Below are 57,671 nucleotides of genomic sequence, written 5' to 3' on the forward strand. Positions count from 1 at the left end.
TCAAGGACCAGCGGGTGCTACCGGTGCCACTGGACCTCAAGGTATTCAAGGTAACACGGGTGCTACTGGTGCAACAGGACCTCAACGCGGTCAACGTAAAACGGGTGCTACAGGTGCAACTGGACCTCAGGGTGCTCAAGGTACAACGGGTGCTACTGGTATAGGAGTTACCGGACCTACTGGGCCTTCTGGCGGGCCTCCTGGACCTACTGGACCTCAGGGACCTCAAGGTAATACAGGTGCTACCGGACCTCAAGGTATTCAAGGGCCGGCGGGTGCTACTGGTGCCACTGGACCTCAAGGCGTTCAAGGACCGGCGGGTGCTACTGGTGCCACTGGACCTCAAGGCGTTCAAGGTAACACAGGCGCTACTGGTGCTACTGGACCTCAAGGTGCTCAAGGACCGGCGGGCGCTACCGGCGCTACTGGACCTCAAGGTGTTCAAGGGCCAACGGGCGCTACTGGTATAGGAGTTACCGGACCTACTGGGCCTACTGGACCTAGCTTCCCTATAGCAACAATTGTTGTAACAAACAACATTCAACAAACAGTACTACAATTTAATAACTTTATCTTCAGTACTGCAATTAACGTAAATAATATTATCTTTAATGGCACAGACACAGTTACAGTTATCAACGGTGGTATTTATGTAATTAGCGTATCCATCTCTACAACTGCACCAGGATGTGCGCCACTCGGAGTAGGAATTTCAATAAATGGAGCAGTCGCAACTGACAACTTCTCTTCAAATTTAATAGGCGACTCACTTTCATTTACTACAATCGAAACATTAGCTGCAGGAGCAAACATTTCTGTCCAATCTACTCTTAACGAGATTACGATCCCTGCAACAGGAAACACTAACATTCGTCTAACTGTATTTAGAATCGCTTAAATTTCACTATTTATTGTTTATAGCAAATAAAAAAAGAGCGAGAAATTTCGCTCTTTTTTGTTATGTACAATAATTCATTACTATTCTAATTCAATTGAAACATTTTTTTGTGGTACAAATGTAGAAATTGCATGTTTATAAATAAGCTGTTGCTTACCTTCTGTTTCCAGTAGGACTGTAAAATTATCAAATCCTTTAATTAATCCACGAAGCTGGAAACCATTTAATAAGTACAGCGTAACAAACGTATTCTCTTTACGGAGTTGATTTAAAAACTGATCTTGAATATTGATTGATTGCTTCATGTCGAATCCTCCTCTTTTTCTCTACTTACTATTATTCGACTTTAGTTGTAGCTTTCCTTCTATGTATCGTAAAATTTCTGACGTTTTTTCACCGTCTGTAACATCAAACCATGTGACATCCATCTTATTACGGAACCACGTTAATTGACGTTTTGCATAACGACGTGAATTCGTCTTTAATTGTGATACCGCTTCTTCTAAAGAGACACGATCCTCAAAATAATCATATATCTCTTTATACCCAATCGCTTGAATAGATTGACAATCTCGTACCCCTCGATTATACAACCCTTCTACTTCTTCTAATAAACCTTGGTCCATCATTATATCAACTCGTAAGTTAATGCGATCGTATAGCATTTCACGATCCATTGTCAAGCCAATTAAGGAAACATCGTATAATAACTCGTTTTCTTGTTTTTCAAGTTGATCACTCATTTTTTCACCCGTCGTGTGGAAAATTTCTAACGCCCTAATGACACGGCGTACATTATTTGCATGAATACGCTCAGCGCTTTCTGGGTCTACTTCCTGTAATTTCTTATGTACATATTCCACACCACGTTCTAATGCTAACTTTTCCATTTGTTCTCGGTATATAGCATCACCAGCATCATCCGTAAACTGATAATCGAATAAAACAGATTGTATATACAGACCAGTTCCACCAACGATAATCGGCAATTTACCACGCTCTGTAATCTCGCGAATATGCTTACGAACACGTTCTTGAAATTCGGCAACCGAAAATGATTCTTCCGGATTTTTTATATCAACCATATAATGTGGAATTCCGTCCATCTCTTCTTTCGTCACCTTTGCGGTTCCAATATCCATCGTACGATAAATCTGCATGGAATCTCCACTTATAATTTCACCATTTAACGCTTTGGCAAGATCAATACTTAACTTCGTCTTCCCAACAGCAGTTGGTCCAATGATGACAGCAACTTTTTCACGTTGCACTTCTCCCATATCATTCAACTCTCTTTATGTAATGTACTCCATCTATTGATTATATCCAATCTTACCAATTTTAACGGCATGATTGCAAGTTCTTTCATTACGGTACATGAAATTATAAATAAAAAAGAACATAGTTTGTCCAATTCCGCATATACATGATTAAAAATACCTTCGAGAGGATGAGTTAACTATGAAACAATCCACTATCAATTTTTCATCTTTGACAAAAGACCTCATTTTAGCTACTGCTACAAAAGAACACAATTGTTCACAAGAAGAATTATACTTCGCCTTAAATTGTTTACTACGTTCTTTTCATTCTGCTCTCCAAGAAACAACATTACATCTAGAAAATAAAGATACAGAGTATATACAAAACCAATTTTGCAGCGCATATAAAATTATTACAGGTAAAACTATTTATCCTTTTCAATAATCCATAAAAGGCGATTGCTTACATACTTTCAAGCAACCGCCTTTTATATTAATACATATATACTACTCTATAACTTTCACTTTTACAGATTTGCGCCCCCAGCTATTCGCACTACCATCTGAGCCAACTAAAACATCAATACGATTTCCTTTAATCGCACCACCAGTATCTCCAGCAATCGCTTCTCCATATCCTTCTACCCATACTTTTGATCCAAGTGGAATTACTTTAGGATCAACAGCAATTACTTTCATATTTGGATTCGCTGTTAAGTCATGCCCCATTGCAGTTAATACACGACCACCATACGAACCATTCTCACTCGGATCTGCTGTATATGCTGTCGCTTCTACCGTTATTTCACGTCCACTAGTCGGTGCACTTGTTTCATTAGATTTCGCAACTTGTTTCGTAGTTGACTGCTGTTTTGCCACAGGTTTACTTGATTCTACATTCTTAACAGATTCTTTACTCTTAACTACTTTATTACTTTTAACCGGCGTATTTACTCTTTCCGGCGCTTCTTCTTTCGTTGCAACTTCTTTCTTTTCAATCACTGGTGCCGTTCCTGTTAAAAATGGCACATGAACATATCCTGTTTTTCCATTATAGTCAAATTGCAACCATTCATTTTGAACTTGATTTGTCGTTTCAATTACATCATTTTTATTCAGTTTTCCAAGAATTTCTGAGTCAGTATTCGCTCCAGCGCGAACATTTAACACACCCGCCGTTACATAATATGTACTTTTTGTAAATTCAGCACTTACAAACGCTTCTTGACCATTTAATTTAATTTTTGTCCATCCGTTTTCTGTATTTACAACATCTAATTTATTTCCACTTAACATTTTACCTACAAGCTTAGACTCTACAGTTGGGTTTTCTCTAACATTTAATACGTCTGTTGTTACAATCGTTTCCGCTTTCGCAGAACCTGCAAAAATCCCAAGACCAAAAACTGCCGCCGTTGCTATACCTAATAATTTTTTCATGAATAGCCTCCATTTGCTTTGTTTTCGTATTTTTATTATAGCAACGGATTTTTAAGATTTTTAGAAAACACACAATTACAAACCATTCGTAATATACGATTAATGAGCTGTAACATAAATTTCCATATTAATGAATTACATTTCCAATAGAATTCCCAATAGTTTTCATATATTTTCCACATACAAGCACCAGAATTTTTTTCCAGAAAAAATTACAGTATTACTTTTTTGTTACAAAAAAATCATATTTCATTACATCTTTTACCAAAATTCATCATTCTCCAATTATCAACCTCCTTTTTTGTAATAAAAAGGAGCAGCTAATAAAAGCTACTCCCTTTACACGTATTATTTAACTTTCTTTTTCCAAATTCCCATCATAAGAGCAGAAACAACTGCCCCTATCAATATCGAGAAAATATATAACACTGGTTTATTTACTAAAGCGATAACAAACAATCCACCATGCGGTGCTGGTAATGTAATTTGGAATAACATTGATAATGCACCTGCAATACTTGAACCGACAACACAACTGACAATTACCCGAACCGGATCTGCTGCTGCAAATGGAATCGCGCCTTCTGTAATAAACGATGCCCCCATAATATAATTTGTTAAACCAGACTTACGTTCCGCTTCTGTAAACTTCGATTTAAAGAAGGTAGTTGCTAACGCAATTGCAAGCGGTGGCACCATACCACCAGCCATAACCGCTGAATGCACCCCAAAGTTCTTCGCTTCTATCGCAGCAATACCAAACGTAAATGCTGCTTTATTAATTGGACCACCCATATCAATTGCCATCATCGCACCTAAAATAAGACCTAGTAATATAGCATTTGTACCGTTCAAACCATTTAACCATCCTGTTAACATTTCATTCAATGCTACTACAGGCGGAATTACTACTTTTTGCATAACAACTCCTGTAATCAATAATCCAAAGACTGGATATAACAAAACAGGCTTAATGCCTTCTAACTGTACTGGTAACCCTGAAAATAATTTTTTCAATCCTAAAACAACATATCCGGCTAAGAAACCAGCAATTAATCCACCTAAAAATCCAGCATTCGCATGTGCCGCTAAAAATCCTCCGACAACACCAGGCATAAAACCAGGACGATCAGCAATAGAACTCGCAATAAATCCAGCTAAAATTGGTACGAGGAATAAAAACGCCCCTGTTCCCCCTCCTCCAATAGACATGAACAATTCAGCTAAAGGACCTTCTGCTTTTATACCACCAAACGAAAACGCTAGCGCAATTAAAATCCCGCCACCAACAACGAATGGAAGCATATTACTTACGCCGTTCATTAAATGCTTATAAATTCCTAATCCATTTTCTTTCTCCGTATTTTCTGCCTTTCCATCCTCTTTTACACCTTTAAAGATTGGTGCATCCTGTTTTACAGCACGATTAAGAAGCGTCTCCGTTTTTCTAATCCCATCAGCGACTGGCACTTGAATAACATGTTTCCCAGCAAAACGGTTCATTTCTACTTGTTTATCTGCCGCAACAATTATAGCCGTTGCGCGTTCAATATCCTCTTTCGTTAAACCGTTTTTTATACCTGTTGATCCGTTCGTTTCAACTTTAATTGCAATTCCTAGCTCTGCTGCTTTTGCTTTCAAGCTATCCGCGGCCATATATGTGTGAGCGATTCCAGTCGGGCAAGCCGTAACCGCTAATACGTACGGTTCATTCCCTTCTGGTTTTGCAACTTCAACCCCTTCTTCTTCTTTTTCATTTTCTTTTTCATCAAATAAACGAAGAAGTTCTTCTTCATCCTTTGCTTCTAACAATTGCTTACGAAACCCTTCATCCATTAATAGTGTAGATAGGCGTGATAACGTTTCTAAATGCGTATTATTCGCTCCTTCACTCGCAGCAATCATAAAGAATAAATGCGCAGGTTGTCCGTCAAGCGATTCGTAGTTGATACCGCTTACACTTCTACCAAAACAAATCGCTGGTTGCTTAACAGCTTTTGTTTTCGCATGAGGTATAGCAATCCCTTCACCAATGCCGGTTGTACTTTGTGACTCCCGCTTTAAAATAGCTTCTTTAAATTCAGCTTTGCTATTTAAACGATTTGCCCCGTTTAATTTCTCAACTAACTCATCTATGACAGCTTCTTTATTTGAAGCTGTCAAATTCATAATAACTGTATCCCTTTTTAAGAGTTCTGTAATTTTCATATGTTGCTTCCCCCTATCGCTTAGTTACAATTACTTGCGACAATAATTCTTCTACTTTTTCCTTTTCACATAAATCGGCTGAAAATGCTGTTGCACTCCCTGTTGCAACGCCATATTGAAATGCCTTTTCAATATCTTTTGTCTGTTCATATCTTCCTACAAATCCCGCAACGAGAGAATCTCCAGCCCCAACCGAATTAATTACAACACCTTTTGGAATAGTTGCTTCATATATACCTTCTGCCGTAAATAATAAAGCCCCATCTCCGGCCATTGATACGATAACATACTCTACACCTTGTTCAACTAATTTTCTTCCATATGGTAAAACATCTTCTACTGTGGAAATCTCTACTCCGAATAACTCACCAAGTTCATGATGATTAGGCTTTATTAAAAATGGTTTATTTTTAACTACATGCTGCAAGGCACTTCCGCTCGCATCTACTACTACACGAATACCTTTTTCAGCTCCGAACGCTGCGATTGATTCATAAAAAGTAGTTGGAATAGACGCTGGTACACTTCCAGCTAGTACAACACAATCTCCCTTTTGCATACTTTCAATTTGTTTCATTAATTGTTCAAATTGTTCCTTAGTCACACTAGGTCCTTGCCCATTTAATTCTGTTTCTTTTTTCCCTTTTATTTTCACATTAATTCGAGTATCTTCATTTACTTGGATAAAGTTTGTTATTACACCTTCCGTCTGTAATACATCTTTAATAAATCGACCGGTAAATCCACCAGTAAATCCTAGCGCTACATTTTCAACACCTAAACGATGAAGAACACGAGAAACATTAATCCCTTTCCCTCCAGGAAACTTCATATCTTTTTCTGCTCGATTTACTGCGCCTAACTCTAAGGAATTAACTTGTACTATATAATCAATAGATGGGTTTAAAGTTACTGTATAGATCATTGTTTATCAGCCTCAATTACATTGGTTTGTCTTTTATATTTTTCTAAATCAATTTCTAAATGGTTTGTAATAATATTCGCCTCTTCAACGTTGGCAATTTTCGCAAACGCAACTTCCGAAAACTTACTTTCATCAATTAAGAAATATCCTTCATTTGCTAATGTTAATGCCATTTGCTTTAAAAGTGCCTCTTCTGGATCTGGTGTTGTAAAACCAAGCTGTTCATGTACACCATTCGCTCCTAAAAAACATTTATCAAAACGATACTTCTGCATACTTTCCTGCGCCATTGCACCGATTAAAGCTTTCGTCCTACTCTTCATCATTCCGCCTAGTAAATAAGCACGAATATTATTTTCAACTAAAGCTTCGATATGCATAAGTCCATTCGTAACGACAGTAACATCCTTATTTATTAAAAATGGAATCATTTCAAATGTTGTACTTCCTGCATCTAAATAAATGCAATCACCTTGTTCCACAACGCTAGCCGCATACTTCGCAATTTGTTGTTTTATTTGAATGTTTTTGGATGATTTTTCAACCATCGTCGGCTCCTGTCCTTTTCCTGTTAAAACAGCCGCACCACCGTGAACTCTTTTTAATAACCGTTGTTTTTCCAATTGCGCTAAATCACGACGAATTGTTGATTCAGAGCTCGCTGTTCTTTCCACTAATTGCTGTAATTTAACAACCTTCTGCTCTTTTACAAGTTGCAATATCATTTGATGACGTTCAGGAGTTAGCATTTCATTCACCTCTTCTTTGATTACAGTATAATGAAAAAGATCACAAAAATCAACCATAAACATTCATAAATAATCAAAAACAGTCATAAACAGTTATAAACAACAAAAAAGAAACCCATTGGATTGTTATATCAAATGGGTTCCTGTACTCGCTTCACTTATAAGGAAGCTTTATATATGCTTAAAACATCGTCTTTATTTAATTTTTTAAAGTTACCAAATTCGCCATAAGCCATCGCTTTATCCGCCATTACATCAATTTCATTTTCTCCAATAGCATAATCAGATAACGTTACTGGTGCCTCAATTGAAGTCCAAAATTGACGTAACGCCTCAATTCCTTCTAACGCAATTTCTCGATCAGTCTTTCCATCTGTTTCTACATCGAATACACGAATAGCGAATTGTTTAAAACGACTTACATTTTCATCTACAACATGCTTCATCCAGTTCGGGAATAAAATCGCAAGGCCACCTCCGTGTGGTATATCATGAACCGCTGAAACCGCGTGCTCAATATTGTGTGTTGCCCAGTCTCCTTTTACTCCCATCGCTAAAATACCGTTTAGCGCCATAGTACCGCAGTATAAAATAGTTTCTCTATGCTCATAACTTTCTAAATCACTTAAAAGCTTAGGGGCGGTTTCAATTACTGTTTTTAAAACAGACTCACAATAACGATCTTGTAATTCTGTATTTGTTCCATGATGGAAATATTGTTCTAATACGTGTGACATAATATCTACCATACCGTAAATTGTTTGATCCCTCGGTACAGACGCAGTATGAGCTGGATCTAAAATTGAAAACTGAGGGAAGGTAACTGGGCTACCCCAGCCATATTTTTCATTCGTTTCCCAGTTTGTAATGACAGAACCAGCATTCATTTCAGATCCTGTTGCCGCAAGAGTAAGCACAGTACCAAATGGTAATGCCTCACTGGCAAATGTTTTTTTCGTTACAATATCCCACACATCTCCATCGTACTTACTACCAGCTGCAATTGCCTTCGTACAGTCGATTACACTACCTCCACCAACTGCTAAAATAAATTCAACACCATTATCTTTACAAATTTGAATCCCTTTCTTTACAGTTGATACACGTGGATTCGGTTCAACACCTGTCAATTCAAATACTTCTGCATTTATTTCCTTTAAAATAGAAATTACATTATCATAAATACCGTTTCTTTTAATGCTGCCTCCCCCGTATACGAGAAGAACTTTTTTACCAAACTGTGGAATTTCAGTTTTTAACTGTTCTAATTGACCTTTACCAAAAATAAGTTTCGTTGGATTACGAAATACAAAATTTTGCATATCCCTTTACCATCCCTTCTATATGAAAAGCAACTATACTTTTGTATAACATATTTTTTTCATTTCACAAAAATATTTGCCTAACAAAAAAAATCCCAGCCTACAGGCTGAGATTTTTATTGATAATAAGGTGAGATCATTAAATAAACAATAACACCAGATAAACTTACATATAACCAAATCGGCATCGTCCAACGTACAATTTTACGATGACGTGTTAATTGATTTGTAAAACCAAATACAAGTGCAAACAATGCAAGTGGTACGATAATTGCTGCCAGGATAATATGTGTAATTAAAATGATGAAATACACATATTTAATGAATCCTTCGCCACCAAAATGTGTTGCTGGCGCCAAGTAATGATACGATAAATAAGAAACACAAAATAGCAACGTCGTTGTAAATGCTGCTAGGATGAAGCCACGATGCATTTTCACATTCTTTTTAATAATAGAGAATAACGCTGCTAATAAAAATACGAACGTAAAGCTATTAAAAATTGCGTTTAACATTGGTAAAATCGTTACATCAAAATGTACTTCTCCTTCATAACCAACAGGTCCAAAGAACAAAAATAAAATAATCGCATTTACAATTACAGAAAGCGTTATCACAATAGGAGCATAGCTTTTCTGATTTGTTGATTGATCCACCAAAATGGTCACTCCCTCTTCCTTCAAATATGTATACGTAACCTCACTATTTTAACATACTATTCACAGTGTAAATGTGACAATAGTTTGACACAGCAAGATAAGAAAAAGAAAAATCCTTCTTAATAAAACTTCTTAAGAAGGATTTTATCGCTTTATTATTCAAATAGCAATGCGATTAGTTTTTGTTAAAAAATGTATCGCTATATGCTTGAAAAATTTCAGACACTTGATATCCCATTAAAGAAATTGCTGTTAATGAAAAGAAACCAATCATAAGAAATCGAAACCACATATAAATCTCCTCCTTGTATTTAGCTAAAAACATTCGCTATATTACAAGTTGAGTGGCACTCTTCATCGTCACTTTCCTTTTTCTTTACAATTGCTGTAATAAATCGAATCATAAAGAAAACTACAAAAGGAAATTGTTCGTAATTTACCTTGGCATAGTTTAGCAACGGCTCGCGCTGCATATCGAACGGGGATGAGAAGGAATAGAACATACCTTGCTCTTCCATATATACAATTACAATTTTCATACAAAATACGATTCCTAGAAACGAAACAATATCTTGCCATTCTGTCGTATATAGCAGGTTATACAGCTCTAATACGTACTCTTCCATCGTCATCCCCCCTTCCTTTTTTATCATTTTGCTCGCCTTCGTATAAAAAGTCAAGAAAAAAGTTTATATTCACTATGACAATAGTAATTACTCATTTTTATGATTATATATGATTCTTTTATAGCAATGATTGGGTGTAACTCTCTTCGAAAACAAGAAATTAGAATCGAACCGATTCCTCATTCTTACTTGTAGTATTCGATACTGTACTATTTTTATTTCTATTAAAAATAAAATAAGAAAGTATTATAAGAACAGTAACAAGCATCGTCAAAAGTGCTTGTGAACGTAAAGATTCAATTGCAAGCATCGCAACTAAAACAGCTATAATAGCGGCAATTGTAACATACGTTACATACGGGAAAAACCACATTTTCACTTTCAAATTTTGTTGTTCTACTTTCCCCATTTTTTTACGGATCTTTAAATGTGAAACAGCTATAACGAGATAAACGAGTAACGCAATTCCGCCAGATGCATTGACTAAAAATAAAAAGACTTTATCTGGAGATATGTAACTAAAAACAACTCCAATATAAGCGAAGAACGTTCCGAATAAAACGGCCCGAACTGGAACACCACTACTATTCAATTTCAAAAATGCCTTTGGAGCATCTCCTCTTTCTGCCATTGAAAAAAGCATTCTTGAGTTCGTATATAAACCAGAATTTAAACAAGAAAGTACAGCTGTTAAAACGATAAAATTCATAATTTGTGCTGCCGCTGGTATCCCTATATGTTCCAGTACCGCTACAAACGGACTTTTTAGTATGTTCGCTGAATTCCATGGAAGAAGTGTAACAACTACAGCAATCGATCCAATGAAAAATACGAGAATACGCCAAATTACACTATTTGTTGCTGTTTTTACTGCTTTTACAGGTTCAGCAGACTCTCCAGCAGCTACTGCAACAATCTCAGATCCCATAAATGAAAATATAACGACAGTAATTCCAAGTAGCACCGAACTTATACCGTTTGGCATAAATCCTCCTTGTCCTACTAAATTCGAAGTGCCAGGTGCTTCCGTTCCTGGTACAAATCCTAAAATAACAGCTAATCCAAGACAAAGGAACAAAACGATACTTATTACTTTAATAAAAGAAAACCAATATTCAAACTCTCCAAATGATTTCACCGAAAAAACATTCGTCAATGTTAATAAAATCGTTAATATTAGGCTTAATAACCAAAGTGGGATTTCTGGAATCCAGTATTGAATAATACCAGCACCTGCTGTGGCTTCTATTGCAATAACAATTACCCAGAAAAACCAATATAGCCACCCAATTGTATAACCGGCCCATGGACCAATTGCTTCTCTTGCATATGTTGCAAATGACCCACTTGTCGGGTTAATAGCTGCCATTTCCCCAAGCATTCTCATAACGAAAATAACAAGAAGTCCTGCTAATGCATATGAAACGATAGAACCTGGTCCGGCTGAATGTACAACCGCCCCACTTCCAACAAACAAACCAGCTCCTATTACGCCACCAATTGAAATCATTGTAATATGGCGTATTTTGAGGTCTTTCTTAAGATTTTTTTCCAACTCTTGTACATCCCCTTCCAAACGTAATTTTGAAATTTTCCCCACATTAACGGGCAGTAAGACCCCCACCTCAAAATTCAGGGGAAGTCAAGAAGTTAGGTGGGAATCTACTGCCCGTAAAAGCCCGATTGGTGAGGGCTGATAATCAGCGGGGGATGAACACCCCCACTGATTAAAGTTTCACTTTATGTAAGAGTATTATGCGAAAAACCTTGTCCTATACTTTAAAATATATCAAAATATTCTGAATTTAACAATTGTAATGCAAACTCCTACAAAAATTATTACATTTGGTTTACTAATTTTCCATATACAATTGTTGAGAAAATTATAGTCACCTTACAAAAGAATGAATTTTCAGATATTATTAAATAAACAAGATTATACATCTAGACAACTTTTTGTATAGGAGTGTTGATATGTTAAACAAGTTCAAATTCATTTGTTGTACGTTAGTCATTTTTTTACTGCTACCACTAGCCCCCTTTCAAGCACAAGCAGCAAACAATTTAGGATCAAAACTACTCGTTGGATACTGGCATAACTTTAATAACGGTACTGGCATTATTAAATTAAGAGACGTTTCACCAAAATGGGATGTAATCAATGTATCTTTCGGGGAAACTGGTGGTGATCGTTCTACTGTTGAATTTTCTCCTGTGTATGGTACAGATGTAGAATTCAAATCAGATATTTCTTATTTAAAAAGTAAAGGAAAGAAAGTAGTTCTTTCAATAGGTGGACAGAACGGGGTCGTTTTACTTCCTGACAATGCTGCTAAGCAACGTTTCATTAATTCCATACAATCTCTAATCGATAAATACGGTTTTGATGGAATAGATATTGACCTTGAATCAGGTATTTACTTAAACGGAAATGACACTAATTTCAAAAACCCAACTACTCCTCAAATCGTAAATCTTATTTCGGCTATTCGAACAATCTCAGATCATTATGGTCCCGACTTTCTATTAAGTATGGCTCCTGAAACAGCTTATGTTCAAGGAGGTTATAGCGCATACGGAAGCATCTGGGGGGCATATTTACCGATTATTTACGGAGTGAAAGACAAACTGACATACATTCACGTTCAACACTACAACGCTGGCAGCGGGGTTGGAATGGACGGTAATAACTACAATCAAGGTACTGCAGACTACGAGGTCGCTATGGCAGATATGCTCTTACATGGTTTTCCTGTAGGTGGTAATGCAAATAACATGTTCCCAGCTCTTCGTTCGGATCAAGTAATGATTGGACTTCCTGCAGCACCAGCGGCCGCTCCAAGTGGTGGGTATATTTCTCCAACTGAAATGAAAAAAGCTTTAGATTATATCATTAAAGGCATTCCTTTCGGCGGAAAGTATAAACTTTCAAATGCGAGTGGCTATCCTGCATTCCGCGGTCTAATGTCTTGGTCTATTAATTGGGATGCAAAAAATAACTTTGAATTCTCTAGTAGCTATAGAACATATTTCGATGCTATTCCCTTGCAAAAATAATAAAAAACAACAATAGGTTTTATATGACCTATTGTTGTTTTTTTTTACCACCAATTAACATCGCTCGTTCATCAAAAACAAATTGAGAATGATGATGTGGAATTGAATACATTAGTTACTATTTTGCTTCAATACAAATATTGAAAGTTCAGGTACACTACAAAATCTAACAGGCATTCGGGTTGTCCCAATCCCTCGATTTACATATAAATATAATGGCTTGTTCTTCCCTTCTAATTCATACATACCTTCAACATGACTCTCAGCTAGTTTTGTCGTAATTAACGGACCTATAAAAGGAATTTGAACTTGTCCTCCGTGGCTATGTCCTGACAGTTGCAAATCAACCGGGTAACGAGTTACTTTATCTACAACATCCGGCTCATGTACTAATAGCATATTGAAATCTTCTTGTCTTACATGTTTTAAAGTCGAATCTATTTGTGGCTTCCCTAATAAAAAATCATCTAAACCTGATATTGTAATATACTTGCCGTTTTCCGCTTTAATTTTCTGCACTTCATTTACTAACACAGTGAAACCAGCTTCCTCCATATATTTTTTATAAAATAAACTACCTCCCCCGCCTCTATCATGATTCCCAAACACTGCATATTTCCCTAAGGGCGCATGTATTTGCTGTAATATGCCTTTTGCTTCTTCTTTTTCGGCTTGATACGATCCAAATTTATCTATTAAATCCCCTGTAAAAACTACCACATCCGGACGTAACGCATTCATCTTCTCCACCAAATTTTCTAGTTGTTTCAGTGTGAATTCTGGTCCTAAATGTACATCTGAGAACTGCAATATTTTTTTATTATGAAACTCTTTAGGAATTGTAGAAACTTCTATTTCATTCCACGTAACTGTTACTAGTTTTCGTTCTATTTCTGTCGCATAGAAATACAAACTTATAGAAATCATTACTACACTTACAAAACTGATTATAGATACCTTGACGATTGATTTTTTTTGTTCTTCTTTTACGTGATACGTATTCATGTTCTCACCTCTAGAAGTACTTTAAAGCCTTATTGTTACATGAATGTGACAACACGAACAATGTTAGTTATATTCAATTCCAGCCCTGCTCACTTTGACAAATTTATACAGAAGTCATAACATATTTTTTATAATACATAGATTCTTAAAAATGCTCCATTTATTCTTTTATCATTTTATTAAGGAGAGATTATTCATGTCTGTATTTACACCAGAAGAAATTACGGAACTTGCTGCTAATTCCGGAAGAAAAAAAGCTCATTTATCATTACTCCCTATGCTAATTCTCGGTTTTTTTGGCGGTGCTTTCATAGCATTAGGGTATTTACTCGATATTCATGTTATTGGAACAATGCCAAAGGCTTGGGGATCATTTACTAGTTTTCTAGGCGCTGCTGTATTCCCTATCGGTCTTATTCTCGTTATTCTTGCAGGCGGTGAACTAGTAACTGGTAACATGATGACAGTTTCCATGGCCTGGCTTCAAAAGAAAATTACTTTATTTTATTTCATACGAAATTTAATTATTGTTACATTGAGCAACTTCATAGGTGCTGTATTCGTTGCTTATTTTTTCGGTCATATCGTCGGATTAACAGAGGGCGCTTTTTTAGCGAAAACAGTTTCTGTTGCGCAAGCTAAACTACAAGATACACCACTACAAGCTTTCATTTCTGCAATCGGATGTAATTGGCTCGTTTGTTTAGCTGTTTGGCTCAGTATGGGAAGTAAAGAATTTATCGGAAAGATTATCGGTATCTGGTTCCCAGTTATGACTTTTGTTGCAATTGGATTTCAACACGTTGTAGCCAATATGTTTGTCATCCCAGCTGCAATTTTTGCCGGTCATTTAACTTGGTTTGAATATTTTCCAAACTTCATTTTTGTTTTCTTCGGAAACTTAGTAGGAGGTATGTTATTTGTAGCGTTACCTTATTTCATATCTTATAATAAGAAACTACCTTCTACTAAAGAACAAACGGAATTAAAGAAAAAATCTGTATCCGCTTAAATTAAACGACTATACAGCAATCCTGAAAAATATTACAAATTCCATTTTTTTTATGAATATATGTGCGTACACTTGTTCTCGAATGTTTTATACGTTATAATAACAACTTAAATAGCATTATTTACATATGAGGTGAAAAACATGAACAAAACAGAATTAATCAAAAACGTAGCACAAAATGCTGAGATTTCTCAAAAAGAAGCTACTGTAGTTGTACAAACTGTAGTAGAATCAATTACTAACACTTTAGCTGCTGGTGAAAAAGTACAACTTATCGGATTCGGTACATTCGAGGTTCGCGAAAGAGCTGCTCGTACAGGCCGTAACCCACAAACTGGTGAAGAAATGCAAATCGCAGCTTCTAAAGTACCTGCTTTCAAAGCTGGTAAAGAACTAAAAGAAGCTGTAAAATAATTGAAAAATAGCCTTCTCGTTTACGAGAGGGCTATTTTTTTCATTACATAATTAATAAAAATCTGACCATTATGCTCTTTCTTTTGTTCCTTTATGCAAATAAAGCCTTTACTTTCAAAGAAAGGTTTTGCTGTAATACTTGCTTCTGTATAAATTCCCCTATGCCCCAAGTTCACTGCTTCTTGTTCTAACTTTTGTAGTATGTATGAAGCTATCCTTTTCCCTTGATAATCTTTATGTGTAAATAAACGATTTACGTAATGATCCTCATTATAATCCCCAAATCCGACTATCATACCGTTATAATCCGCTACATAACTAATATTTTTTTCTAAAGACTTTAACCAGCTTTCCCTATCTAGTTGATCTGGTGCCCATGCCTGTAGCTGTAACACGTTATAATCTTTTGCATTAATTGTATGAACTGTTTCATAGAACAACTGTAATACTTGTTCTAAATCCTCTTTATGGAATATTCTAATGATCGTATCTTTTAACATATATATGAACCTCCTTACTACACTATCATTTAACTTTTCTACCATCTAGTATTCAATATTTCTGCTTTATTATTTCTTTGTTCTTTCTATATAAACAAAAAACAATACTTATTTCAAAGTATTGTTTTTTGTTTAAAAGCATATGCAATTACTCTATAGATTTAAAGTTTTATTATTTTAACTTCACTCTTTGCAATCGTAATGCATTTAATACGACCGATACAGAACTAAATGCCATCGCCGCTCCTGCAACCCAAGGTGCTAAGAAACCAAGCGCTGCAATCGGGATTCCTAAACCGTTATAAGCTAGTGCCCAGAATAAATTTTGCTTAATATTTCTTATCGTCATCTTACTCATAAAGATTGCATCAGCAATACTATTTAAATCGCCACGAATTAACGTAATATCTGCCGCTTCCATCGCTACATCCGTTCCTGTTCCAATAGCCATACCGATATCCGCCGTAGCAAGTGCTGGAGCATCATTTATTCCATCTCCAACCATTGCTACTTTCTTACCTTGCGCTTGCAGTTTTTTCACTTCTTCTGCTTTTCCTTCTGGTAATACTTCTGCAATTACGTGTTCAATACCAACTTGCCCCGCAATTGCCTGAGCAGTTTGTGTATTATCTCCTGTAATCATAACAACGTCTAGACCCATTTTCTTAAGTCTTGCGATAGCTGCTTTTGACGTATCCTTTACAGTATCTGCAACGGCAACTATACCAGCATATTCTTTATTAATCGCAATAAGCATCGCTGTTTTTCCTTCTCGTTCTAGCGCTTCCATTGATTTAGAAACTTCTTCAATATCAATATTGAATTTCTTCATTAATCGACGTGTACCAATTAATAATTGTTTCCCTTCTACGACTGATTCAATACCGAATCCAGGAATCGCTTCAAACGTTTCTGAACTTGGAATATCAATTTTCTTTTCTTTAATTCCTTCTACAATCGCTTCTGCAAGTGGGTGTTCAGAATTTTTTTCTGCCGCACCTACTAAACGTAGTATTTCTTCTTCATAGAATCCATCTGCTACAATTACATCTGTTAACACCGGCTTCCCGTTTGTAACAGTACCTGTTTTATCTAGAATAACTGTATCCAATCGATGCGTTGCTTCTAAATGCTCTCCGCCTTTAAATAAAATACCATACTCAGCTGATCTTCCTGATCCAGCCATAATAGATGTAGGTGTCGCAAGACCTAATGCACATGGACAAGCGATAACAAGTACTGCTATCATTTTCTCAAGTGCTCCGCCAAAATCACCTGGTGTAACAAATATCATCCACACTGCAAATGTAATAATAGCAATCACAACTACAACCGGTACGAAAATACCTGAAATTTGATCTGCTACCCTTTGAATAGGAGCTTTTGAACCTTGAGCCTCTTCTACTACTTTAATAATTTGAGCTAATGCAGTATCTCTTCCTACCTTAGTTGCTTTCACTTTTAAAAATCCATTTTTATTCATTGTAGAACCGATTACTACATCCCCAATTGTTTTATCAACTGGAATACTTTCACCTGTTAACATCGATTCATCTATTGCTGACTTTCCTTCTACAATCTCACCATCTACCGGAATTTTTTCACCAGGCTTTACATAAACGATATCACCAGCTACTACTTCTTCGATTAAAATTTTCATTTCTGTTCCATCTCGCACAACTGTAGCTGTCTTTGCTTGTAAACCCATCAACTTTTTAATTGCTTCTGATGAACGTCCCTTTGCTTTTGCTTCAAATAATTTACCTAAAATAATTAGTGTAATAAGTACCGCGCTCGTTTCAAAATATAAATCTGTCATGTGTTCCGAAGAACCGATAGATTGAATGCTTAAATATACACTATAGAAATAGGCGGCCGACGTTCCAAGTGCCACAAGAACATCCATGTTAGCACTTTTATTACGTAACGCTTTATAAGCCCCAACATAAAACTGTCCACCAATGATAAATTGAACTGGCGTTGCAAGAGCTAGCTGCACCCAAGGGTTCATAAGCATATCAGGTAAATAAATAAACGATGTAAATGAGAAGTGACTTACCATTGCCCACAGTAACGGGAATGATAAAATAAACGAAATGATAAACTTCTTCTTTTGTCGCTCAATTTCTTGTAAGCGATGATCAGTTGATTCATCTTGCTCATCTGATTTTACTTCCAATTTATATCCTAATTTCGTAATTGCACTCTTCATTTCATTTACATTAATTTCATCAGGATTAAAATCTACTGTAGCTGATTCCAAAGCGAAATTTACTGTCGCCCCGTTCACACCTTCTAACTTATTTAAACGCTTTTCTACTCTATTGGCACATGCTGCGCATGTCATTCCTGAAACAGTAAATTCAGCTTTATCACTTACAATTCCATATCCTAACGATTCAACTTTTTCCTTAAATTGTTGCGGATTTGTTTTTTGGGGATCATACATTATTTTGGTCTTTTCAAGTGCAAAATTTACATTTGCATCATGAACACCTTCTACTTTTTTCAGACCTTTTTCAATTCTATTTGCACAGGCCGCACATGTCATTCCTGATATTTGCAGATTGGCCTCTTTTTGTTCATTCATGTCTCTCACCTCTATATACCCTTATGAGGTATAATTATTAGCAAAATAAATCGTACTTCCTATAAAGTACGATTTATTTCCATATTTAAAAATAATTATTGAACATCGTATCCTTGATCTTCGATTACAGCAACAATATCTTTTAATGTTACAGCAGACGAGTCGATAGTAACTTCAACAGTTCCTTCTGCTAATTGAACTTTCACTTGCTCAACACCGTTTAGCTCTTTCACACTGCTTTCGATAGCATTTACACAATGTCCACAAGACATACCTTCAACTTGTAATGTTAACTGTTCCATTTAAAATCCTCCTCTTGTTTCTTCATTGTTTGTTAATCACAACTTCATCTTACCATACCCCCCTAAGGTAATCAATGGTTTTGTGTCATGATTTTTCAATTTTTTTCTAAAAGTTTATTTTACACACACTTTTTCACACCCATACAAGGATAAAGAAAAAAACAAGCCAGTTACGTACTAGCTTGTTTTTACGCTTTTGAAAAACGTTCAAATACTGTCATTAATTCTTCAATTGCTTCGTCACCATTACCATCTTTAATTGCACCTGAAACACAATGACTCGTATGGTTTTTTAATACACCCATTCCTACTTTTTTCATCGCTGCATTAATCGCTGAAATTTGCACTAAAATATCCACGCAATAACGATCATTTTCAATCATATTTTGAATACCGCGGACTTGTCCTTCAATTCTCTTTAATCTATTTATAATTTGTTCTTTTTCTTTTTCTGATCTATGTGTTACTGCTTCATGCTCTTTATGATCCATATTATCACCTTCTTAAAGTTTCTCTTCATCCAATAAAACAACTGTTTTTATGAGTATACCAATTATAGCATTAAATATCTATGCATGATACCCCATATGAGTATATTTCCGCTTTATGATTATTCTTAACACATTGTTAGCTTCTCAGTCTCAATTTTCATTATACCCTTTCCTTTTTTCAAAAAACAATAATAAGCGGGGATTGTCCATCCCCGCTTATTATTCATCCCAAAATATAAAAGTCTCAATCTTCACACTTGTAAATCGAGACTTTTTTCTTCCTATATATAATTATTGCTGATCACAGACTTTTGTATCATTCACTACTGAAGTTCCTTCAACAGTTACCGTATGAAAACAATCATTTACTCGAACTGTAACAACATTATCTTGCCGATCAATAATATGATATTCATTAAAATTTTTATTTAGAGCACTGCGAATTTGTTCTCCTTCATAAATTGGGATACCATGCGATAAAACCCAAATAAGTCCAGCGATAGCGAGAATAGTTTTCATACGATCTACCTCCTTGAGAATATAGTGAACTTTTCATCCATCCTTTTCAGCTCTACGAATCATGATGAAAATAAACTAAGCCTTTTTGGAAATAAGTTCATTTCGTCTATTTTATGTTTATGCTAATTGTGACCGAATTGTGACAACTTTTTGTCTCTTTAGACGAAAAGTTGAAACAAAACTTTCAAAAAGGACAATTCTACTTCTCAAAACAAAAGGCTATGGAGAATTTCTCCATAGCCTTTTGTTTGCATTTTATTAAACACTCGTTTTATTATCTAACCTACTACAGATTATAGAAAAATGTGGATTCACTCAAATCACTAACCATTTAATCGATGGATACGTAACTAATGAATCTTAATCCTTTACTTAAAGAACTCGGCACAACTGATGCATGATTCTCTCCTTCAGCCTCATAAAATGTAAACCGAAACTGATCGTGTTTTACTTGGAGAAGGCGCTCTGACAATTCATTAGCACCTACAACCATATGCTCTCGTTCTAGTGAACCAACTGTAAGAAATACTCTTGTTTTAACCTTTGCATTGTTTAATTCATTTATAAGATTTCCTTCTTTTTCAAGCACAGATTCGTTATTCCACCAAATAGATGGACTACTTATAAAATAATTTTGAAAGGCATTTACGTTTGTAAATAATATATGTAAAGCAAATAGACCACCTAGTGAATGCCCAAATAATGTTTGTTTTCCTTTATCAATTTCAAAATTCTTTTCAATTTGCGGCTTTAATTCTTCTTCAATAAAAGTAAAGAAATGATGTGCTCCTCCTGTTTTAGGCCAAGGTTTACCATCTGGTTTTAAAGCCGCATCTTTTGAAATTACGCTAGGCGTAAAATCATAACATCTTTCTTCACCTGAAAATGCCCCTTCGATTGGATAACCAATACCTACTATAATGGCTGGTGAAACACCTGTTTTTTCTGCTCTAACTGATTGTATTTTAACCGCTTCATGGAATGTTTGAAAAAAGGCATTACCATCTAATACGTAAATGACAGGATATCCTGAATCCGGTGCTGGTTGCCTCGGCTTTGAAATATGAATTTGATATTCCTTACCATCTAATTTTGAATACATGTTCCACTGTTCAGTATTAGATGTTACAATCTGCTGTTTTTCAATAGTAGTGTTCATTTTATATTCCCCCCCTTTTAACTTGTTACATATATTTCTACTTTTTCTTCTTGAGATACAACGCTATCATAACCGAAGCAAACAGGAGACCCATTATACGGATCAATCATGACACGCGCATCAATATGAAAGACTTCTTTTAACACTTCATTTGTAATGATTTCTTCTGGGCTACCAGTTGTAACGATTTCCCCTTCCTTCATTGCAATAATTTCATCTGAAAACCTTGCTGCATGGTTAATATCATGTAATACCATAACGACCGTACAATTATGGTCTTTATTTAATTTCTCCACAATTTGTAATACATCTAATTGATGAGACATATCAAGATATGTAGTTGGCTCATCTAATAACAATACTTCTGTCTCTTGTGCCAAAGCCATCGCTAGCCATACCTTTTGTCGTTGACCACCTGATAAATTTGCAATTTGTCTCGTTCGAAATGCAGAAGTTTTCGTTATATCTAATGCCCAGTCAATCATCTCTTTATCTTTTGAAGTTAACTTATTTACATTATTTCGATGTGGATAACGTCCATAAGAAATTAATTCTTCTACTTTAAGCTCTCCTGGTGCAATTGGAGTTTGCGGAAGTAGCGCTAACTGCTTCGCAATTTCTTTCGTTGGAATTGTATGTAAATCCTGTCCTTGCAAATATACTTTACCACTCTTTTGCTTTAAAATTCTTCCCATTGTTTTTAACAGTGTCGATTTACCGCACCCGTTTGGTCCTATAATTGTCGTTACTTTTCCTTCTTGTATTTCCACATTTAAATCGCGAAACACTGTAAGCTTTTCATAACTTGTTTCTAAATTTTTCGCACTTAAAATACTCACTTTTATTCCTCCTCTTACGCTTTCGCCTTATAAAGTAAATATAAGAAATAAGGTACACCGACAATAGAAATAACGATTCCAACTGGTAACTCTACAGGTGTGAAAACTGTTTTTGCAATAAAGTCTGAAGCAATTACAAGAAACATTCCAATTACTCCGCACGTAGGAATGATATGCTTATGCTGAATACCGACAAGTCTTTTCGCTATATGCGGTGCCATTAATCCGATGAAACCAATACTTCCTGAAACTGCAACACATGCGCTTACAAGTCCGATACTACTTAGTAGTAAAATTGATTTCTCTCTTTCTACTGAAACACCTAAACTTGTAATACTCGTTTCTTCCAATTGAAATAAATCTAATAAATAAGCTTTCTTTTGTATAAGTGGAATCAGTATGATAAGCCACGGTAACATTGCAATAATATACTTCCAGTTTGCACTATATATACTGCCTGACACCCAAACTGCAGCCATCTCGAAATCGGTTGACTTCATTTTGAGTGATAAATACATAGAAAAGGCTCCAAATCCTGATCCAATCGCAATCCCTGTTAATAAAAGACGCTGCGAATCTAACTTACCATTTTTCCAAGAAAACAGATAAATGATAATAGCTGCACCTAATCCGCCTACTAAACCAAACATTGGCATCATCATAATAGAAACCCAGTCTGTGCTTTTTAATTGCCCTTGGAAGAAAAACATAAAAATGACGATTGCTGTTCCTGCTCCTGCATTAACTCCTAAAACACCTGGGTCTGCCAATCCATTTCTCGTAATTCCTTGAATAACAGCACCTGCAACACCGAGACCTAATCCTACTAATCCAGCAATTATGATGCGCGGAAGACGAAACTCAAAAATAACTAAATCATGGTCTGGTACTGGATCTATTCTAAGGAGTGTTTTACATACATCTGTAATCGTAATATCAAACGTACCATTCGTTAAACTAATATAAATAGCACATAGTATTAAAAATATACTAATCCCCATCGTCATTCCAAAACGTTGACTTGAACTTTTAAGCATGTCTCTCTCCTCCTCTTGTACGGATTAAATAAAGGAAGAAAGGAATTCCAATTAAGGAGGTAACGACTCCAATCGGTGTTTCAAATGGATAGTTTACAAACCTACTTAAAATATCACATAACGCTAGAAAAACGCCGCCAATAACGCCTGCGCATGGCAAAATCCACTTATAATCTACCCCAATTATAAAGCGAGTAATGTGCGGAATAATTAAACCTACAAAACCAACTTTCCCCACTAAAGCAACTGCCGTTCCTGTTAAAAAGATAACTGATAAAATAGCCATCGCTTTAACTAGTTTTGTACGCTGCCCTAGGTTAATAGAAACTTCTTCTCCTAAAGAAAGAATCGTAATAGATTTTGATATTAACAGCGCTAAAACTATTCCAATTATCCCAAACGGTATCGTAATTTTAATGATATTAGGGTCTACTTGGTCTAATTTTGCATTAAACCAAAAACTAACATTTTGAGAAATTTGGAAGTATGAAGCCATTGCAGCAGACACACTGCTTAAAAATGTTCCAATAACTGTCCCAATAATCGCTAACCGAACTGGCGATAAACCATTTTGAAGGAGTGAACCAAAACCAAACACGATACCTGCTCCTAGTGCAGAACCAATCATTGAACATACAACCATACCAATTGATGACATTCCCGGAAGAAAAATCATACAAAGTGTAATAACAAAGGCTGCCCCATCCGTCACACCCATAATAGAAGGGGATGCAAGATAGTTTCTTGTCATCCCCTGCATAAGTGCTCCTGATATGGCTAGAAATGCTCCAACTAAAAGAGCTGCAACTACCCTTGGCAAACGTGAAGTAATAATAATATTATGATTTACATCGCTTGAATCAAAATGAAATAATGCGTTCCACACCGTTTCAGCATCAATACTTTTCGCCCCATACAAAATAGAAAGTATAACTGTAAATAAGATGAGTATGGGTGCTATACATAATATAGTTACTGGTACTGCATTCGTTTTCTGCATATCATTCAACGCACCTTACTTAATATATTATTTAGATAAATTTTTCACTGCTTCTTTTAAGAATGCTGTTTTACTCCAAGCAGTACCACCTTGTGCCATTGGATCCACAACGTTTACAAATACTTTCTTTTCTTTCGCAGCATTCATACTTTGCCAAATTGGATTACTTTCAATTTCTTCTAGCACTTTCGGGTTTTTATTTTCAGTTGTTTCATATTGTAAGAAAATATAATCTGGGTTTAGTTCAGCAAGTTTTTCAAATGAAATTTTCTCTTGTGCTTTTACAGTTTTCAATTGTTCTGGAACAGTTAATCCAAGATCTTTATAAATTACAGGATTGAAGTATACTCCTTCTGGGTATAGGAATAATTCGTTTGCTCTTAGTCTGATTACAAGGACTTTTTTGTCTTTTAACTTATCTCCTAGTTTTGCTTTTGCTTTTTCAGCGTCCGCATTGTAATCTTTAATAATTTTTTCTGCTTTATCTTTTTTGCCAGTTAATTCTCCCATTAACTTTAAGTTATCCTCCCAATTTGTTGAAACATGTGATACCGGGAATGTAGGAGCTACTTTCGTAAACTTTTCAGCTGTTTCTGCTGGGAATTTCGTACTAGATGTAATAACGTCTGGTTTTAATTGAAGTAATGTTTCGAAATTTGGTTGCATTTTCTCACCAACAGATTTCGCACCTTCTAAATCTTTCTCCAGATACTTTGGTAATTTACCACCAACCGTAATCGCACCAACTGGTTTAATTCCAAGTACTGCTGCATCTTCCATTGACTCTAAACTAGCTGTTGCAATTTTATCTACTTTTGCTGGCACTGTATATTCTTTACCTAAATATGTAATTTTTCGTTTTTCGTCTTTTTTCGTCTCACTAGCCTTTGTCTGTTGAGTTTTTTCTCCTGAAGTTTTATCCGCACTATTACATGCTGCTAGTCCTACACTTAAAACTGTTACCATACCTAATGTAAATAACTTCTTATTCATCTTTAAATATCTCCTCTCGAATTTCCAAACTATATTCTCAATAAAATTTAACTATATAAAACTTGTCCTACATATATATTTTATTAGATTAATAATTCTATCCAGAACTCATTCTCGTTCACTTCCCCTAAGCTATAATTCTTTTACACCTCACCCATTGATAATCTTTTTCATTGATAATGATTATCGTTACTAAGTATATATTTAATATGCAATTATTTCAAGAAAGATTTGAAAAATTTTAACAAACTGAATTAAAAAAGAAGTATCCGCCTAATGTTAGGTAGATACTTCTTTTTTTAGAAATTTATATGTAATTCAACTGGGCAATGGTCTGACCCCATTACTTCACTATTAATTTTCGCCGCTATTATTTGGTCTTTCATTCTCTCGGAAACAACAAAATAATCTAAACGCCATCCAATATTTTTTGCTCTTGCTCCCATTCGATACGACCACCACGAATATGCACCTTCCTGATCAGGATATAGATAACGATACGTATCAATAAATCCTTCTTCTAAAATACATGTAAACTTCTCTCGTTCCTCATCAGAGAATCCAGGGTTTTTACGATTACTTTTTGGATTTTTTAAATCGATTTCTTTATGGGCAACGTTTAAGTCGCCGCAAAAAACAACTGATTTCTTCTCATCCAATCGTTTAATATAGGACCTGAAATCATCTTCCCATTTCATTCTGTACTCTAAACGCTCTAATCCTCGTTTGGAGTTTGGTGTATATAACGTAATGATGTAAAAATCTTCGAACTCTAAAGTAATAACTCGTCCTTCTTGATCATGCTCTTCAATGCCTAAACCGTATGTAACAGAAAGCGGTTCTTTTTTCGAAAAAATAGCTGTCCCTGAATATCCTTTTTTCACAGCATAATTCCAGTATGTATAATAGTCCTCTACATTTAAATCAATTTGCCCCTCTTGTAATTTAATCTCTTGTAAACAAAATATATCAGCATTTGATTCCTCTAGATATTCTAAAAATCCACCTTTTGCGATAACGGCACGTAAACCATTTACATTCCACGAAATGAACTTCACTTATAGTCCTCCTCTTGATGTTTCTTTCCAAATTTCATGCTACCACAAAATAGAAAAACAAGCATATTTTCACCTTTGTAATCTTGCTCTTACATTTATGAATACATACATACACACTTTATTCAGGTTATACTAATTTCAGAGGTGATGTTCTTTGCACAATGAAAGAGTTACGTTAACAAATGAGCATTGGCAAGCAATTATTCATAATGATTCTTCCTATGATAGCAAATTCTTTTATGCCGTGAAATCAACCGGGGTTTTTTGCCGACCGTCATGCAAATCAAGAATACCGAATAAAAACAATGTACGAATTTTTCATCATGCAGAGCAAGCATTAAGTGAAAACTTTCGCCCGTGCAAACGTTGTAAACCAAATGGGCTCACTTTACCTAATGAAGAGTGGGTAGAACAAATTAAAGAGTATATCGAAAAACACTTTGATGAATTATTAACTCTAGACATACTTGCGGAAATGTGCCATGGTAGCCCCTTTCATTTACAACGCACTTTCAAAAAAATGACAGGAATAAGTCCGATAGAATATATACAGCAGTTCAGAATTGTTAAAGCAGCAGAACACCTTTTACACACAAATCAACCCATTAAAGAAATTAGTACTGCCGTCGGGATAGAAAACCCAGAATATTTCGCAACTTTATTTAAAAAGAAAACTGGATTTACCCCTACTGAATATCGAAAAAAGAATGAAATGAAAGAGGGATACAATAATGAATTCTTACAAAAATAATTATATATATTGGACGCTACTTACACATGCAAATTGGAAGTTTCATATTGCTGCAACTGAAACTGGACTATGTTTCATTGGATCACAAAACGAAACCTTTGAAGAAGTAAATATATGGGCTAGAAAAAAACTGCCTCAACATATATTGATCCATAGTCCAGATTACTTACAAGTATATACAAAAGAAATTATCGAGTATTTAGAAAACAAGAGAGAAACCTTTACATCCCCTATCGATGCTTACGGAACTGCATTTCAATTATCTGTTTGGAGTACGGTACGTGAAATTCCTTATGGAAAAACATATTCTTATACAGAAATTGCAGATAGAATTCAAAAACCTACAGCGGTACGTGCCGTTGCGGCTGCTATTGCTGCCAACCCAATTCTCATTACGATTCCTTGCCACCGTGTTATTGGAAAGAATGGTAAACTAACTGGTTTTAGAGGGGGATTAGAAATGAAGAAAGAATTGCTTGCATTAGAAAAATTACAGGTGGAATTCATATGACAGCCGAATATAGTAACGCATTAACTTTAACAGTTCCAACAGAATTTAGTTTTCAAGAAAATTTACGCTATCTATCCCGTTCTAACAATGAATGTATGTTCCACATTGAAGATAACAAAATTTATAAAGTTATCCCTTTTCACGATGTAAATCCTTTAGTTGAAATTAGTATGAATGCGGATGATACTATTCAAATACGTTTTTTAGGAGAAGCCTATATCTCTGCAAAACCGATACACGATGCTGTAGCTAACTATGTAACTGAATGGTTTGATTTAACTACTGATTTAGCTCCCTTTTATACATTAGCTAAACATGATGTACTCCTTCAAAGACCAATTGAACAATATTATGGCCTTCGTACTTTAGGTATTCCAGACTTATTTGAGGCACTTTCTTGGGGAATTATCGGGCAACAAATTAACCTCACATATGCTTATACACTAAAAAGAAGATTAGTCGAGACATTTGGAAGTTATGTAGAATGGAACGATAGAAAGCATTGGATATTCCCTTCTCCTGAAACAATTGCCAATTTACACGTAGAGGATCTCAAAAACTTAAAAATGACCACTAGTAAGTGTGAATATTTAATCGGTATTGCAAAGCTTATTACAGAAGGAAAACTATCAAAAGAATCTTTACTACAAACACAAGATGTAAAGATTGCTGAAAAACAATTAACTGCTATACATGGTATAGGTCCGTGGACTGCTCACTATGTTTTAATGCGCTGTTTACGATTCCCTTCCGCTTTTCCAATTGACGATGTTGGTTTGCACAATGCAATTAAATATATAACAGGTTCTAAAAGTAAACCGACTAAACAGGAAATAAAAGATTTTGCGGCAAATTGGATCAACTGGGAGTCTTACGCAACTTTTTATTTGTGGCGAGTATTATACTAAAAAACCAAGTAGCGTTTTTGCACTACTTGGTTCTTTTTTAAGCTTGTTCTTCAAATCGTCTTACAATTTCTATAATAACTTGAACAGCTTTTTCCATAACATCTACCGAAACATACTCAAATTTACCGTGATAGTTTTCACCACCTGTGAAAATGTTTGGGGTTGGTAATCCCATATACGATAATTGTGATCCATCTGTTCCACCGCGAATCGGATGAATATTTGGTTCGATATTTAAACTTTTCATTGCCTCATATGCAATATCAACAATTTCTCTCACTGGTTCAATCTTTTCAAGCATGTTATAGTATTGATCATTCATTTCTAAAACGACTGCATCTCGTCCATACTTCTCTTGCATTTGCTTCACAATATTTTCAACGTTATGTTTACGCACTTCAAAATTTTCACGATCAAAATCTCGAATAATATAATACGCTTTACTTTGCTCAACATCACCATTTAAAGAAAGTAAATGATAGAATCCTTCATAACCCTCTGTATATTCTGGTGCCTCTTCTACTGGTAAATAGCTATTAAACTCCATAGCAAGTTTAGTTGCGTTACGCATTTTATTTTTCGCTGTTCCAGGATGTGTATTCGTTCCGTTAAACGTTAACTTAGCACCTGCAGCATTAAAGCTTTCATACTCTAAACCACCTAATGGACCTCCATCCATCGTATAAGCAAATGAAGCGCCAAACGCTTCTACATCAAAATGCGCTGGGCCGCGGCCAATTTCTTCATCCGGCGTAAACGCAACTCTAATTTTCCCATGTTTAATTTGCGGATTATGTATTAAATAATTCATTGCAACCATAATTTCTGTAAGACCGGCTTTATCATCTGCTCCAAGAAGTGTCGTACCATCAGTTGTAATAATCGTATGGCCTTTATAAGATGGTAACTCTGGGAATTGTTCTGGTGTTAACACAACATTTAGCTCTTCATTTAACGTAATTGCGTTCCCGTCAAAGTTTTCATGAATTTGTGGTTTTACATTTTTTCCTGTAAAATCTGTTGCTGTATCTAAATGGGCTAAAAAACCGATTACAGGAACATCCTTATCCGTATTAGCTGGAAGTGTTGCCATTACATACCCGTTATCGTCCATCGTTACTTCTGTTAACCCAATTTCTTTTAGCTCTTCCACTAATAACTTACCAAATTCAATTTGTCCAGGTGTTGTTGGCACTGTATGACTGTCTTCATTTGATTGCGTATCAATCTTTACATATCTCGTAAATCTTTCAATAAGTTCTTGTTTCAAATTCATTCACTCCCTTTTATACTTCTTTCTCTATTATAATCCTTGAGACGAAATATTTTAACTTTTTTGACTGTGAATACATATATTTCATTTGTATTTTAGCTATTTTAAATACCGGCTGAAAAGTCGTAAAATTTGTACATTAAAACCCTTACATGTAATATACATAATTATACAATATGGGAGGTTTTAAAAATGAGGCTAACTCTCTTTCGCTATTTTCTTTTTTTCTTAGGGTTAATTTTCTTTGGGCTTGGAAATGCTCTTGCAGTCAAAGTAAAATTTCTCGGTTTACATCCTTGGGAAGTTTTAAATATGGCTCTCTACCAAAGGTTTGGATGGACGATTGGTACGTGGAGTGTCATATGTGGGTTATGTCTCGTTCTCATTTCTTTACTAGTAGATCGAAAATATATAAATGTGGGAACATTTTTAAATGCACTACTTATCGGTCCCATTATGGACTTTTTCTTACAATCAAATATTCTTCCAAACGCTAGTGATTATTTATGGATAAACTTACTCATTTTATTTTCTGGTATTGCCATTACAGGTATCGGTGGAGGTATGTATGTTGCGGCTGGAATTGGTGCTGGACCTCGTGATGGATTCATGCTTACTATTTCCGACAAAACAGGTCTATCTATTAGCCGTGCTCGAATCATTGTAGAATGCATTGTACTAGTTATTGGATTTATGCTAGGGGGTCCTGTTTTTATCGTAACTTTTCTGTATACCTTTATTCAAAGTCCAATCTTTCAGCAATCATTTAAGGTATTTCAAACACTTTTACATACTCTACATAACAAAAAGAAAATTAGTGAACATGTTTAAAGTACAATTTAATACAAATAAATTCACCCTATTTACGATTCTCACCGCAAATAGGGTGTTTCTTTTTTATTCCATAATTTAAGAAGATATACTAATCATTCACAATAAAAGTATATACATCGTTATAAATACAACCATTTACTTTAATCACATACTTCCCTGGTTTACTAAAACGAATTGTGTATTTGTTTAGCTGAATTGCTTCTTTATCTCCAGAAAGAACATCAATGCTTCTGCCACTTAATACATATAATTCATTTAGATTCATCGATACATCAATTGCATTGAAATTCTCCTTTTTCACTTGTTGTACTTCCGCAGCGCTTACACTTGGTTCTAAAAACAGTAGTCCACTTAATCCAATCGTCCCCGCTAAAGCAACTCCCGCAAACTTTTTAATTTGTTTCATTACAATGACCTCCTTATAGATTTTGCGTAAAGGTGATGTCCTCCCTTACACCACAAAGCCTATATGTAATGAAATAAAAAGTAAACGAGGACAGTAAGACAAACTTCTACATCTTTTTCTCCTATTGAATATAAATCCAACGTTTGGAGTTTTGTCACATTTAAAATTGTTTACTTAAACCAACTTTCAATTATATTATTCAGAAACTGAATAATTACTTATTGATTTAACATTCTAAAAATAGTTGATAAAAATACTTTCTATTGAAATAAAAAAGATTTTGCTATAAAAGTAACTTTTACAACAAAATCCATACAACCAACTTTATTCCGCTTTCCATAATCTCTCTACATTCATTAATTGTTCTTCTTTAAACTCCATCTTATATATATCTGGTTTTGACGTATTCATTAAAAATTCAAAATCATATTGTTCATCAAAATAGTTCATCATTAATGTCATGACAAGACCATGTGTACCAATTACAATTTTTTGTCCTTGAAAATCCATTAAGATTTCTTTTAATACTTTCGCTACTCTTCTCCGGCAATCCGTATATGACTCTCCTTCCGCTAGTGCAAAGTCAGGATTAGAGAACATCTTCTGTACAAGCGGATACACTTCTTTATCTGATATAACTTGATCACCACTGGAAAACATACATTCTTTAAGATTTTCATATATTATTATTTCTTTTTCATAGAAATCGGCTGTTTTTTCTATCGTTAATACAGCTCTCTTATATGGACTTGAAATGAAAGTATCGATTCCCTCTGTTTTTAATATATTTGTTACTCTATGAGCGTCTAAACTTCCCTTTTCGGTTAAACCACGTGTTCTTTCACCCTCTTCTAATTTTGGTGATTCACCGTGCCTAACCATATAAATATATGTATTCATACTTCCTCCTTGAAAATATTCATTTGTTTTTTATAAACTTTACTGATTTGTTCGTCTAATCCATTCTCCTACTAAACTCTCAAATAATTCAGGCTGTTCAATTTGCAAATTATGCCCTGCCATATCTAACACCGCTAATGTCGCTCTTGGGTAACCATCAATAATTTCTATAATATCTTGATAACCTACCGATATATCTTGTCTTCCGGCTAATAACAGAACAGGTTTCTCATATTTCTTACGGTGAAAATCTATAGTAAGAGAGTAATTTTTTTGCAACCTTTCAATAAACTCATAATTAGCAACATCTAACCCCGGCTTAATTTCCTCTTGAAATCGCTTATATGTATATTCATTTGCTATTACTGCTAACTCGCTAAATTCTTCTCTTTCGGTAGAAGTTAACGTATTTAAAAACTCCTTATCTTGTACAATTATCTGTTTATCCGGTAAACGTCTTTCTTTTTGCATCGCAACAACCACAGGACATATTAATAATAGTCCATTGACTCTCTCAAACATTTTTGAAAGTATCCCTCTAGCTAAATATCCGCCGAAAGACTCTCCTACTAGTAAAAAATCTTTCTTTGGAATGATTTCTTCAATAAACATAGTTAACACTTCTAATATATGATCTGAACTATTTATCCAATCTGGAGCGTTCGACTTTCCCATTCCAGGTAAATCAATATATATTCGCTTATAACCTTCATCTTTTTGAAATACTGATTCCATACATTTCATCATTAACCTATGATCGGGCGCACAGCCATGTATAATAAGAACCGGTTTCCCCTCTCCAACAACTTCATAGTATATTTCCGCATCTTTAATTCGCCATAACATAAAAAGCCCTCCCTATTTATACATCCCTTTTGAATAGAAACACTAGCCAGCCTATAAGAATACACGCTCTCAATTTACACCCCCTAAAATTGATTGTCAAATTTGAATCTTCAGACTAAAAACAGATCAGCTTCCTTCTATTTTTATTTCCTAGAAGGAAGCTGATCTATTTTTACCCTATCATAATTTGAAACCTTATTCTTATTAGTTTCGTTACCCCTTATTTTTCTATTTTCATTAACACGATTCTCCAACCATCTGGATCCTCTATCGTTATCCCCTTATCTTTCCAATATGGATTTTCTGGTTCCACTTCATCGTATCCCAATGTATGCAGCCTTTTACTCACCTTCTTCATTTCACTATCTTCACTCATATAAAATACAAGTAAATTATCTTTTGTCGGAGCTGGACAAGGACTCCCATCAATATGTCTTGTAAATTCTAAATGATACTCTTCATCTGGGAGCCCAAACATGACCCCATCATAACCTTCATGATCGTAAAATTCACCTATACGTTTTAAGCCTAATCCTTTTTCATAGAATGCTATAACCTCTTCAAACTTATCCGTCGGACGTGCGATTCGAAACTTTACTAAATTTTTCATGATTTTCCTCCCATACTAAAAATTTCATACATGATTACGTATTATTGTACATACATAACACATTTTTGAAATCACTCATTAGTATAAGAATAAATACATACAAAGGTCTTACTTAAAATAACCTCTATTAGCCAAAAATTAAAATTCAAAAAAGCCTTTATCATTTTATATGCAATTTTGCATCTCTACTTTCAAATCACTAAAAAACCTTTACAATTCAAAAGATGACTAAATATACAATTTCTATTTAAAATCTTTATGCAGTATATACTATCAAATGCAATATTTCTCATTTTTTAGAGCAATTATACTTTTCAAAACTTCCTTATAAACATGATTTTTATAAGGAAATCTGATACAATTCTTAAATAATATTATTATGTATAGATATTACGAATATAGTGCATAATTAAAGAAGGTGATTTTATTGAAATTAAATAAAAATTTACAACTATGTATATTAATTGGAACATTAATATGTTATTCAATCTATTTTATGTTTTTTTATCTGTTCCCCACTCATTTTTCAAATTCGGATGTACGCTTCGCTTCACTTATTGTTGAAGCCATTACATTTGTATCACTCATTTATTCTATATATTCTAAAAAAGTTAGTTCAAATCCATTTTGGATATGTATCACGATAGCAATTGGTAGTTTTTTATTAGGAAAAATAGTATATACATATCAAGAGAGCTTCTTCAAAATTCCAATACATCGTTTTACTATTTCTGATGTGTTTTATATGCTTTTTCTACTCTTCTGTCTTATCGCTTTCTGCTATAAAATCCTAAAAGAATGCAATAAATGGGAAAAAGCATTCTTTATTTGTGATATATGCATAGTACTTACTTCCATATTCACATTAGAGTGGTATTTATTTAATCAACCAAATTTAAATATATTCTCTCTTTCACTAGGAGATGTTTTTCTTTCATTTCTATATCCAATTGCAGATTTATTATTCCTTCTACTAGGTGTTAGTCTCTTTTTCCGTCCAACAATTTTTAATTCTAAACGGAAAATTTATATCTTTATTTTTGTATTAATAAGTTCTGCAACTTTTAACTATATTTATTTTTACTTACATAACCATTTATCAACTGAAACGATAACATTATTACGTCTTTTATATAGAATACCTATATTACTTATTGCAATAGCTGGATCTATTTCAGAAGATCGTAATAGTCATAAAAATTATTTCATTGTAAACCCTATAATAGGAAAAAAGGCTTTAGTTGTATTTCCCTATCTTGCTGTTGCAATACTAATCGGGTTTACATTAAAGGAACAAACATCATCTTCCACTCTCATTACGGGAAATTGTATTACTTTTATTTTCGTACTCATTCGTCATTCTATTGTACGTATGCAAAACAATTCCCTAACTAAACGTTTACAGGCATTTAATGCTCAACTAGAAGAAAAGGTTACTTTACGGACTTCAGATTTAGTTCATAAATCTGAGGCTCTATCTCAAAAGCAACAAAAATTCAAATCATTATATGAATATCATCCTGACCCTATTTTTACAATTGATTTAAATGGCGTATTCTTAAATGTAAATAAAGCTGGAAGTATACTACTCGGTGCACCAACGGATGAGTTACTTGGTGAAACTTGTTTTTCGATTATTTTAGATGAAGACAAATATAAACTAGCATCTGCATTAGAAAAAGTGAAACAACAAGAATCAGCATCCTTACAACTTAGTTCTCAATATAAAGATGGATTTACTTATTCTTTATACGTTACCATCGTCCCTATTATGATAGACGGGCAAATTTCAGGAAGCTATATTATGATGAAAGATATTACTGCGCTAAAAAAACAGCAAGAAGAAATAAAATATTTAGCATTCCATGATACTGTAACGAAAATTGGGAACCGTGCCTTTTTCCATAAGAAATTAAAAAGAATTATAAAAAATGCTAAAACGACAGAAAGCGAGTTTGCATTATTATATTTGGACTTAGATCGCTTTAAAGCAATTAATGATACACTTGGACATTCGGCAGGAGATCACATATTAGAAGAAGTAGCGAAGCGATTCCAATCATGTCTTCCATCACATACTCATCTATCAAGAATCGGTGGCGATGAATTTACAATCTTAATTGAAAACTATACTGACGAAGATTCCTTATTCGAGTTATGCAACCAGTTATTTGAATGCATGGAAAAATCGTTTGTCATATATGAACATACATTAACTTTATCACTAAGTATCGGCATCGCTATTTATCCACATTCCGGAATCGATACCGCTACACTTCTGAAAAACGCTAATGTTGCAATGTATGATGCGAAAGCAAAAGAACTTAATTCTGTCTCTATTTATGATGATGTAATTGCAAAAAAAATTGAAAGACGATTGCGATTAGAAAAAGATTTACCAAATGCAATTCAAAATGAAGAATTGTTCCTTTTATATCAACCTCAAGTTGATAGCAAGTCTAACAAAATTATCGGTGCTGAAGCTTTAATTAGGTGGAATCATCCTGAATTAGGTGTTATTTCTCCATACGAGTTTATTCCGATTGCAGAAGAAACGCTACAAATCATTCCAATAGGAAAATGGACACTACAACAAGCTTGTGAGCAAATGAAACGTTGGCACACAAGCGGATATTCACATTTGAAAATAGGTGTAAATTTATCTGCTAAAGAATTTGAACAAGAAGATTTTGTAAAGTCTATTTCTGCTACATTAACAAATACAGGTTTACCAGCAAGTTCTCTTGATCTTGAATTAACAGAACGAATTGCAATGATGGATGAGCGAGAAACATTAATAAAACTGCGTACACTAAAGAGCTTAGGCGTTCACATTTCAATTGACGACTTTGGTACTGGTTATTCTTCGCTAGCCTATTTACCTTTATATCCAATTGATACGTTAAAAATCCCGAGAGAATTTATTACAATGTCTGAAACATGTGACGATGGAATGGAAATTATTAAAACGATCATCACATTAGCAAATACATTAGGAATGTCAGTTATCGCTGAAGGTGTAGAAACGAAAGAACACGTGAGTTTCCTTCAAAAAAATAAATGTCAGTTTATTCAAGGTTACTATTACAGCAAGCCTATTCATGCTGATTCATTTTCTACTCTTCTCAAAAAAGGTGTTCGTTATAACCATTAGCGCAAATACATACAAGGAAAAGGAAAGAAGAGCCCGTCTCCTCTTTCCTTTTTTGTGCTTTTTAACTTTTCATTTCCTTCACATATCATTTATGTAAGTAGTTACTAATACATTTATGATAACAGACTTGAATAGGAGGGAATTACATGAACCACGACAATCCAAATCATAAACTTTACAAGAACATTCCTCTATCCCTCTTCTCAATAAAAAATGAGCTAAAACAAAAATGCACCAACGTAAATAGCTTTCTTTATCCCCTTTCAAAAGAAGAAGAAATACTCATACATACAATTAAAGAAAGAACAAAATTATTAAATCAAAATAATGTGACAAGAACTCGCGCTTACTATCAATTTTACAAAAGATATCCTGAAATACATTGGGCATTACTTGGACATATGGTTTCACGTAACGGCGGTTGGAACATGACAGATTTAAAGGGGGATTTATATACGAAGTTGTTATCTGAGAAAGATCAATTTACTTTCTTTTCTTTTTTAGAACGGGGGAATTGGCTTATCTTTCAAGATGTGTATCCACAATTTTTGTTATATGAACAGAGTGTAAAAAAATCCAAAAATCTTTTTTATCTCCTCCCTCATCTCAATGTGTCAACATTTATGGAAACGATGTGGAACTTTTTTTGGAAAACCGGAAACAAACAAATATTAGCTATTTCCACTATTATTAATGAACAAAACTACTTAGAAAAAAGAGTAATTCAAAATAAACACTTCAAAAAAAATGTACTAAATAGTATTGGATTCAAACTTTTTGATTTCTTTCAATTTAATCATATCCTCTTCCCTTTCTGCGAAGAAAAGCCTATACAGAAAACAAAATTAATTGGTGATACAATGAAACACTTCACTTCCTTACACGAACGAATTTTGCTCGGAAAAAGATTATATGCACTATTATTTCATGATGAGTATGTTTTAGCTCGTATACTACAATGGGCTGACACTCATCCACACACTGGATCACGAAAAGATTATTGGCCACATTTATTTTCAAGCGTAAATGAATCCTTTTCAAGAGAGTTTTATAAACGAAGAATAAAGAAATGCCAATTAAAAAGTGATGCCTACCGTATATATAGCCCTGCACTTATGTATGCATGGAAAAATATGAAACATGAAGAAGCAGAATATGAAGATTGGTTTAACGACTGGCAAGTCATACATTATTTAACTGATAAGGAGGAAAGGATACATGGACAAATCACAGAAGACTACTGTAAAACACTCGAAAAGATTGAACTGGCCATTCTTGCAAAGAAAAATGTTCTCCTTCGAGAAGAAGAATAACCTTTTCGCATTAGTCGTTACAATCTTACTCTCTTCTATTATCGGCACTTGCTTAGATGCTTTCTTTGTTACGAAACAAATATATTCCTTTCCGGTTAGACCATTCTCATCCATATTTTCAGTTAACATAGGCTTTACTTTGTTTGTACTACCGATTTTAACAATAATTTTCATACAAATTTCAAAAAACCTATCTGTATTTTCTAGGATTCTATTTATTGTTTCAATAGGTATTTGTGCTAGCATTTTTGAACAGGTTGCTGAAAGATTAGGTTTCTTTATTCATAGCGGAGATTGGAATCATACATACTCTTTATTTGGCTATATGATATTCTTTTCTTTTATTTGGAAAGTATATCATTTCATACAAAAATAAAGAGATCATTATAGATCTCTTCTTAAGCATAATCTTTAGTTATTGCTAATGGCGCAAGGGTTTGAAGGCTTTTAGATCGTAAACGATAGGCAACGACTTTCTTCTTATATTGCTTTATTACGTCAACGTGTTCCTCATAGCTGTATAGAGAAAATCTAATCTCTTTATTCCCTTTTTTCGTATCAATGACGATTGGTGTTCCTTCTCCGTGCGGTGGAAAATAATGTTTATCTAAAAATAAAGCTTCATTAAATTCATGAATAACTTGTAGTTTCATTTCCCCCTCTATATTTTTTCCATCTATCGATATAGAGGTATTCTCCTCATCAAGTTTTTGATGTAATTCAAATCTACTAATAATAGATTCTACAACTGAAGTTGGCATACTAGAAACGAGTACTTTAAGGGCACCAAAAATAAATAATGTAACTATAAACCATGTTGTCACTTTCATCATCTCCATTACAATTTAAAATATAAATTTCGTTCCATATGGTACAAATATACTGATGAGTATTCCTGTTACAATCATAGTCACCGAACCGATTGTCGCTTCTTCAAACCACTTTAATGGTAAAATACGAGTGGAAAGGAGCAGAAACAGCATTAACATTCCTATTAAACTTCCTGGCATTGATAAATGGAATACTCCTTGAATCCACGTACCAACTAAACTAAATACATACAGCACGCCTACTTGAAGTAAAAGCGTCACGTACTTCATTTCTTTCCCTCATTTCAATATTACGTATCACTATTATGAAATCTCATTTAATGTTTCTGCAAACCTCGTAATTCCCAGTTGAATTTGTTCGACATTTACTCTCCCAAAAGTAAAACGAATATATTCATTCTTAGTACCTAAAACACTCCCCGGGACAAACGCTACACCGTGTCGTATAGATTCACCTAATAAATGATATTCATCAAATGTTCCTTGCACTTTGCACCATAAATGTATTCCACCCTCTGGAACAAAAAATTCAACCTGGTCCCCTAATATTTCTTCAAGCTTTCTAATTAACGCATCTCTTCTTTCCTTCAATTGTCCGCGGAGCATTGTAATATGTGCATGAAAATCTTCTGATTCTAAAAATTGATTTGCCACCCACTGCGTAAATACGCTATGGCCAAAATCAACTTGCTGCTTTGCATCCGCTAAACGTTCTATTACACGCATTGGGCCAATTACCCAGCCAATACGTAATCCTGATGCAACAATTTTTGATAATGAACTTATATAAAGAACATTGCCGTTTTGATCCATTGATTTTAATGTTGGATTCACTTCTCCATTAAAGGACGTTAAACTATACGGATCATCTTCTACAATCGGTATACCAAATTCAGAAGACAGTTCTAAAATCTTTTTACGTCTTGCTAATGACAGCACAGTTCCCGTTGGATTTTGATAATCTGGATTTAAAAATACCATGCGAATACGATGCTTTTTATGCAAATCAATTAGGTCATCTGGATTCATTCCATGCTGATCAACAGGTAAATGAAATATTTTTAAACCAGCAGATTTAAACATCGGCAATGAGAAACAATACGAAGGGTCCTCAATTGCAATCGCATCACCAGGTTTTAATAAGCACTGAACGATAAGATTAAGTGCTTGTTGTGCTCCAGATGTAATAAGAATAGAATTCGAATCTGCTTCAATTTGTTTATATTGCTGAACATGTGCTACAATTGTTTTTCTCAACATTTCATTTCCAAGTGGATGGTCATAACCGAGGTTTTCCATAAATGTTTTCTCCGACAAGATCGTTCGGAATCTATCACTTGGAATTAATTCTGGTGATAATTCACCACTCGCTAAATTAATTAAGTCGTCTTTTTGCGTTTCCGTTCGAATTTGTTGAACGAGTGGTACATTAGGTAAGAACGATCCATCCTCAACGTACCTACCCCAGTTCGGTATTCGTTTATGTGACACACCCCATATGTCTGTATTCACCCGTGTTCCGCTTCCTTTTTGCCGTTCTACTACTCCAAGTGATTTTAATTCTTCATATGCAGCAACTATCGTACTCCGGTTCACTTGTAATTCTTTTGCTAACATACGCTCAGAAGGTAACTTGCTATCAGAAGGAAACTCACCCGAAGAAATACCCCTTTCAATATAATCTGCGATTTGTTTATATACAGGCGTCTTATCTGCACGATTTGGTTTCCATTCCATATAGTTGCCTCCTTTCAAAGCTAACTATCCTCAATTTATTACTAACAGTATTTACCGTAAAAATAGTATTAATTAGTCCCATTTTCTCATCCTAAAATGGATATATTAAAATAGCTCCGTTTCTGAATACTCGATAGCTTCTGAAATTCCAGCTTCATACTCTCGTTGCAGTTCTGTTACAAACTATCAAATTATTACCGCATACCACGTTACCCCAACAAGTAGTACGAAAAGAAGGATAATATAAATAGTTGATAAGTTTTTCACATTTCTTTTTGTAGACTTGCCGTAATTCTCCTCCACATTCCGTGCAACTAGTACGGTTCCAAACAGTGATCCAATTACAATAATAACGACTAGTGAAATCGCAAAGCTCATAGTATTTTCACCTCTCTAAGGCCAGTCTATTTTTATTAAGAATTTCCTCTTTAAAACGTTAATAACATACTACCTTTCTTCTCTTATCATAATAGATGTTTACAAAAAACGGACCAACCACTTTTATGTTTTTTTGCTCATCCACTTTAAAAATAAAAAGCAACTGAACACTTATGATCAGTTGCTTTTTTGCAGGATTATTTATGCTAATTTTCATTTGAAATTAATTTGATTTAAAAGTTTAGCCTTTTCATAATGAAACATCGATTGAGATAACTCAAAAATTGTTCCATTTACAAGATACACTGTTTTTTAATAAGAAGGACGTATTTTATCGCTTCTTACTCTCATCATCTTTAATCTCTTATTAATGACTTATTCGCTCTTATAACTTCTTGATACAGCAATGGTGACCACTTTTCATTTATGTAGTCTTGAATGATCCAACCTACTCTTGTAGGACTCTTTTGTTTTATATAGTTTGCAATTTCAGGATTTATATAAGAGGCATAGTAATATGGACTATTCCATGCTGTACCACCAGAAGACAAGCTTGCAAAATTAATATATAGATGATGTAAATCCTCACTATTATTCATCGTTTCATTGATCGTATCTTTAATAGATTTTACTTTCTCATCATAACCCACTTTATATTTATCTTGTACCGTTACATTTACGTTGTGATTTACAGTTGTCGTAAACGTCTCATTATCTGGCCAATAAAAATTATTATATCCTCCAGATTCATTACTACCGCCATATCTTTTTAGTAGTACAATTTTCCCACGAGCATCTCCAAGTTTTATATTTCCTTCTGTTTTTAAAAAGATAGGATCAACAAAATAATTTTTTTCAAACGTATTACTAAAGGAACCTTCTGCTCCTTTCATATCCTCATACTCTTTTTTTAAAGACATAATAATTGTTTCACTCGGGTTATCTTTTAAAAATTGTTTCGCTTCGTTTATGAATTCGTGTAGGGTTACATAAAGATATAATGGCCCATGATGAAGAACTATCGTATTATCATCTGTTAAACGGCCTCTTATATCAAAAATTCTAGCTCCATGTTCCATTTGATAACGAAAATTATGTTCTTGCGTCATTCCCCATACTTGCTTAATCGGATTTTGCAACTTGAACGTCCCACTATCATGTGTTCCTGGAATTGAAATTCGTGCTAACGGGATATTATCAGGTATAGGTTGCATCCATTTTGACCAATTTTCAAGCTCATTAACAGAGCTAGCTGCAACGACTCTCTTCTCATGTAAAGCAAATACAAATGTGATAAATATCGTACTACATATGAATAATTTCAAAATAAATTTCTTACTGCTCATTATTATTCCTCCTTTTTTTGTTTTATATCAAACTTATTGAATATAATATAATCTAGTGAGTAAAAAATAAATATCATTTCATAAGTATGAAATATTGCATAGAAATAAAGTTAAAAAACATTCATATATCCTGAATTAGAAAAATTTAAAGGAACTTCATCTGAAGCTCCTTTCGTTTACTTTATATTCAATACATATGAACCATCTTTATTCTCATACTTATAGACGTATAAATAATATTTACCTGGCTTTGCATTATAAGTTCCTTTCACTACATTTCCTTCATTTTCACCATATGCTACATAGTTATTTAAATCTGATTCATGATGAAGCACCCATGTCATCCCAATGTTTTGTTCATTTAGTAGAGAAATAGTAATATTTTCTGGTGAGTCAATTTGGAAAGTAAATACATCTACTCTATCACTATTATGTAGTGTCCCTTTCACCGGTGTATGAAAGTTAACTTTATTTGCCTGTATACGTTCATTATTTGGTTCATTTTCTGTTACTTGTAACTCATTCCCACCGTTTGGTTTTCTTTGTCCATACCCTAAGTTAACTAGTATAGACTTCAAATCTGGTAAAACACCAATTTTATCTGCATATGGATCTTTAGATTTTGTTCCTGTGCTCTGGTTGCTTAATATTGCTCTTAGTTCACTCGGTCTATATGGTTGTCCTAAATTTTCTTTCGCAATGCTTTGTACTAAAGTCGCTGCTCCGGCAATAATAGGTGACGCACTCGACGTGCCACTAAAGCTAGATGTATAAAGATTTACAGCACTTCGACTTTGCTCTGCTGTAGTTGTATCTACGTTTTCTCCCCATCCATACACATCAATACGGCTGCCATAATTCGAAAACCACATACGCTCATGAGGGAAAGATGAAGAACCCGCTCCTACCATAATTGCACCTGAATCTTTAAAATCTTTACTATTACGATTTAAAATTTGTTTACCATTTCTATCTTTAAATTGGTCTAAATCATTCCAACCATTTGCTCCAGCTTCTATAATGACAACACCTTTATCTGTACCGGCACGAATTGCATCAAAGATATCTGGTTGTACCTCAACAGGTAAATATTTATCACCATATCCATCAAAGGAAGCTTGTGCCTCTAATAATAAAACATCCCCAGCTTCTAACTGATTCACAGCACTTAATATTGCATCAGCTGTATTATACTGTCCGTTATCTCTTATTTGAGAGATAACCTTTGCTTTCGCTTTTGGCGCAATCCCAATATTACCAACTTCATTGTCCTCAGAGGATACAATTCCTAGTACAGACGTCCCATGACCGACATGTTGATCTATATTTATTCCAGACATTAATTCAATATTTTGATGTACTAAATCCTCATGATTTAATAACCATCCATATTCCATATCAACAAAAGTTATACCATTTCCTTTACCGCCTTGAACTTCCCAGGCGAAGGGCGCATTAATACCGTATGGTGCTGCTTCTAAATAACCTTGTTGTTTAAATCTAGGATTGTTATTAGGACTAAGAGATACACTTGATGGTTGCACTTCTGGTGGCGTTATTTTTTCTTGTTTCTTCATATACACATCTTCTATTAAAGAAGATTTCTTTAACCTATCTACTAGTTCTTCTTTCTGCTCACCATTTTGAGTTTGAAGAATATAGTAGTTTAATAAACTTGTAGATACATTATTGGGTGCTTTCACTTCAAGGTCTTCTATTTCCTCTGGACTTACAGATGTGAATAAACGCGTGAATGTTACATCTGGATATTCTACCAAAAGATCTTCTAGTACTTTGTCGTTCGTTTGAGATTGTATTTGTTTTTCAATACCATCTTCATATGGAAATTTCAAATCCGCTTTAAATTTTACAATGATTTGCTTATCTGTTTCTTGGTCTATTCCTAATTTACTCTGCTGTTCTATAGAATCAGCATGTACACTATTGACAGTACCTCCTATTCCTAAAAGTGTTGTAATGATTACAGTTGACGCACACATTTTTTGAAATATTTTCATTACATCCATCCTCCTATTAACAACTATTAATCATTATATTAATTTATAATGATTTTATTTATATAACATATTCCCTTTCTACTAAATAGATTATAGTAATCAGCAATATGAACTTCAATGTATTTTCATATGCAATATTTCATATTAGAACTCTACAATACATGAATAAGAAACTTATAATGATTATTTATTTTATATGTGCTAATATACTTACATTAATATATTAAGTATATAAATATCCAAAACTACATTACTGAACAGCTTCACCTTAATTTTTTCTTAGGAGGATTTACAATGAAATTATTAAAAATAAAACATATAATCCCTTTATCTGCGGCTGCAATTACATTCATATGTAGTCAAAGTACAGCTGAGGCTTCTACCATTCATACAGTAAAAAAGAATGATACACTTTGGGGCATTAGTAAACAATACGGCGTTTCAATACAATCCATTAAACAGGCAAATCATAAAGGAAACGATCAAACTTTCATTGGCGAACAGTTACATATTCCAGGTGCCACGAACTCAAATAAAATTACCGTTCGTCAAAACGTCAAACCTGCAAACATTAGTGACCAAATTATATATCAAGTTCAATCGGGAGACTCATTAGAAACGATAGCAAAGCGTTACAATGTTACCGTTCAATCTATAAAACAAATTAACAATACAGTCGGAAACAAGCTTTATACAGGACAACATTTGAAAATCAACTCAAGCATTTCAGAAAAAGAAAAAGACTTAATGGCACGCTTAGTTACTGCTGAAGCAGGTGGCGAATCGTATAAAGGAAAAGTGGCTGTAGCAAAAGTTATCCTAAACCGTGTAAATGCAAACGGGTTTCCAAATACAATAACAGGCGTTATTTATGAACCTATTAAATACGGATATGCATTTACTCCTGTTACAGATGGAAGAATTAATCATCCTGCAAGCCCAGAAGCAAAAATGGCAGTAGAAGAGGCTATCTCCACAAATGGAATACATTCTGATTGGCTTTATTTCTACAATCCAAAAACATCAACAGACAAATGGATTACGACACGTCAAACAGTAGCAGTAATTGGTAACCACGTCTTCGCTAAATAACATTTAAAATCATTAACAGACCTCTTCACTTAAAAGGTCTGTTTTTTTATATGTAAGATTTTATTAATCATATGACACAGTGATCTTTTAAAACTATCTCTTCTTTCAAATAAAAAATTTGTATTTACTCCACCACTCTGAAAAATTAAGAAAGCATCAAGTTCAAAAACTCCCTCTTTATTCATAAAAGCTATTTCTTAACTTCATAAAATTGTTATACACTAGAAAAATAAAAAACAAACTATTCGTTAGCAGGTGAAAGAATATGTATGATGTTACAATTATCGGCGCTGGAGTAAGTAGCATTTTTATGGCTTATTTACTAGCTAAAAGTAACAAAAAGGTTTTAATTCTGGATAAAGGGAAAGCGTTAGAAGATCGCCATTGTCCTTTAGAGGAAGGAAAAGCGTGTACTTGTACTACATGTGATAAATATTTCGGGTTTGGCGGGCTGGGAAAATCTGAAGGGAAATTTAATTATACAAATGGATTCGGCGGAGAACTTGAGCAAAAAGTCGGTAAAGAAGGCTTTAAACAACTTATGGCTGAAGTAGATGAAATTCTATGTCAGTTCGGAGGAAGCTCTGTTTCAAAATATTCTACAGAAAATCCAACTCTCAATAAGAGAGCTGAAGCTTGTGGTTTGCAAATGCTAACAACAGAAGTACGGCATCTTGGTACTACCCTTTCAAGTGACATTTTTCATCAACTCTATGAATTTTTACTTCCGAAAATAAATATACAATTTCATATAGATGTACAACATATTATGAAACAGAAAGATCATTTTACAATAGAGACAAATGAAGAAACAGTTCAATCTAAACAACTAGTATTTGCAACTGGGCGTTCCGGAGCAAACTGGTTAAAAAAAATGTGTACTTCTCTAAATATTTCTCAAGAACAAACTCGTGTAGATTTAGGTATTAGAGTAGAGATGAAAGAACACCAATTACGATCTATATTAAAAGATACATTCGAGACGAAACTTTCTTATGAGCAGGAAGATTTCACAGCAACTACGTACTGTATGAATCCAAAAGGACGCATCATTAGAAAGTACGAAGAAGGTTTAGTTATGCCTGATGGTCAAAATTTTCGAGAGAAAGGAACTGGCACACCTAACTTAAATTTCACTTTATTTATCCCACGCTATTTTCCAACTCTCAAAGAAGCAAATCTGTATGCAAGCTCAATTATTAAAAACATTAACCAAGGACGAGATCGAATTGTTATACAGCGCTTAGAGGACTTACTAAAAAAAGAACCTACAACAGCGAACAACATGAAACATAACCGTATACAGCCTACACTACAAGGAGATTATGGAGATTTGAATACAGAAATTCCTCCATTATATATTGAAGGACTTAAAGAATTTTTGTTACGCTTAGAACAATTTATCCAAGAACCGATCGATACAGATACTTTATTATATGGAATTGACGGAAAGTTTTATACTCCTACGATAAAACTCAATAACTATTTTGAAACGAGTATACATGGGCTATTTTTAGTCGGAGATTGTTCAGGCGTCACTCATTCATTATCTCAAGCTGCTGCAAGTGGGTTGTATGTTGGAAAATATTTATCTATGGTTTAAATTCTTTCATTAAGACACCAATTAAATATTTTAAATTTCACAACGCTTTATTTATGTACCTTATCCTTCCCCCGCTAACGATTATCTCATAAAGAATCGGGATTTTAAGAGATACATATGTAACATAACTATGTATGTGAAACTGTTGACATTCAATTCTAACAAATTGAATGTCAACAGTTTTAAAATCCTCTATTCATTTCCACTTTCATTTGTTCGATATTTTGTAACATCATCATAGTGTTTAATATGTTAGGATGTCTATAAGTATTTTTTACTACAACTATGACTTTTTCTGCTCTGTTCTAAAAAATAGATTTACGCTTTAAAATTCCTCATTGTACGTATGTGAATACTTTATATTATTACCTTTAGAAACCATTAGCTAAATGGTTCAGCATACTCTAATAGTTATAAAAACATAATATATAACACAAGTTAAATAAATTACAAAAAGAAGGAGTAAAAATGAAAAATAAAATCAATTTACAAATGCAAAATATAAGCTTTGTTTTAATAATTGCTTTAGGAGTATGGTTAAAAACATATCTTATTACAAGATTCAGTTTTGATTTAAAAATTGAATCTTCTACACAAGAGCTTATTTTGTTTATTAGCCCGCTCGCTGCATCATTAGCTTTTGTCGGATTAGCATTATTTGCAATCGGTGAAAAGCGAAATTATATCGCGCTGTGTATTAATTTTTTATTAACAATCATACTTGTTGGAAATGTAATGTTCTATGATTTTTATAGTGATTTCGTTACGTTACCAGTACTTGGACAAACATCAAACTTTGGCCAACTAGGCGGTAGTATTATAGAAATATTGAACTACAAAATTATACTCGCATTCGTAGACATTATTTTCTTCTTTATTTTATTAAAGAAGAAAGCACTAGTCTTTCAAACAGGACGTGTAACGCATCCGGCATGCTTCGTATATTTTCTCTTAACGGTTGGTGTATTTTTTGCAAATCTACATCTTGCAGAAAAAGAACGACCTGAACTATTAACGAGATCGTTTGACCGGGTCATGCTTGTTAAAAATTTAGGACTATACACGCATCAAGTTTATGATTTAACACTGCAAGTAAAAGCAGGATCACAAAAGGCACTTGCTGATAGTAGCAAATTACAAGAAACAGAAAACTACGTGAAGGCAAACGAAAGTGAGCCAAATCCTAACATGTTTGGTGTAGCGAAAGGAAAAAACGTAATTGTTGTCACTCTTGAATCCTTGCAAACCTTTTTAATCGGCGCAACAGTTAACGGACAAGAAGTTACACCATTTTTGAATGAATTCATAAATGAAAGCTATTACTTTGATAACTTTTTCCACCAAACTGGGCAAGGAAAAACATCCGATTCTGAATTTCTAATCGATACGTCGTTATATCCATTAAATCGAGGAGCTGTATTTTTCACACACGGTAACAATGATTATACTGCGACGCCAGAAATTTTACGTCAGCAAGGTTATTTCACTTCTGTATTCCATGCGAATAATGCAACATTTTGGAATCGTAACATTATGTATTCTGCTCTCGGTTATGATCGTTACTATAATGAACTTGATTACAAAATTACGCCTGAAACAAATTTAAATTGGGGCTTAAAAGATATCGAGTACTTTGATCAATCAGTAGATATATTAAAAACTGTTGATCAACCATTTTACGCTCGTTTCCTTACTTTAACAAACCATTATCCATTTACGTATGATGAAGATACTAAATTCATTGAACCATATGACTCTGGTAATGGCGTGTTTGATCGTTATATCGTAACAGCACGTTACTTAGACGAATCCATAAAAAAATTTATTGAGCGTTTAAAAGCTGAGGGAATGTATGATGATTCTATTATTGTTTTATATGGTGATCATTATGGCATTTCTGAAAAACATAATCGTGCAATGGCACAGTTTTTAGAAAAAGATCAAATAACAGAATTTGATACTCTGAATTTACAACGCACACCTTTATATATTCATATGCCTGGCCAAACAGAAGGTGAAACGATTTCAAAGCCTACGGGACAAATCGATATGAAACCTACTATTCTCAATTTATTAGGGATTGATACTACGAACGATATTCGTTTTGGTCATGATATGTTTTCAGATGAATATACCGGTTTTGTCGTTTTACGTGATGGTAGCTTCATTACAGACAAATACGCATACAAAAACAACACTTTCTATGACCGCATAACAGGTGAAATTGTAGATTTACCAAAAAAAGAAGCTCAAGCACTCATTAACCGTGCACAAAATGAATTACGAATGTCTGACAAAATTATTGAAGGCGATTTATTACGTTTCTCAGAAAGTAATAAAATTAAAACTGGTGAAGTACAAACTAAAATTAAAGAAACTGAAAAATAATGTAAATATGAAAAGGGAGCAACTCATTACAGTTGCTCCCTTTTATTCTCTTCTAATACATGATGCAGTTTCATATATTTCACTTTTATTCTACGCTTGTCTCTAAACTTACATCTGTATAAGTATGAATCACTTCACATTGACGTAATCTCAATTCAAAGAGCATGATAGAATCATGATAGACTTCAGGATTTGATTTCATTTTATGTAACATCTCTTGTTTTTCTTGTATTTCTAGTTGCATATTTTCTACAGTTTGTTTCAAACAGTTAAATGGATTCCTAAAGAATATATGAATATCTCGCTCTTGTGTGTTTTCAAATAGCTCAAATTGCAAGAAAAATTTCTTCATAATAGAATCCGTTACCTCGGTATAATCTTCATTTTCTACATACTGTTTGTATTTGTTATATAACATAGTTTTATTTTTAGGAAGAACTCCAAATAATTTACCGGCACTTTTCAGTAAAAATTGCGCTGGCGTAAATCGACGTAAAATATTTACTTCATCCATTTGTATGCTAGTCGTCATTCTGTCAGTATCTCTGCGCCAATCGTCAAGCACTTTAAAGTCACATTCTAACTGGATTCGATTTTCTCCAAATAAAGAATTAAGTCCTTCACTAAGTTCTTCTAAGTAAGACTGACTTTGAAGGAGCTCATTATGAGAAGTTGCAATCCAATTTTGCATAGAAAGAGCAAGATAAGGTAATACAGTTTGTTCTAAATATTTATGCACTCTTTCATTCATTGCTTTATTTAGTTCCTTATCCATATGACCGAAATCACTTTCTTCACTCATTAAATCAGAACAGCTCTGTAATATCTTCGGTATATTTTCAGTAAGATCATTTATAATTTCCGTTTTCATTGTACGATATGACTGTGTAATGAAATGAATTTTCTCCCTCTCAAATGCAGTAAGATTATTCATGCTACCGTTTAGTTTCACTATCATATCTTCATTCCACTTAATAGCATCCACGAGATTGTTTTCTTTTTCAACACGTTTATTTAAAAGATATGTAATTGTTTTTCGGATGAAGAACAATAGCTTTTCAGTACGTTCTGCATCAATATTTTTATGATTAAAGTTAAAATGAATAAACTCAGTTAACTCATTTAATTGTTGACTACTTGTATATAACGAAGAATAAGGAAAAATTCTCGCTTGCGGGAAATATGTGTTTATTCTCGCTGCCGTATCTTGTAATACTCTTTTCACTTCTGCTTCACTGTAAATGTTATCGATTTTATTTAATAAGAAATGAATTTGTAAATTTGGTGTATGTTCTTGAATGCTTAATAAAATATCACGCTCTTTATCAGTAAACGGTGAATCCGCATTCAATACAAACAATAATTCATCCATAGAATTTAGATATTCAAATACTTCATCCCTAGTGTCATTATTCCTATTAAATCCAGGTGTGACTACAAATGTAAGTTTATTTTCATTTAAAAATCTACATGGTAATTTAAATTCAACACATGCTCTATCTCTATACGTTTGATGGTGCTGAGACATCATATTATGATAATCAGAGATATCTTCCGTTGTTGTAATTGCAGCATCTGTTATGACGTTAATTTCTGTATGAGCATCATTTTTTAAAACTACTACATTTGAAATTGATTTTTCTAATATATTTTCTCCTAATATAGAGTTGATAAATGTAGTTTTTCCGTTCCCTGAAGTTCCTGTTACTAAAATACGATTTGTTCTTAAATCTGCAAGTTCGTCAACTAACCATCTAAATCGTTGACCTATTTCTATATTGTGCTTTTGTGCCCACTGTGTAATAGATTCAAAAAGATGTAGACTGTACTCTAAAGCATTCACATGATTCATAGAATATGACAGTAGGTTTTCTGCACGTTTTATATTGGATGAATCTATTTGGGTAGGAAAAATTTCATCCCATGCCAATACAGCTGCTGATGGAAATACAGCATAAGACGGATTGACTACTTTTAACCAATTTGTTAAAAGACTTGGAATGATATCGTGTAATTGTCTAAGCATATATTGCCCTTGAATTAATGCAAAGTACGTTTCTTCGTAAAGAGAAGAAATTTTGTCCCATATATCGGACGACTCTATTTCAATATGTAAGAAAAATTCATTTATTGTGTTAAGCCACAATAAGTAATTTTGTTCATTTTTATAACTGTTCCAAAGTGATGAAACCATTTGCGTAAATTGTACTTGATCTACATTATTTAATGTAACTAATGCATCATAAAAATAATCTGGTGAAATATGTTTAGTACATCCTTTATCGATATATCCTTTTAACACCTCAAACCATGGATAAGATTCTATTCGAATTAACTCATTCACAGCAAGCTCTACTGCACTATCAAAATCTTGTTGTTCCTCATAAAAGGAACGGGCAATTTTTGTGACATTCGGATAATCCGGATTTAAAGAAACCGCTTCTTTAATAACAGCGAAAGCTGAGTCAAAATTATTTTGCTCTATGTAAAGAGAAAGTAATTGTAATCTAATTTCTGTCATCAATATTATATTATCAGTAGCAATGGAAGTATAAACATTTTCAGCAACTGCTAATTGATTCAGTTCGAAATAAGCATCCGCAATATTTTTTTGTGCCCATGGTGCTAATTCATTACTAACCTTCTCCCATTTAAAAATAGCTGCTTCAAAATCTTGATGCTGATAATAAAATTCACCTTGCGCAAAACGAATATAAGATCCATCAGAAATCTCATTTTTTTCTTCGTTTATATAAGCTTCTCCAAGCACGTCAAGAGGTGGTTTTGTTACATTCTCCATTAGAAATGTTTCATAATACATCTTTTTTATTAATTGTTTTTCTATTCTCATCTTTTCCCCCACTATATCTTGAAAATACATTTTTAAGATATGTCAACACTTTATTTATGTATGCTTTTTATCTTAACAAAGAATATCTTTTGGAAAATTTCATTTTCCTTTCATTTTTCAAGTTAGATTGAATTTTTATGAGAAAAGTTTCAGTTTTTTTTCATTTCCCTTTCAGTTATGAAACAGCATTAAATGTTCCTAATAACATAATAACACTATAATATTCCGCATTATATTATCAGGAAAAACCTATATAAACCATATTATAAAAACAATTTATGGTGAATATATATGCAAAATTGACTTAAACTATATAAAAGAGCTTGTTAAATAGACCAATATGCTATGTGAATTTCAAATACACCATAATAACTAAAAACAACAATAATAGTGAGCGGCTATTCATACAATATCTTTCTCGAATTGTTTTCCTTTAGAATACTTCAGTAGTTACGTAATTAAATTCCATTAACCTCTATAAATAACTAGTCCAAAAAAAATCTATATGCATATCATGTTATAGTAAAGAATTCAGGAAATCCTAAAAGGAGGCATTTTCATGTTTGAAGATAAATCTAAAATAAACTACCCATATGAATTTACCGAAACTACAACAATCCCTCTAAAAAACCCCATCAATAAAAATTTCAAAAACGGCTCTGGTACACATACTTTCCCAATTAAGAAGCATTATAAAGAGCAGGTGCTATATACGGAAAAAATTAATAATAATAAAAATAAATAAGCGTATAGGCTCTTATAACAATTAATCAAATAAGAATCTATATTAGACCTTGCAGAGTTATAGGTAATATATAAGTCTTTCTTATACAACTCATGTACTTTTAAAAAGTGCTGATATACAGCGCTTTTTTATACATAGATAATAGAAGAACCAAAAAGGTATGGATAGTTTCCATACCTTTTTGGTTCTTTAACTATTTATAAATAAAGTACGTCCATATTTATTTTACCTAGTAGCAATTTATTAGCACTTCTAGAAGAAATAAAAGCTAGTTTAATTAAAAAATAAGTTTCTTAGCGTTTTCAGACATATTCAGGATAATACTATTCGAATACATTAGGCAATAAAGTCCACTATCAATGCTCCTACCAATAAAATTTTTCTCGTTGGAGTCATTGGAGAAAGGAGTAGATTTATGATGTATCACAAAGTTAAAGAAGTAGCCAAGAATGATATAGGTCATTATTGCCCTATTATATATATTTAAAAAATTACCAAATGTTGTTTCAAAGCTACTTAGTTTTCATAAAATATTTTTTGTTTCCGTTGGAACGGATAGGCTTTAATCTCATCTGTATCTAAATTTTCATGAAATAAATGAACAGCTATAATTTGTCTACAATCGTAAGTATGATAATAATATGTTCCGGATTCCATACACATTACGCTTGTATATATGGTATTATCTAATGCACCTTCTTCTGTTATTACTCCACCTTTAGGAACCTCACAATTTGATAAGATATGAAAAAGGGCTGATACTCCCTCTTCTTCGCTATCTATACCTTGAATGTTTTGTTTGCCATATGCTGCCCGCACAAATCTTGAGGGTGGAGTGAAATCCCCTGGAAGTCCCATTGAGCCCGATCCCTGACCAAAAGCACTTAATGGTAAGTTACTCCACTCTGTTGGCGCGAATGGCTGCGATTTAAGACCTATGTATTGTCTTAAATTTTGCAAATGCCAATTAAACTCCGGACTATTCGTCATCACTCCTAGTGGGTTGTCATACATTTTTAATCCTTCATTTGTCGGCTCCAGTACAATACAATCTCCCCATTTATCTGCCAAAATCCAATGTAGTGGTGGCGTAAGTCCTAAATCCGGTAACGGTATATCCAAAAAGGTAAGGCTATCTACAGATTTCTTTAACTCTTTGACAGAATTGAATTGTGTCAGACTCCAAGTCACAAAATCAAATGGAGCTAAATTCGTTTTATTGTCATCTATGCTTTGACTATACGTAGCGAATCCTGGAAAATAGAGTGTTGCACATGTCATACCTGCTTCATTTACTCCGTCCGCCATAATGATCCTTCCTTGATGATTAATTCCCATTCCGACCGTAGCATGTTTCGTATTAATGATTTCACCAGTTATATTATTCCACTGGTAATGTCGAGGAATGATTATTACTTCTTGATTCATATCTAATGTGAAGTCCATCGTTCTTGCAAAAAGATGCTGACCGTTTTTTGTCTCTAATGTCAAACTAGTACACATAAAGAACACCCCATTTTATGGTTTTATCTACACTTTACATAATTCCGATAAGTCTGTAAATTAAAAACCTCTTTCCTTACAAACAAATTAAGAACGTACATATAAATTACAAATAGGTTGAGGTTATCTCTAGTTTATAAATGAATTTTTAACATATAGTTGTAACAGAATTATATTAAAAAGGAGCGAATTGTTATAATCTGCCCCCTCTCTACTACGCTGATATTTCCAAAACAACTTTTGCACCATGCAGCTTTTCCGAATTACTTAAGTAAAGATTTCCACCGTGTTGCTTTGCAAAGCTTTTAGCAATGTATAACCCCATTCCATGATGATCTTTGGAGTTTCTACTTTTATCTCCCCTATAAAACTGCTCTGTAGCTGAATGCATTTCCTCTTCTGTAAACCCTCTTCCCGAGTCCTCTACAATAAATTGCAGTTTTTCACTAATCATTTCCACTGAGAACATCAAGTCACCCTTTGTTGGAGAATATTCAATTGCATTCATCATTATATTCATAATTGCTCTTTTCAAAGCGGTCTCGTCAATAGGAATAAAATTTGGTATGTCCTGAACATTTTCAATTAGATTTAACTGTTTGCCTAAAACACAAATTGCACTTTCTTCTATAATATTATGAATAAAGTCGTGGAGGTCTGTTTGCTTGAATTGAAGTGGAGCGCCTTCCTCACATTTCGTAATATCGAGTAAAGATTTCATATATATTTCCATCTCATCAATACTTTTCAAAATATGCTTATTACATTTCTTCTGATTTGAATCTAGCGTTGATTCATTTAATAGCTCTGCATTCCCTCTCAATATCGTTAACGGCGTTTTAATGTCATGTGCCAAAGCAGCAATCTGCTCTCTTCTATTTGTTTCCATATTCCACTGTGTACGTAACGAATGATTTAATTCATCTTTCATTTTTACTAAAGAAGTTAATACTTCATTCACTTCTTTTATTTTAGATTGTTCCACTTGAAAATCTAAATCTTCCTTTTGAATTTTATCTGTTACCTTTCTCAAAATCATCATTTCCTTTGACAATGATTTACCAAAAGAGCGAGATAGAAATATCACTTCGGCAACAAATAGTAGAATAAAAAGAACAATTTCACAAACTTCCGGACTCGGTAAATACTTCTGCAAAGAAGGATTTTTAAAAGTAGCATGTAACGTATATAGAATGACACAAATATCTTTATCACGTTCTATAACTGCATAGTAGTACTTACTATCACCTTTTTCATCATTATGTATGTTATTCCATATTTGTCCGGCATAATCTTTATTAATACTCCCTTGTATAACGTTTCCTGAAAAATCATACAGAGCATATTTATATTGTTTTAAAATTCGATCATCTTCCTGTTCCGCTTTAACTATAGCATCTCTTTGTGACTCAATCTGTTTTTCATAATAATTTGCTGGTAAGATTATTTCTGCGTTAACTCCAACTTGGAATAGAATCATAAAAAAAGTCACTAAAGCAATCGTCCCTATTGAAAATGCAAAAATATACTGTATTAAAATCTTACTAAGGTTGACTTGCTTTTTCATTTTCTCCATTTATAACCAATTCCCCATACTGTTTCTATTGGATTCATGCCATACTTAGATAATTTATGACGGATATTTTTAATATGTTCCACAATTACTTGGTTATCACTTTCTCCCTCATAACCAAAAACATTTTCGTAAATCTTTTCTCTTGAAAATACTTGTCCATGATTCAAAGCTAAATATTCGCAAATTCCATACTCACTTTTCGTAAATGCGATAGATGTATCGTCATGCCATATTTCTTTACATGACAGATGAAATGTAAGACCTGACAGGAAAAATGCATTTTACTTTTCTCTATGCTCACGCCTTACATGCGCGGATACCCTTGCACGCAGTTCTCCAATTCCAAAAGGTTTTGTAATATAGTCATCTCCACCGAGACTAAGCCCTGTGATTAGATCCTTCTCCATTGTTTTGGCTGTTAGAAATACAATTGGACTATCAACCAAATCCCGTATTTCCTTACAAAGTGTAAAACCATCTATTTCTGGCATCATGACATCTAACAGAATTAAATCAAAATGACAAAATTTTTCCTTTGGTATAGTAAGAGGATTACTAACAGCAGTTACCTCATGACCTTCTTTCTCTAGAGCACTTTTTATAATGTAAAGGATGCCGTCTTCATCATCAATTGCTAATATTCTTGCCATATAGAATCCCTCCCCACTCTTCCATTATAATACAATTACACTTACATTTCTTTGCGTCCTTCATAAAAGGAAAACCACATAAGGGAAATAACAAATGCAATGATCGTAAAACAAACACAAATCACTGCTCCAGTTGCTGCCTCTACTGGTAAGACACGAATAGAACTAGGACTTAATTTGTATCCCAAAAAATAATTGCATAATCTCGCGCCCCATGCACATGGCATGTATTTCCAAATCACATCCCCCATCCCTGTAAGCATTAAAGCTGCCAACAAGCTTTCTATAATTCCAATCCCAATGGAAACACCTTTACTAAAGCGAAAATTTAAGAACAGATGCCATATATACATAAAGATTTGACAACTAAAAAGAATGAATGAAATTTCAACATACAAAGCAAATGGAATTTCATTTTGTCCTAACAGAAAATGAAAACCTGTCGCAAACCCAACGACTGCCAACATAGTGGAACAAAACCCACATATTAAAAGTAAACATACTTTACTAATTAACGCTTTACGTCTTCCGTATTCCGTTGATAAAAGTTCTTTAAAATTTCCTGCCAAAGCTTCCTGTTCCACGACAGAAGAACACACTATGCTAATTAGCAACGGAAAAGATATCGATAATACTTGTATATAGCCTGAAACTTTATTTATAGAATCAAATTTTGAAAAGGAATAATAACTAAAAAAAGAGCAATACCGATGATTGGCATCGCTACATGTATCCAGAAAAAAATCGTGTGTTTCATTTTTATAAAATCAGCTCTTAATATCCTCGACAAAACCACCATATTATTTTGCCTCCTGCTTTTCAAACCACTTTGCCGTCACATAAGTGAATAACAGGAACAACACAACAGAAATTACTATGCCTAGCAAAATCACATCGTAGGAAAGTAGTTCTGGTTTAAACGTTACACTTCCGGTTTCTGCATACAAACCATTTGGTAGTATTTTCAAAATAGGAATCATCAGTCTACTTGGATATGTGTATGGACTAATCATCCAAATATTTTTTGTTGCCAATACAACTCCAAAAATTCCATTTGCCCCTACATTCAACAGAAGCGTCGGAAATAGACCTATTTTGTTACCTAAAAACAAGCAGATTGGAATTTGCCACATAAAAGTAACGATTAAAAGAACGCTTCCTAATAGTGCATTTACCGTAGGAATGATGCGGAAATTCTCTTTATTTACTAGTAAACTAGATAACTCGATTCCACAGAAAAACAGTATGCATGAAAAACTCAAAATCCCTAAAATTAGTAATACTTTAGAAATCCACACTCGTTTTAATGAAACTGGTAACGATAAAATGGAACGATTATTCATTTTTTTATCTTTCTCCGCAAGAAGTACACAACTTAAAGAA

Annotated in this window: 53 protein-coding genes and 3 pseudogenes (1 of these 56 running past the window's edge); 16 read left to right on the plus strand and 40 right to left on the minus strand. The window is 33.9% G+C overall.

What is annotated here, in order from left to right; all coding sequences use genetic code 11:
* Window positions 1-898, plus strand: an 898-nt coding sequence (locus MR147_RS14765) for a Gly-Xaa-Xaa repeat protein (RefSeq protein WP_242304468.1), incomplete at its 5' end; no start/stop codon positions are given.
* An 80-nt stretch (window positions 899-978) separates the two neighbouring features.
* Here the strand turns inward: MR147_RS14765 and hfq are convergent.
* Both hfq and miaA read right to left on the minus strand, forming a co-directional pair.
* The gene (gene hfq, locus MR147_RS14770; RefSeq protein ID WP_000813896.1) at window positions 979-1,203 is read right to left on the minus strand and encodes an RNA chaperone Hfq; all 225 of its coding nucleotides are present in this window, start codon (window positions 1,201-1,203) and stop codon (window positions 979-981) included.
* A gap of 21 nt (window positions 1,204-1,224) precedes the next feature.
* The gene (gene miaA, locus MR147_RS14775; protein ID WP_074608209.1) at window positions 1,225-2,178 is read right to left on the minus strand and encodes a tRNA (adenosine(37)-N6)-dimethylallyltransferase MiaA; all 954 of its coding nucleotides are present in this window, start codon (window positions 2,176-2,178) and stop codon (window positions 1,225-1,227) included.
* A 181-nt stretch (window positions 2,179-2,359) separates the two neighbouring features.
* Between miaA and MR147_RS14780 the strand changes: the two genes are divergently transcribed.
* Window positions 2,360-2,605: a hypothetical protein gene (locus MR147_RS14780; RefSeq protein ID WP_000814415.1), complete on the plus strand. Its 246-nt coding sequence runs from the start codon at window positions 2,360-2,362 to the stop codon at window positions 2,603-2,605.
* 62 nt (window positions 2,606-2,667) lie between these two features.
* Here MR147_RS14780 and entD read toward each other — a convergent pair whose 3' ends face one another.
* The 8 genes from entD to gabP all read right to left on the minus strand — a co-directional run bounded on the left by entD (window position 2,668) and on the right by gabP (window position 11,644).
* The gene (gene entD / locus MR147_RS14785) at window positions 2,668-3,600 is read right to left on the minus strand and encodes a cell wall-binding protein EntD (protein ID WP_000734633.1); all 933 of its coding nucleotides are present in this window, start codon (window positions 3,598-3,600) and stop codon (window positions 2,668-2,670) included.
* Between the two features lie 348 nt (window positions 3,601-3,948).
* Window positions 3,949-5,808, minus strand: coding sequence for a PTS fructose transporter subunit IIABC (locus MR147_RS14790; protein ID WP_074608210.1), 1,860 nt, complete (start codon window positions 5,806-5,808; stop codon window positions 3,949-3,951).
* Between the two features lie 13 nt (window positions 5,809-5,821).
* On the minus strand, window positions 5,822-6,733 hold the full coding sequence (gene pfkB, locus MR147_RS14795) for a 1-phosphofructokinase (RefSeq protein ID WP_074608212.1): 912 nt from the start codon (window positions 6,731-6,733) through the stop codon (window positions 5,822-5,824).
* Window positions 6,730-7,482, minus strand: a complete 753-nt coding sequence (locus MR147_RS14800; RefSeq protein ID WP_000957268.1) for a DeoR/GlpR family DNA-binding transcription regulator — start codon at window positions 7,480-7,482, stop codon at window positions 6,730-6,732. Before MR147_RS14800 ends, pfkB begins: the two co-directional genes overlap by 4 nt.
* A 158-nt stretch (window positions 7,483-7,640) precedes the next feature.
* Entirely contained in the window at window positions 7,641-8,804 is a 1,164-nt protein-coding gene (locus MR147_RS14805) for an iron-containing alcohol dehydrogenase (RefSeq protein ID WP_074608213.1), read from the minus strand.
* Between the two features lie 116 nt (window positions 8,805-8,920).
* Window positions 8,921-9,463, minus strand: a complete 543-nt coding sequence (locus MR147_RS14810; RefSeq protein WP_000228315.1) for a DUF420 domain-containing protein — start codon at window positions 9,461-9,463, stop codon at window positions 8,921-8,923.
* 311 nt (window positions 9,464-9,774) lie between these two features.
* Complete coding sequence (locus tag MR147_RS14815; RefSeq protein ID WP_139302793.1) at window positions 9,775-10,116, minus strand: hypothetical protein; 342 nt, start codon at window positions 10,114-10,116, stop codon at window positions 9,775-9,777.
* Between the two features lie 133 nt (window positions 10,117-10,249).
* Window positions 10,250-11,644, minus strand: a complete 1,395-nt coding sequence (gene gabP / locus MR147_RS14820) for a GABA permease (RefSeq protein WP_074608257.1) — start codon at window positions 11,642-11,644, stop codon at window positions 10,250-10,252.
* A gap of 419 nt (window positions 11,645-12,063) precedes the next feature.
* Between gabP and MR147_RS14825 the strand changes: the two genes are divergently transcribed.
* Entirely contained in the window at window positions 12,064-13,146 is a 1,083-nt protein-coding gene (locus MR147_RS14825; RefSeq protein ID WP_074608217.1) for a chitinase, read from the plus strand.
* 111 nt (window positions 13,147-13,257) lie between these two features.
* Here the strand turns inward: MR147_RS14825 and MR147_RS14830 are convergent, their stop codons facing one another.
* Window positions 13,258-14,151, minus strand: a complete 894-nt coding sequence (locus tag MR147_RS14830) for a metallophosphoesterase (RefSeq protein WP_074608218.1) — start codon at window positions 14,149-14,151, stop codon at window positions 13,258-13,260.
* Between the two features lie 196 nt (window positions 14,152-14,347).
* Here MR147_RS14830 and MR147_RS14835 point away from each other — a divergent pair, with 196 nt between their 5' ends.
* Window positions 14,348-15,163: a formate/nitrite transporter family protein gene (locus tag MR147_RS14835; protein ID WP_074608220.1), complete on the plus strand. Its 816-nt coding sequence runs from the start codon at window positions 14,348-14,350 to the stop codon at window positions 15,161-15,163.
* A 141-nt stretch (window positions 15,164-15,304) separates the two neighbouring features.
* On the plus strand, window positions 15,305-15,577 hold the full coding sequence (locus MR147_RS14840; protein WP_001043904.1) for an HU family DNA-binding protein: 273 nt from the start codon (window positions 15,305-15,307) through the stop codon (window positions 15,575-15,577).
* A 20-nt stretch (window positions 15,578-15,597) separates the two neighbouring features.
* On the opposite strand, the gene MR147_RS14845 is transcribed toward MR147_RS14840, so the two are convergent.
* From MR147_RS14845 to MR147_RS14895, 11 genes are all read right to left on the minus strand, one after another.
* Complete coding sequence (locus MR147_RS14845) at window positions 15,598-16,077, minus strand: GNAT family N-acetyltransferase (RefSeq protein WP_074608222.1); 480 nt, start codon at window positions 16,075-16,077, stop codon at window positions 15,598-15,600.
* Between the two features lie 172 nt (window positions 16,078-16,249).
* Window positions 16,250-18,667: a heavy metal translocating P-type ATPase gene (locus MR147_RS14850; RefSeq protein WP_074608224.1), complete on the minus strand. Its 2,418-nt coding sequence runs from the start codon at window positions 18,665-18,667 to the stop codon at window positions 16,250-16,252.
* A 95-nt stretch (window positions 18,668-18,762) separates the two neighbouring features.
* Window positions 18,763-18,969, minus strand: a complete 207-nt coding sequence (copZ, locus tag MR147_RS14855; protein WP_000436973.1) for a copper chaperone CopZ — start codon at window positions 18,967-18,969, stop codon at window positions 18,763-18,765.
* Window positions 18,970-19,157: 188 nt separating this feature from the next.
* Window positions 19,158-19,460 (minus strand): metal-sensing transcriptional repressor, encoded by a 303-nt coding sequence (locus MR147_RS14860; RefSeq protein WP_000349636.1) that lies wholly within the window; start codon window positions 19,458-19,460, stop codon window positions 19,158-19,160.
* 291 nt (window positions 19,461-19,751) lie between these two features.
* Window positions 19,752-19,979, minus strand: a complete 228-nt coding sequence (locus MR147_RS14865; RefSeq protein ID WP_000849103.1) for a hypothetical protein — start codon at window positions 19,977-19,979, stop codon at window positions 19,752-19,754.
* A gap of 331 nt (window positions 19,980-20,310) precedes the next feature.
* Window positions 20,311-21,138, minus strand: a complete 828-nt coding sequence (locus tag MR147_RS14870) for an alpha/beta hydrolase (protein WP_074608226.1) — start codon at window positions 21,136-21,138, stop codon at window positions 20,311-20,313.
* Between the two features lie 17 nt (window positions 21,139-21,155).
* Window positions 21,156-21,977 carry an ABC transporter ATP-binding protein gene (locus MR147_RS14875; RefSeq protein ID WP_074608228.1) on the minus strand — a complete coding sequence of 274 codons (822 nt, stop codon included), beginning with the start codon at window positions 21,975-21,977 and terminating at the stop codon, window positions 21,156-21,158.
* A 14-nt stretch (window positions 21,978-21,991) separates the two neighbouring features.
* Complete coding sequence (locus tag MR147_RS14880) at window positions 21,992-23,014, minus strand: FecCD family ABC transporter permease (RefSeq protein ID WP_074608230.1); 1,023 nt, start codon at window positions 23,012-23,014, stop codon at window positions 21,992-21,994.
* Complete coding sequence (locus MR147_RS14885) at window positions 23,007-24,014, minus strand: FecCD family ABC transporter permease (RefSeq protein ID WP_001173060.1); 1,008 nt, start codon at window positions 24,012-24,014, stop codon at window positions 23,007-23,009. The genes MR147_RS14880 and MR147_RS14885 overlap by 8 nt, the downstream gene beginning before the upstream one ends.
* 27 nt (window positions 24,015-24,041) lie before the next feature.
* Window positions 24,042-25,007 carry an iron-hydroxamate ABC transporter substrate-binding protein gene (locus tag MR147_RS14890; RefSeq protein ID WP_001035495.1) on the minus strand — a complete coding sequence of 322 codons (966 nt, stop codon included), beginning with the start codon at window positions 25,005-25,007 and terminating at the stop codon, window positions 24,042-24,044.
* Window positions 25,008-25,306: 299 nt separating this feature from the next.
* The gene (locus MR147_RS14895) at window positions 25,307-26,065 is read right to left on the minus strand and encodes an exodeoxyribonuclease III (RefSeq protein WP_074608231.1); all 759 of its coding nucleotides are present in this window, start codon (window positions 26,063-26,065) and stop codon (window positions 25,307-25,309) included.
* A gap of 154 nt (window positions 26,066-26,219) precedes the next feature.
* Here MR147_RS14895 and adaA point away from each other — a divergent pair, with 154 nt between their 5' ends.
* Genes adaA through alkA form a run of 3 tightly spaced genes read left to right on the plus strand, consistent with a single transcriptional unit; the run spans window position 26,220 to window position 28,235 of the window.
* On the plus strand, window positions 26,220-26,816 hold the full coding sequence (gene adaA, locus MR147_RS14900; protein ID WP_074608233.1) for a bifunctional transcriptional activator/DNA repair enzyme AdaA: 597 nt from the start codon (window positions 26,220-26,222) through the stop codon (window positions 26,814-26,816).
* Window positions 26,797-27,327: a methylated-DNA--[protein]-cysteine S-methyltransferase gene (locus MR147_RS14905; RefSeq protein WP_074608235.1), complete on the plus strand. Its 531-nt coding sequence runs from the start codon at window positions 26,797-26,799 to the stop codon at window positions 27,325-27,327. Before adaA ends, MR147_RS14905 begins: the two co-directional genes overlap by 20 nt.
* Entirely contained in the window at window positions 27,324-28,235 is a 912-nt protein-coding gene (gene alkA / locus MR147_RS14910) for a DNA-3-methyladenine glycosidase II (protein ID WP_074608236.1), read from the plus strand. Before MR147_RS14905 ends, alkA begins: the two co-directional genes overlap by 4 nt.
* Before the next feature lie 37 nt (window positions 28,236-28,272).
* Here the strand turns inward: alkA and pepT are convergent, their stop codons facing one another.
* Complete coding sequence (gene pepT, locus MR147_RS14915) at window positions 28,273-29,505, minus strand: peptidase T (protein ID WP_074608238.1); 1,233 nt, start codon at window positions 29,503-29,505, stop codon at window positions 28,273-28,275.
* Window positions 29,506-29,700: 195 nt separating this feature from the next.
* Here pepT and MR147_RS14920 point away from each other — a divergent pair, with 195 nt between their 5' ends.
* On the plus strand, window positions 29,701-30,339 hold the full coding sequence (locus tag MR147_RS14920; RefSeq protein ID WP_001241263.1) for a YczE/YyaS/YitT family protein: 639 nt from the start codon (window positions 29,701-29,703) through the stop codon (window positions 30,337-30,339).
* Window positions 30,340-30,430: 91 nt separating this feature from the next.
* On the opposite strand, the gene MR147_RS14925 is transcribed toward MR147_RS14920, so the two are convergent.
* The 4 genes from MR147_RS14925 to MR147_RS14940 all read right to left on the minus strand — a co-directional run bounded on the left by MR147_RS14925 (window position 30,431) and on the right by MR147_RS14940 (window position 33,104).
* Window positions 30,431-30,748, minus strand: a complete 318-nt coding sequence (locus tag MR147_RS14925) for a hypothetical protein (protein ID WP_074608239.1) — start codon at window positions 30,746-30,748, stop codon at window positions 30,431-30,433.
* Between the two features lie 324 nt (window positions 30,749-31,072).
* Complete coding sequence (locus MR147_RS14930) at window positions 31,073-31,648, minus strand: histidine phosphatase family protein (protein WP_074608241.1); 576 nt, start codon at window positions 31,646-31,648, stop codon at window positions 31,073-31,075.
* A 39-nt stretch (window positions 31,649-31,687) separates the two neighbouring features.
* Complete coding sequence (locus tag MR147_RS14935; protein WP_074608243.1) at window positions 31,688-32,494, minus strand: alpha/beta fold hydrolase; 807 nt, start codon at window positions 32,492-32,494, stop codon at window positions 31,688-31,690.
* Between the two features lie 220 nt (window positions 32,495-32,714).
* Window positions 32,715-33,104, minus strand: coding sequence for a VOC family protein (locus MR147_RS14940; RefSeq protein WP_074608244.1), 390 nt, complete (start codon window positions 33,102-33,104; stop codon window positions 32,715-32,717).
* A gap of 427 nt (window positions 33,105-33,531) precedes the next feature.
* Between MR147_RS14940 and MR147_RS14945 the strand changes: the two genes are divergently transcribed.
* The 3 genes from MR147_RS14945 (at window position 33,532) to MR147_RS14955 (ending at window position 37,947) form a co-directional block, all read left to right on the plus strand.
* Window positions 33,532-36,258 carry a putative bifunctional diguanylate cyclase/phosphodiesterase gene (locus tag MR147_RS14945; protein ID WP_139302794.1) on the plus strand — a complete coding sequence of 909 codons (2,727 nt, stop codon included), beginning with the start codon at window positions 33,532-33,534 and terminating at the stop codon, window positions 36,256-36,258.
* A 146-nt stretch (window positions 36,259-36,404) separates the two neighbouring features.
* Entirely contained in the window at window positions 36,405-37,571 is a 1,167-nt protein-coding gene (locus MR147_RS14950; protein ID WP_074608247.1) for a DUF2515 domain-containing protein, read from the plus strand.
* Window positions 37,546-37,947, plus strand: coding sequence for a CBO0543 family protein (locus MR147_RS14955; protein ID WP_242304527.1), 402 nt, complete (start codon window positions 37,546-37,548; stop codon window positions 37,945-37,947). Before MR147_RS14950 ends, MR147_RS14955 begins: the two co-directional genes overlap by 26 nt.
* A gap of 22 nt (window positions 37,948-37,969) precedes the next feature.
* On the opposite strand, the gene MR147_RS14960 is transcribed toward MR147_RS14955, so the two are convergent.
* From MR147_RS14960 to MR147_RS14990, 7 genes and pseudogenes are all read right to left on the minus strand, one after another.
* Window positions 37,970-38,395: a YfmQ family protein gene (locus tag MR147_RS14960; protein WP_313897176.1), complete on the minus strand. Its 426-nt coding sequence runs from the start codon at window positions 38,393-38,395 to the stop codon at window positions 37,970-37,972.
* 21 nt (window positions 38,396-38,416) lie between these two features.
* Window positions 38,417-38,671 (minus strand): CidA/LrgA family protein, encoded by a 255-nt coding sequence (locus tag MR147_RS14965; protein ID WP_074608251.1) that lies wholly within the window; start codon window positions 38,669-38,671, stop codon window positions 38,417-38,419.
* A 33-nt stretch (window positions 38,672-38,704) separates the two neighbouring features.
* The gene (gene pdxR / locus MR147_RS14970; protein WP_242304472.1) at window positions 38,705-40,138 is read right to left on the minus strand and encodes a MocR-like pyridoxine biosynthesis transcription factor PdxR; all 1,434 of its coding nucleotides are present in this window, start codon (window positions 40,136-40,138) and stop codon (window positions 38,705-38,707) included.
* A gap of 186 nt (window positions 40,139-40,324) precedes the next feature.
* Window positions 40,325-40,516, minus strand: coding sequence for a hypothetical protein (locus tag MR147_RS14975; protein ID WP_000006450.1), 192 nt, complete (start codon window positions 40,514-40,516; stop codon window positions 40,325-40,327).
* 213 nt (window positions 40,517-40,729) lie between these two features.
* Window positions 40,730-40,825: pseudogene (locus MR147_RS14980) on the minus strand (GntR family transcriptional regulator); the annotation flags it as partial.
* Between the two features lie 47 nt (window positions 40,826-40,872).
* Window positions 40,873-41,862 (minus strand): phosphatidylinositol diacylglycerol-lyase, encoded by a 990-nt coding sequence (plcA, locus tag MR147_RS14985; protein ID WP_242304474.1) that lies wholly within the window; start codon window positions 41,860-41,862, stop codon window positions 40,873-40,875.
* A 176-nt stretch (window positions 41,863-42,038) separates the two neighbouring features.
* Window positions 42,039-43,880, minus strand: coding sequence for a S8 family peptidase (locus MR147_RS14990; protein ID WP_242304476.1), 1,842 nt, complete (start codon window positions 43,878-43,880; stop codon window positions 42,039-42,041).
* A gap of 294 nt (window positions 43,881-44,174) precedes the next feature.
* Here MR147_RS14990 and MR147_RS14995 point away from each other — a divergent pair, with 294 nt between their 5' ends.
* The 3 genes from MR147_RS14995 (at window position 44,175) to MR147_RS15005 (ending at window position 48,963) form a co-directional block, all read left to right on the plus strand.
* The gene (locus MR147_RS14995) at window positions 44,175-44,972 is read left to right on the plus strand and encodes a cell wall hydrolase (RefSeq protein WP_071727215.1); all 798 of its coding nucleotides are present in this window, start codon (window positions 44,175-44,177) and stop codon (window positions 44,970-44,972) included.
* 265 nt (window positions 44,973-45,237) lie between these two features.
* Window positions 45,238-46,575 carry an NAD(P)/FAD-dependent oxidoreductase gene (locus MR147_RS15000; RefSeq protein WP_242304478.1) on the plus strand — a complete coding sequence of 446 codons (1,338 nt, stop codon included), beginning with the start codon at window positions 45,238-45,240 and terminating at the stop codon, window positions 46,573-46,575.
* Window positions 46,576-47,043: 468 nt separating this feature from the next.
* Window positions 47,044-48,963, plus strand: a complete 1,920-nt coding sequence (locus tag MR147_RS15005) for an LTA synthase family protein (protein ID WP_242304480.1) — start codon at window positions 47,044-47,046, stop codon at window positions 48,961-48,963.
* Between the two features lie 85 nt (window positions 48,964-49,048).
* Here the strand turns inward: MR147_RS15005 and MR147_RS15010 are convergent, their stop codons facing one another.
* Window positions 49,049-51,844, minus strand: a complete 2,796-nt coding sequence (locus tag MR147_RS15010; protein WP_242304481.1) for a dynamin family protein — start codon at window positions 51,842-51,844, stop codon at window positions 49,049-49,051.
* Window positions 51,845-52,373: 529 nt separating this feature from the next.
* Between MR147_RS15010 and MR147_RS15015 the strand changes: the two genes are divergently transcribed.
* Entirely contained in the window at window positions 52,374-52,559 is a 186-nt protein-coding gene (locus tag MR147_RS15015) for a hypothetical protein (RefSeq protein ID WP_000461128.1), read from the plus strand.
* 516 nt (window positions 52,560-53,075) lie between these two features.
* On the opposite strand, the gene MR147_RS15020 is transcribed toward MR147_RS15015, so the two are convergent.
* The 5 genes and pseudogenes from MR147_RS15020 to MR147_RS15040 all read right to left on the minus strand — a co-directional run.
* Complete coding sequence (locus MR147_RS15020; RefSeq protein ID WP_061131611.1) at window positions 53,076-54,062, minus strand: choloylglycine hydrolase family protein; 987 nt, start codon at window positions 54,060-54,062, stop codon at window positions 53,076-53,078.
* A 214-nt stretch (window positions 54,063-54,276) separates the two neighbouring features.
* On the minus strand, window positions 54,277-55,638 hold the full coding sequence (locus MR147_RS15025) for a HAMP domain-containing sensor histidine kinase (protein ID WP_242304483.1): 1,362 nt from the start codon (window positions 55,636-55,638) through the stop codon (window positions 54,277-54,279).
* Window positions 55,626-56,288 (minus strand): annotated as a pseudogene (locus MR147_RS15030) (response regulator transcription factor). The gene MR147_RS15025 and the pseudogene MR147_RS15030 overlap by 13 nt, the downstream one beginning before the upstream one ends.
* A 41-nt stretch (window positions 56,289-56,329) precedes the next feature.
* Window positions 56,330-57,087: pseudogene (locus MR147_RS15035) on the minus strand (lantibiotic immunity ABC transporter MutG family permease subunit).
* A 1-nt stretch (window position 57,088) separates the two neighbouring features.
* Window positions 57,089-57,671 carry the 3' portion of a lantibiotic immunity ABC transporter MutE/EpiE family permease subunit gene (locus MR147_RS15040; RefSeq protein ID WP_074606225.1) on the minus strand. Its footprint extends 170 nt past the window's final position, so only the last 583 of its 753 coding nucleotides appear in the window; the start codon falls outside the window, past its right edge — the gene reads right to left on this strand; the stop codon is at window positions 57,089-57,091.

This window comes from Bacillus cereus group sp. BfR-BA-01350 (assembly GCF_022663775.1).
Classification (GTDB): domain Bacteria; phylum Bacillota; class Bacilli; order Bacillales; family Bacillaceae_G; genus Bacillus_A; species Bacillus_A paranthracis.

Excerpts from the sequence above, each read along its gene's own strand:
- MR147_RS14930 (WP_074608241.1), bottom strand. The coding sequence starts at position 31,648 with ATGAATACATATATTTATATGGTTAGGCACGGTGAATCACCAAAATTA.
- MR147_RS14825 (WP_074608217.1), top strand. The coding sequence starts at position 12,064 with ATGTTAAACAAGTTCAAATTCATTTGTTGTACGTTAGTCATTTTTTTA.
- MR147_RS14950 (WP_074608247.1), top strand. The coding sequence starts at position 36,405 with ATGAACCACGACAATCCAAATCATAAACTTTACAAGAACATTCCTCTA.
- MR147_RS15000 (WP_242304478.1), top strand. The coding sequence starts at position 45,238 with ATGTATGATGTTACAATTATCGGCGCTGGAGTAAGTAGCATTTTTATG.
- MR147_RS14955 (WP_242304527.1), top strand. The coding sequence starts at position 37,546 with ATGTTCTCCTTCGAGAAGAAGAATAACCTTTTCGCATTAGTCGTTACA.
- MR147_RS15005 (WP_242304480.1), top strand. The coding sequence starts at position 47,044 with ATGAAAAATAAAATCAATTTACAAATGCAAAATATAAGCTTTGTTTTA.
- hfq (WP_000813896.1), bottom strand. The coding sequence starts at position 1,203 with ATGAAGCAATCAATCAATATTCAAGATCAGTTTTTAAATCAACTCCGT.
- MR147_RS14925 (WP_074608239.1), bottom strand. The coding sequence starts at position 30,748 with ATGAAACAAATTAAAAAGTTTGCGGGAGTTGCTTTAGCGGGGACGATT.
- plcA (WP_242304474.1), bottom strand. The coding sequence starts at position 41,862 with ATGAGCAGTAAGAAATTTATTTTGAAATTATTCATATGTAGTACGATA.
- pdxR (WP_242304472.1), bottom strand. The coding sequence starts at position 40,138 with ATGGAATGGAAACCAAATCGTGCAGATAAGACGCCTGTATATAAACAA.
- MR147_RS14835 (WP_074608220.1), top strand. The coding sequence starts at position 14,348 with ATGTCTGTATTTACACCAGAAGAAATTACGGAACTTGCTGCTAATTCC.
- MR147_RS14990 (WP_242304476.1), bottom strand. The coding sequence starts at position 43,880 with ATGAAAATATTTCAAAAAATGTGTGCGTCAACTGTAATCATTACAACA.
- MR147_RS14830 (WP_074608218.1), bottom strand. The coding sequence starts at position 14,151 with ATGAATACGTATCACGTAAAAGAAGAACAAAAAAAATCAATCGTCAAG.
- MR147_RS14995 (WP_071727215.1), top strand. The coding sequence starts at position 44,175 with ATGAAATTATTAAAAATAAAACATATAATCCCTTTATCTGCGGCTGCA.
- MR147_RS14965 (WP_074608251.1), bottom strand. The coding sequence starts at position 38,671 with ATGAAGTACGTGACGCTTTTACTTCAAGTAGGCGTGCTGTATGTATTT.
- miaA (WP_074608209.1), bottom strand. The coding sequence starts at position 2,178 with ATGGGAGAAGTGCAACGTGAAAAAGTTGCTGTCATCATTGGACCAACT.
- MR147_RS14885 (WP_001173060.1), bottom strand. The coding sequence starts at position 24,014 with ATGCAGAAAACGAATGCAGTACCAGTAACTATATTATGTATAGCACCC.
- MR147_RS14815 (WP_139302793.1), bottom strand. The coding sequence starts at position 10,116 with ATGATAAAAAAGGAAGGGGGGATGACGATGGAAGAGTACGTATTAGAG.
- copZ (WP_000436973.1), bottom strand. The coding sequence starts at position 18,969 with ATGGAACAGTTAACATTACAAGTTGAAGGTATGTCTTGTGGACATTGT.
- MR147_RS14935 (WP_074608243.1), bottom strand. The coding sequence starts at position 32,494 with ATGTTATGGCGAATTAAAGATGCGGAAATATACTATGAAGTTGTTGGA.
- MR147_RS14940 (WP_074608244.1), bottom strand. The coding sequence starts at position 33,104 with ATGAAAAATTTAGTAAAGTTTCGAATCGCACGTCCGACGGATAAGTTT.
- MR147_RS14865 (WP_000849103.1), bottom strand. The coding sequence starts at position 19,979 with ATGAAAACTATTCTCGCTATCGCTGGACTTATTTGGGTTTTATCGCAT.
- MR147_RS14790 (WP_074608210.1), bottom strand. The coding sequence starts at position 5,808 with ATGAAAATTACAGAACTCTTAAAAAGGGATACAGTTATTATGAATTTG.
- alkA (WP_074608236.1), top strand. The coding sequence starts at position 27,324 with ATGACAGCCGAATATAGTAACGCATTAACTTTAACAGTTCCAACAGAA.
- MR147_RS15015 (WP_000461128.1), top strand. The coding sequence starts at position 52,374 with ATGTTTGAAGATAAATCTAAAATAAACTACCCATATGAATTTACCGAA.
- MR147_RS14880 (WP_074608230.1), bottom strand. The coding sequence starts at position 23,014 with ATGCTTAAAAGTTCAAGTCAACGTTTTGGAATGACGATGGGGATTAGT.
- MR147_RS14845 (WP_074608222.1), bottom strand. The coding sequence starts at position 16,077 with ATGTTAAAAGATACGATCATTAGAATATTCCATAAAGAGGATTTAGAA.
- MR147_RS14860 (WP_000349636.1), bottom strand. The coding sequence starts at position 19,460 with ATGGATCATAAAGAGCATGAAGCAGTAACACATAGATCAGAAAAAGAA.
- MR147_RS14905 (WP_074608235.1), top strand. The coding sequence starts at position 26,797 with ATGAATTCTTACAAAAATAATTATATATATTGGACGCTACTTACACAT.
- MR147_RS14840 (WP_001043904.1), top strand. The coding sequence starts at position 15,305 with ATGAACAAAACAGAATTAATCAAAAACGTAGCACAAAATGCTGAGATT.
- MR147_RS14890 (WP_001035495.1), bottom strand. The coding sequence starts at position 25,007 with ATGAATAAGAAGTTATTTACATTAGGTATGGTAACAGTTTTAAGTGTA.
- MR147_RS14800 (WP_000957268.1), bottom strand. The coding sequence starts at position 7,482 with ATGCTAACTCCTGAACGTCATCAAATGATATTGCAACTTGTAAAAGAG.
- pfkB (WP_074608212.1), bottom strand. The coding sequence starts at position 6,733 with ATGATCTATACAGTAACTTTAAACCCATCTATTGATTATATAGTACAA.
- MR147_RS15010 (WP_242304481.1), bottom strand. The coding sequence starts at position 51,844 with ATGTATTTTCAAGATATAGTGGGGGAAAAGATGAGAATAGAAAAACAA.
- MR147_RS14975 (WP_000006450.1), bottom strand. The coding sequence starts at position 40,516 with ATGAGCTTTGCGATTTCACTAGTCGTTATTATTGTAATTGGATCACTG.
- MR147_RS14805 (WP_074608213.1), bottom strand. The coding sequence starts at position 8,804 with ATGCAAAATTTTGTATTTCGTAATCCAACGAAACTTATTTTTGGTAAA.
- entD (WP_000734633.1), bottom strand. The coding sequence starts at position 3,600 with ATGAAAAAATTATTAGGTATAGCAACGGCGGCAGTTTTTGGTCTTGGG.
- MR147_RS14780 (WP_000814415.1), top strand. The coding sequence starts at position 2,360 with ATGAAACAATCCACTATCAATTTTTCATCTTTGACAAAAGACCTCATT.
- MR147_RS15025 (WP_242304483.1), bottom strand. The coding sequence starts at position 55,638 with ATGGAGAAAATGAAAAAGCAAGTCAACCTTAGTAAGATTTTAATACAG.
- MR147_RS15020 (WP_061131611.1), bottom strand. The coding sequence starts at position 54,062 with ATGTGTACTAGTTTGACATTAGAGACAAAAAACGGTCAGCATCTTTTT.
- MR147_RS14850 (WP_074608224.1), bottom strand. The coding sequence starts at position 18,667 with ATGAATGAACAAAAAGAGGCCAATCTGCAAATATCAGGAATGACATGT.
- MR147_RS14870 (WP_074608226.1), bottom strand. The coding sequence starts at position 21,138 with ATGAACACTACTATTGAAAAACAGCAGATTGTAACATCTAATACTGAA.
- MR147_RS14920 (WP_001241263.1), top strand. The coding sequence starts at position 29,701 with ATGAGGCTAACTCTCTTTCGCTATTTTCTTTTTTTCTTAGGGTTAATT.